Below are 57,671 nucleotides of genomic sequence, written 5' to 3' on the forward strand. Positions count from 1 at the left end.
CACGGAATATTGCAAAATGGTAATCGCTTGACGAAGTTCATTCGTCATGACCAGCTTCATTGTCTGCTGTTGGTATAAACCTAAGTCCATGTTCATCATGAGGTACCCCCCCCTCAATTAAGTATACAGGAGCGGACAAAATCGTGAAAACACTCTGTATTAAGAAAAGCGCAAGGCGCCCGCTTACCTTTCGAAAAAACACAGTCACTCCTATGATTTTTCCTTTTCATAAACGTCCATCGTTATTCACTCCTATTTTACCACAGTGTGTATGCGCTTACGGTAAGTAATTTTTGTCACAGACGGTTTGACATTTTAAATAGAAAAGGCGTTTGAACTCGTATATAATAGGCTATCATGAAAAGTGTCGATTTTTTTATTCACTACACATGAACGAATCATTTGACCTTCATTGACCTTTATGGTTATGATAAGGATACCTTCATAGTGAAGCAGAAGAATTTCATAACAATGGATATGATTAAAGGAGGACTTACGATGAATTTAATTCCTACAGTTATTGAACAAACAAACCGTGGCGAGCGTGCGTATGATATTTACTCCCGCTTGTTAAAAGACCGTATTATTATGCTTGGATCAGCAATTGATGACAACGTGGCGAACTCAATCGTTGCCCAGCTTCTTTTCTTAGCTGCTGAAGACCCAGAAAAAGATATCTCCCTTTATATTAATAGTCCAGGTGGCTCTATCACATCAGGGATGGCGATTTACGATACAATGCAGTTCATTGCACCAAAAGTTCAAACAATCTGTATCGGAATGGCCGCTAGTATGGGAGCCTTCCTTCTTGCCGCAGGTGAACCAGGTAAGCGATTTGCCCTTCCAAATAGTGAAGTAATGATACACCAACCTCTAGGCGGAACACAAGGTCAAGCTTCTGATATTGAAATTCACGCAAAACGCATTCTCGAGATGCGCGAGAAGTTGAACCAAATTCTTTCTGAACGTACAGGTCAGCCATTGGAAGTAATCCAACGAGATACAGATCGCGATAATTTCATGATAGCTGAAGCTGCAAAGAAATACGGCTTAATCGACGATGTAATGGAGAAAAAATCAGAAATCAGCTCATAACTTTAGCTGTAACTAGACGAATATTAAGCAGCATGCCTCTGAACGGATGTTCAGAGGCTTCTTTTTAGTTTAGTGTAGGAACTTGAACTTCTCGTCAATAGGGGCAGAATTAAGGGTGTCGTTCGACAAGCATTTTAGCTGGAGCTAGATGTTACACTATTTCTAAAAAGTTATCCACAACCTAAGCAAATATAAATTCCTAAACGAAAAAAACACCGTGCTAAGAACGAATCTTTTGCACAGCGCTTTAGATTTTTACGACGCCTCTCTATTATTCGTCTGTTTCTACAAATTCCTTGAGAGCATTCAGTGCTTCACTTTCGTCATTTCCTTCGATCGTTAGCGAGATTGTTTTGCCCGCCCCAATCGCCAAGCTCATAATTCCCATGATGCTTTTCGCATTTACTTTCTTTCCTTCTCGCTCAATGTAAATATTTGAGGCAAATCGGTTAGCTTCTTGTACGAACAAAGCTGCTGGTCGAGCCTGTAAACCCGTTTTTCTTTTGACAGTTAGCGTTTGTTCAATCATTGTTAATTCCTCCCTTAAAAGACCTGGCTAACCGCCGATGATTATTAGCGGAAGCGGTTTAAATTTTATACTTGTTTTAACGAATAACTTCCCTTAGAAGGTGTTGTTCAAAAGGCCACGTAGTAAGGGAGCTTCTGCTAGTACCGCCACGCCTGTGCGAACACAGAAGTCAACCCAACCTGAGGAAGCTCGTTGGCAAATGCTATGGAGAGAATCCTTCGAGACAACTCGTAGTGGTTTCACGATGGAATGCTCGTCGTTCCAGTGCTTGAAGGCTTTGCCGCCTCGACCCACTTGGTCCTTTTTATGCTCCTTTTGAACACGCATTAGAAGCGCTTTCAAAAATGATAAAGCAGAAAAGGGAGAAGTGAGATCGAAATCTACACATTTTCCCCTGCTTTAATTTTATTGGCGAATTCATCAATTTTACGTAGGCGATGATTGACACCTGATTTACTTACTTTTCCGCTTTCCACCATTTCCCCAAGCTCTTTTAATGTTACATCCTGATGTTTAACACGAAGTTCAGCAATCTCTCTAAGCTTGTCCGGTAACGACTCTAAACCTACTTCTTCTTGTATAAAACGGATATTCTCGACCTGTCTCATCGCAGCTCCTACCGTTTTATTTAAGTTGGCCGTTTCACAATTTACGAGGCGGTTCACTGAATTTCGCATATCTTTCATGATTCTCACATCTTCAAAACGCAGAAGCGCTTGATGAGCACCAATTATGTTTAAAAAGTCACTGATCCGTTCTCCTTCTTTCAAATAGAGAATAAATCCTTTTTTCCGCTCTAACATTTTGGCATTAAGATGAAAATGATTCATGAGTTTACGTAATGAATCATTATGTTCCTCATATAAAGAAAAAATCTCCAAATGATAGGAGGATGTCTCCGGGTGATTGACCGAACCTCCCGCTAAGAAAGCGCCTCTTAAATACGCACGTTTACAGCAATCTGTTTCGATTAATTCCGGTGAAATATCTCTCGTAAATGAAAATACACCGTCAATAATTTTTAGGTCTTCTAAAAGCCTCTTCGCTTGATTAGAAATGCGCACAACATAAACATTGTTTTTTTTCAGACGCATTTTCTTTCGAACTAAAAGCTCAACATGAATCGAAAATAAGTCCTTAATTAGCGAATATATTCTTCTAGCAATGGCCGCGTTCTCGGTTTGGATATCGAGAATAAACTGCTTGTTTCCAAATGACAAAGAGCCATTCATTCGAATTAATGCTGCAAGCTCTGCTTTTTTACAGCATTGATCAACTTCTAGTTGTGTCAGCTCTTTTTTTGTCACAGAAGCAAAGGACATCTACCCCACCTCCTGACGTAATATAAATCCGTGTTCAAAAAAAAGGAGAAAAAGAGCCAACGTAGAAATTAGACTGCGATTTTTCCTGGACTTTTTGAACATCTTTTATAAATGATCCGGTCTTCTTTTTTCTTACGATTACTTACAACATCGAGACGAGTCGTTGAGAAACCTTCAACGCATCATGCCTAAGTAGGTAATTATCAAAGTATAACAGGTCATCCCCGATCACTTCTACTCCCAGGCTTTCTAACCGATCAACATCTACCTTTACTTCGGCTGCGCCTTCTCCTGCATAACGTTGAGCGTAAGAGTGAGGAATGTTTTGCACATTAACAAGTACTTTATCTAACAGATCATCTCCAACATGATCAACAAGAGCTTGAACGTGATCCCCTGCACTGAAATGATCGGTTTCCCCAGGCTGCGTCATGACATTACATACGTAGACTTTATCTGCTTTTGCTTTTTTCACGGATTCAGCAATTCCAGGCACAAGAAGGTTCGGTAAAATACTCGTGTAGAGGCTCCCTGGACCGATAACGATAAGGTCCGCTTCTTCAATCGCTTTAATGGACTCTGCTAATGGCGTAGCGTCAGCAGGTTCTAAAAACACACGCTTGATTCGCTTTCCCGCTTGTGGAATTTTCGACTCGCCTTCAATAAGAGTACCGTCTTCCATTTCAGCGTGAAGGACAATGCTGTTATTTGCTGCAGGAAGTACTTTTCCCCTTACATTTAAAATTCGACTTAATACTTGAACACCGCGAGCAAAATCACCGCCTGTGATCGAGGTCATTCCCGCTAGTAATAAATTTCCTAACGAGTGGCCAGATAATCCGTTTCCGTTTTCAAATCGATGCTGAAACAGCTCTTCGACAAGGGGTTCCACTTCAGATAACGCTATAAGCACGTTCCTCACGTCTCCTGGTGGTGGTATGTCGAGCTCTTTTCTTAACCGCCCAGAACTTCCGCCATCATCAGCTACAGTCACTATCGCTGTGATGTCCACCGGGAACGTCTTCAAACCCCTTAGTAATACTGATAAACCGGTTCCTCCCCCGAGAATCACGATATTTGCCTTCTTCAACCTTCTCGCTTTCCTTTCTCAACATCTCGATGGGTAACGTAAGTCATATACCCTTGATCGGTCAGCTTTTTCATGAAAAACTCAGCTAATGTTACAGACCGGTGTTTTCCGCCGGTACAACCGATGGCCACCACTAGCTGACTTTTCCCTTCCCGCTTATAATGTGGAAGGATGTAGGTGAGAAGATCATGCAGTTTATCATTAAATTGTTGCGTCTCCGCCCACTTTAACACGTAGTCGGATACTTCCTTATCCAATCCAGTTTTCGGCCGCATATGATCAATATAATGGGGGTTCGGCAGGAATCGAACATCAAATACGAGATCAGCATCAATCGGAATTCCATGTTTATATCCAAAAGACATCACTTGCACAGAAAAGACTTGTTTATCTGGTGAGGCAAAACGTTCAATTATTTTTTCCCTAAGTGCTAGTGGTTTTAGTTCTGTTGTATCTACGATCAACTGCGCTTGGCCTTTTAATTCATCAAGCATTTGGCGTTCGAGTTTAATTCCTTCTAATGGTGGACCATCACCAGACAGCGGGTGGGAACGCCTTGTTTCTTTATACCGACGTACTAACGCGCTATCTTTCGCATCTAAAAAGACAATCTGCGGTGTAACCTTAGCTTCCCCACTCAAATAGTCAATGGTTTCGAACAATTCATCGAAAAAGTCCCTGCCACGCAAATCGATCACGAATGCTACTTTTTTCATTTTATCGCCTGAATTCTTTATCAGGTCTACAAATTTCGGTATGAGTGCTGGAGGCAGATTATCCACACAAAAATAACCCAAGTCTTCTAAGCTGTGTACAGCTACGGTTTTTCCTGCACCTGACATCCCAGTTATAATGACAATTTCCATGTCCGTGGCTCTAACAGGCTGATTTTCCTTTTCGACCATCACCACCACCCTTTCTATTTTCGTATATTCATTTTATCTTATTCCGGATCTAAGTTGCATGACAAAAGTTGATAATCAGGAGAATAAACAAATGTACCATAAATTAACCCGCTGCGATTAAATATATGGTCGAAAAAATGATGATCTCCTTCTGCCATCGGTAAGTGTTTTACATGATCAACCATTTGCCACGCTAAGTGACCTTCTGGTGACTCACTTAGTAGACTGCCACTGAACTTTTCAGCATAAAAGGTGAAGAGCATCCATTCATCAATGGCTTTCCCTTCTTCTTCTATAACAACGGTAAAAACGCCTTTAAGTGTGGGTTCATAAAGATCCAGGCCCGTCTCTTCTTTGAATTCCCGAACGGCACTCTCTTTTACCGACTCTCTCGGCTCCATCTTTCCACCTGGCGCCACCCACCAACCTCGGCTAGGTTTTTGCAATAAAAGAACATGATCTTGATCACGTAATATACAGTTAGTGACCCTTCGCATTCCGCTCACCTCTACTCATTCATGATGAACTGGTAAAATCTTTATCTAGAAACGATAATCTTATAAAAGATTATTTGTTTGAAAATCCTACTTAAAAGTAGTCACCCCAAAATTTAAGAGGTAACTCTTTTCCTATTAGTCGAAAAAGCGCAACTGTCGCCTTAGCGTCGTGCGAGATAGGAAGCTCGACTTCCCCATCTTCTTCTGACTGTATATGATATCCTCTAGCGGAGCTAATTCCTCAACCAGAAGCAAATGCGTTTCTTAAAAACACAAAGAAAGCATACCTTTGTTTTGAAATTGTCAAACCTAGTCTCGATAAGCGACAACAATTTTCCCGCATAGTTCGATCATTATTTCACAATGTTAGATATCCATTTAATAAACGTTTTATTAGCAGTCTATGTGTGTTCCAAAAGAAGAACAACAAAGCCTGCCATGATCGCTAGCAGCTATTTCCTCATACTTTTTTGAACACCTCTATATTATACAATACTTTTTCTCTGCTCACCAATAACATAACAGCAAACGGAGGTTGAGAAATACTAGAAATGGGGTAACTATGAGTCGAATGGGATCGAAAAAAGAGGAGGAGATAAGAAAAGCGTAAAGCGCCTGGAGCTCGACATCGAAACGTGGATTTTTTTGGCTCTTTACTCTTAAAAAAAAGGGGCACAGGGGGGTAACCTGTGCCAAAAAATATATAAAAAAGGGGGTCAATTACTTACTTTTCATAATACCCGTATTTTGTTTCAACTCTGTTACAGCTTAATTAAGACGCAGTTACGAATTGTAAAAGTTTCACTTCAGTAAAGAAACATCTATAATAGTCCCATGATACTCTAAGGCTTTCGATGGTGAAACAGACCCCACGAAACTAATAATACAGAAATTGTTCGGGGACAGGCCCCGCACAAAATTGTGCGGGGCCTGTCCCCTGAATTTTGACGAAATGAGTTGACAAAAAGAGGGTGTCTCAAAAAGTGGTTTAACTTTTTGAGACACCCTCGATTATGTTTTTCAATAGATTAGCTTTTTGTCTTTGAGTTTTCCAGCTCTTCAGCTAAGCTCTCAACGTAATGTTGTGCGGCTTGAGCTGCGATACTTCCGTCTCCGGTTGCGGTTACGATTTGACGCAATGTCTTTTCACGAATATCTCCTGCAGCAAAGATACCAGGAATTTTCGTTTCCATCTCTTCGTCCGTTTCTACGTAGCCGTCTTCGTTTGTAATTCCAAGGTTAATAAATGGCTCATTGATTGGCAGCATGCCGATGTAAATGAACACACCGTCGGTTTTGAATTCTCGTTCAGAACCATCACTCTTATCAACCAGTGTAACACTGCCGACTTTGCCATCCTTCGCGTTAATCTCTTTTACAACGTGGCTCCAAATAAAGTCAATTTTGTCACTAGCAAAAGCACGGTCTTGCAAAATCTTTTGCGCTCGTAACTCGTCTCGTCGGTGAACCACGGTTACTTTACTCGCAAATCTCGTCAAGTATACAGCCTCTTCGACAGCAGAGTCTCCTCCACCTACGACAACAAGATCTTTTTCTTTAAAGAAGGCACCGTCACACACGGCACAATAAGATACGCCTCGGCCACCAAGTTCTTTTTCACCGTCGACGCCAAGCTCTTTGTACTTTGCACCCGTTGTAATAATGATTGAGCGTGCTTTCATCTCGCCATTTCCTAAAATGATGCGTTTGTACTCTTTACCATCGATGATTTCTTTTACATCACCATATTTATATTCTGCGCCGAACTTTTTTGCATGCTCAAACATTTTATTGGATAAATCCGGCCCAAGGATACTATCATAGCCAGGATAGTTTTCCACGTCTTCTGTATTGGCCATTTGCCCGCCTGGCATACCTCGCTCAACCATTACAGTTGATAAGTTTGCACGCGATGTGTAAACAGCTGCTGTCATACCTGCAGGACCTGCACCAATAATTACAACATCATAAATTTTTTCTTCAGTCACTTCGTCCACTCCCCTAATGCGGTAGGTTGGTTTTCGTATTCACATCTATATCCTAAGGAATTTTTATTCATAAGTCCAAAATACTGCTCACACATTATGGCAAAGACCTATCCTTATTGTTTGCCTCTAAGTGGGCTTTATTCTGATGAATTAGGACTTAGATTCAAGAACCGGCAACCGATAATAAAACCAAGACTGTTCCGGGGTTCCACCTGTGCTTAATGTGTCTAAACAACTTTCGGCCAGACTTTTTTGCTGATGATCAAATTGAATGACCCTTTTCCAAAGTTGTCTTGCCTTCTCATGGTCTCCGACAAACCATGCCGTTAACGCCATTTGGTGATAAAAACGCGGACGCTTTGAAAACGTATGTCGTTGATACAACCGTTTAAACCTATCATAAGCTTCATCATAATCGCCAAGGAGGAACCACGTCTTAGCAAGGTGATAGCCATACCAATCATCCATAGGTCTCATGACACGTAATCTTTGAGCAAACATCTCCCATCGGCTGTCGTTCATTTCCTTTAAGAAGACAACTAAATTACACTGAGCGAGAAAGTTGCTTTCTTCCTTCATCAGTAAATCATCAATAATGCCCATGGCTTGCTCTTTTTCTCCTTGATGAAACATCGCTTCTGATAAATAGGCATAAAGATCCCATTGGGTCGGCACTTCAGAAAGAGAAGTTGTAACCTCTCGCTCGGCCTCACCAAATTGGGCACGATCAATAAGGTCCGCCGCTCTTTCAAGACGACTGTGAGCAAGCTGCTCTTCTGTTTCTTCTTCGTCCTCAAGATCTTCACCATCATCTTCAAGCATCTCTAATAAAGTCGTAGCATCTTCAGCAAATTCGCCTTTCGGATCCATATTTAAATACGTTCTCAGATGCTGAACCGCAATATCAAACTCCCCTGCATGTGCAAGGTTATTCGCTAAAAAGAAATAGCACTCTGCCATGTTCTCATCTATTTCATGGATTACTTTCTCAAGCCATTCGTTAGATTCTTCAAACTGCCCCTGCTCTGCAAGAACAATCGCTAACTGGCATAAAAAAACCGGCTCTTCCGGCTCAAGACGGATCGCACGTCGAATATATTGAAGCGCTTGATTCGTATTTCGATTCTGATAAGCTTCGATCCCTTTTTTATAAAAATATGCACCGTCTTGCAAAAAAGGAATAACCTGCCCCATCTTTTCGTTAGAATTTATATTTCGCACAAATTGTGCCCCCATTTCAATCAATAAACCTAAATATCTTCTCTATGAGTACTTGTTCAAAAAAGAAGGACAAAAAAAGCCGAGAAGATCAAAACCACGACTATTTCCCCAAGCTTTTTAAACAACATTTATTGGCACTGCAAAAAAACACATACAAGCAGTATAACACGCACCACACCCACGATCTAGACCAGAATTTTAGTGATTTCGTGCCAGTGATTTGGTGCCTGACCCCCACTGCGTTAATACTGTACAGTGGCGGGGGTCAGGCACCACAAAAAGGCACAACAAAAGCGGTCCATTTTGGGTGGACCGCTTTTCGTTACTGCTATTCTTTTAAATGTTTTTTTCCGAACCGATTTTCTAATCGCTCGAGAATGTTGTCTAGCGGAAGTTTTTGTTCCTCTAATAATACGAGAAGATGATACAAGAGGTCCGCAGTTTCCCATGTCAACTCCTCTTTAGAACGGTTTTTAGAAGCGATAATGACTTCTGATGCTTCTTCTCCGACTTTTTTAAGAATTTTATCTACACCTTCATCGAACAAATAAGACGTGTAGGATCCTTCTGGCCGTTCTTTCTCACGCTGCGCAATCGTTCGTTCAAGTTCTTCAATGATCGCAAAGCGCTCTCGGCGTACTGACGCAGCTACTTCTTCGCCCCCCTCTACTTCCACCCCTGATAGTAACGATGTCGTAAAGCAACTCTCTGTGCCGCGATGACAGGCCGGTCCATCAGTTTCAACAAGGACGACGAGGGCATCTTTGTCACAGTCAAAAATGATGTCGTAAATCGATTGCGTATTACCGGAAGTTGCTCCTTTATGCCAGAGCTCCTGCCGAGAGCGGCTATAAAACCACGTCTGCTTCGTCTCAATACTTTTTTCAAGTGATTCCTCACTCATATAAGCAAGCGTCAGAACCTCTTTCGTCACAGCATCTTGAACAATTGCCGGTATCAGTCCCTGATCATCAAACGTTAACTCTGCACTATTCACCGGATGTTCAGCCCCCTTTCCTTCAACCAACCTTTCACTTCAGCAACACTCGTTTCTTTATAATGAAAAATCGAAGCCGCTAATGCCGCGTCAGCTCTTCCTTTTGTAAAAGCATCAAAAAAATGTTCTTTTTTCCCAGCACCACCTGAAGCAATTACAGGTACTGTGACAGCTTCACTTATTGCACTCGTTAACGTAAGATGGAAGCCTGATTTAGCTCCGTCCATGTCCATACTCGTAAGTAAAATTTCCCCTGCTCCTAACTCTACTGCTTTTTTTGCCCAGTCAACGGCATTTAGCTTCGTTGCATTTCGCCCACCGTGAGTGTAGACACGCCAAGAGCCCATTTCTTCGTCCCACTGAGCATCGATTGCAACGACAATACACTGAGATCCAAAGTAATCAGCACCTTCTTGGATAAGCTCTGGTCGATTAATAGCTGCTGTATTTAACGACACTTTGTCTGCACCTGCACGCAAGATCCGTTTCATATCAGCCAACGTATTAATCCCACCGCCAACAGTAAACGGAATCGCTAGCTCACCGGCAACCTCTTCAATGACATCAACCATCGTTTCCCGACCTTCATGAGAGGCACTAATGTCTAAAAATACGAGTTCATCCGCCCCTTCCTCGTCATAAAAAGCCGCCAGTTCAACCGGATCACCGGCATCTCGAAGATCAACGAATTGAACTCCCTTAACAACCCTACCTTCTTTCACATCTAAACAAGGGATAATTCGTTTAGTAAGCATTAGTCACCTCCGCGAGCGCTTGTTTCAGGGTAAATCGCCCTTCATACAAGGCCTTTCCAACGATCGCTCCTTCTACACCAAGGTGAGCTTTCTGCTTTAAACGTTTGAGGTCCGGTAATTCGCTCACACCACCAGAAGCAATCACTTTTCTCCCGGTCTGCTCAGCTAAATTTGCAATCGCATCCACGTTGGGACCACTGAGCATACCATCTCGAGAAATGTCCGTCATCACAAACCTTTTCGCCCCGTGAGTAATTAGTTCTTGAGCCAAATCTTCAGCTTTTACTGTAGATGTCGTTAGCCAGCCGTGCGTCGCCACATAGCCATCGCGAGCATCGATCCCAATAACAATTCGGTCACCACCGTAGGTACGAAGTAGATTTTGCACAAAGGTAGGATCAGATATCGCCGAACTTCCAAGAATGATGCGGTCGATTCCATAATCTAAATATGCAGCGGCAGATTTCTCTGTCCGGATCCCTCCACCAACTTGAATACGTACATTCAACTCTTCGGCTGCACGAATAACGTGAGCATGGTTTACAGGCTCGCCTTCTTTTGCACCGTCTAAATCAACCATGTGGACCCAACTTGCCCCATCCTGTGCAAAAGTAGCAGCCATATCAAAAGGAGAATCGCCGTAAACGGTTTCCTGATCATAATCTCCCTGGATAAGACGAACACACTTCCCATCACGCATATCAATAGCCGGATAAATTGTAAACATTACACTCTCGCCCCTTCCACGTAATCAGCAAAATTTTGAAGCATGCCAATCCCTACTGTGCTACTCTTTTCTGGGTGAAATTGCGTACCCCATACGTTGTTTTTAGCAACAACAGCAGGGACGACTCCAAAATAATCAGCAGTTGCCACAAGGTCTTCATGATTTGTCACTTTCACAGCATACGAATGAACAAAATAAACATGACCTTTAGACACTTTGTGGAGAATCGGATGATTACGCTGTTCAAAACTTAGCGCGTTCCAACCCATATGCGGGACTTTGTAGCGCTCGCCAGTGTGAGAAACCCCAGTCATTTTTTCCACGCGACCTTCAAGAAGAGAGAGACCTGAAGTTATCCCGTTCTCTTCGCTTTCTTCAAATAAAAGCTGCATCCCGAGACAAATCCCAAGTAACGGGCGGTTTTGAGCAGTCCATGAGCGGATAAAATCAATAAGACCTGCATCCTCTAATTCCTTCATGCCATCACGAAATGAACCAACACCGGGTAAAATAAGCCCCTGAGCTTTAACAAGTTCTTCTCGGTTTCCAGAAATAAAATAAGGGTACTCAAGTCGTTCCAACGCTTTTGAAACACTATGCAAATTTCCCATTCCATAATCAATAATGGCGATCATGACTATAATCGTCCTTTCGTTGACGGAATCCCTTTTACACGTGGATCTAGCTGGGTCGCTTCATCTAGTGCACGCCCTAACGCTTTAAAAATCGCTTCAATAATGTGATGTGTGTTATGCCCGTAGTGAACAATCACGTGTAAATTTATTCGCGCTTCAAGAGCAAGCTTCCAAAGAAATTCATGAACAAGTTCTGTATCAAAGGTGCCGACTTTCTCACTTGGAAATTCAGCCCGAAACTCGAGGTGCGGGCGGTTACTTAGGTCAACGACTACTTGGGCGAGCGCTTCGTCCATTGGGACAAAAGCGTTTCCGTATCGGCGAATCCCTTTTTTATCGCCCAATGCTTCCTTGAGCGCTTCTCCTAACACGATTCCAATATCCTCAGTCGTATGATGATCGTCAATTTCCGTATCGCCTTGAGCCTGAATACTAAGATCAAACAACCCATGACGACTAAAAAGGTCCAGCATATGTGTTAAAAAAGGCACACCAGTTTCTAATGTAGACTTCCCATCACCGTCGACTGCGATAGAAAGATCGATCTGTGTTTCGTTTGTGTTTCTTTTTTTGATAGCGTTGCGATTAGTCGTTGTCATTTTTATGATCCTCCAGACGTTGTTCTACTGAACGGGCATGTGCTTCTAACCCTTCTAAACGAGCAAAAGCAGCAATTTTCGCACCGTTTGCTCGTGCGGCCGTTTGACTATAAGAAAGGATACTCGATTTCTTTGTAAAATCATCTACATTAAGCGGGCTTGAAAACCGGGCCGTCCCATTTGTTGGTAATACGTGGTTCGGGCCAGCAAAATAATCACCCACTGGTTCTGAACTATTTTCCCCTAAAAATATCGCACCTGCATGGCGAATTTTCCCGAGGAGTTCAAATGGAGCCCCCGTTATGACTTCAAGGTGTTCTGGAGCCAGTTCGTTGACAGCGTCTACTGCTTCAGCCAATGATCTAGTTAAATAAATTGCACCAAAATCGCGAATAGAGGCTACGGCAATTTCTCTTTTCGGTAAAGTAGCTACTTGTTTGTCAACTTCGTCACTCACTTGTTCTGCTAGATCTCGACTAGTCGTTACTAGCACTGCAGATGCCATCGGGTCGTGTTCAGCTTGTGACAACAAATCCGCCGCTACGTAATGAGGCTTGGCTGTTTCATCAGCTAAGATGACAATTTCACTTGGTCCAGCAAACATATCAATATCTACAGTTCCGTACACAAGCTGTTTAGCAAGAGCTACATATATGTTCCCTGGACCGACAATTTTATCGACTGGACGGATTGTATTTGTTCCATAAGCGAGAGCCCCAACAGCTTGTGCACCACCGACTTTATAAATTTCCTTTACACCTAATTCATTTGCTGTAACAAGCACCACATCATTTAGACGCCCGTCTGCTTGTGGCGGCGATACCATGGCAATACGCTCCACCCCAGCTACGAGAGCGGGAACCACATTCATAAGGATCGTTGATGGGTAGGCAGCTCGACCACCAGGGACATACACACCGACCGCATCAAGCGGGGTTATTTTTTGCCCAAGGATCGTGCCATCTGGTTCAGTCGTCATCCACGATTGACGCCGTTGACGTTCGTGAAAGCGGATGATGTTATGTTTGGCTTCACGAATAATAGCCAACGTTTTTTTGTCGACGTTTTCGTATGCATCGGAGATTTCCTCCTCTGTTACTTTCAAGCTTTTTAACACTGCTCCGTCAAATTTTTTAGTTAGCCAGAATAAAGAATCGTCTCCGTCTTTTTTTACATCCGCTAAAATATTTTCAACCACTCGGCGCTGTTCCCCTGTACCTTGATCAATCGTACGCTTTAAGCTTATGTCCTCGGAATATTCAGTGATCTTCATGACTATCTCCCCCCTTCTATGACTTCCGCCAACCTCTCAACCATCAAGTCAATTTGCGTTGCTTTCATTCTATAGCTGACAGGGTTAACGATAAAACGAGAAGTGATTGTCATCATTGTCTCAGTTTCTATAAGTCCGTTTTCTTTCAACGTCCGCCCTGTAGAAACAATATCGACAATGCGATCGGCTAATCCTACGAGTGGCGCCAGCTCTATAGATCCGTTCAATTTAATAATTTCAACTTGCTCCCCTTGTTCACGGAAATACCCTGCAGCTAAATGAGGGTACTTCGTCGCGATTTTCGGTGCGATATCAGCTTTTGAATCGTATGATGGTAATGCGGCAACTGCCATGTAGCAAGCGCTGATTTTTAAATCAAGGACTTCGTAAACATCGCGTTTTTCTTCGATCAGCACATCTTTCCCTGCCACACCAACATCAGCTACCCCATGTTCCACATACGTTGGTACATCTGTCGGCTTAGATAAAATAAACCGCATCCCTGCTTCTGGTACATCAATAATGAGCTTTCTCGAATCTTCAAATTCCGGCGGTAAATTGTACCCTGCTTCGCGAAGAAGAGACACCGCTTCTTCAAAAATACGTCCTTTCGGCATGGCTACTGTAAGTATGCCGTTTTGAGCTTGACTGGCACGGTTTAGGTTAGTCAATTTGCGCACCTCCAGCCTTCTTACCGTTTTTTCCAATTAAGTAATTCACTTCGTCAAATTGAGAGGTATATTCGTCAAGATCAGCAATGCCATTTACATCCTGCATAATGACAGATTTGCCCATACTTCTTACCTTTGCTGCTTCAGTCATTGCTTCTTTACGGCGTTCATTACTGTATATGATACAGTGACTCACAGTCACTTCTTCCTTTGTTTTCCCAAGCGCTTCCGTGAGAAGGTCAAGCCGGATCGCAAAACCGGTCGCCGGTTCCGGTCGGTAAAATTTAGAGAGAAGTTCATCATACCGCCCTCCACCACCGAGCGGAAAACCGAGTTCATCACTGTAAGCTTCAAAAACAGTTCCCGTATAATAGCTCATATGCATGACTAAATTTAGATCAATAATCACGTGATCTTCCAAGTCGTAAGCTTTGAGTACATCGACAAGCTTATACATGTCAGCAAGAGAACGTCGGCCTCTCTCTGATTCGATAAGGTGTTCGGCATGACTTAAAACTTCGAAGCCGCCTCGTAAATTTAGAAGATCCGTTAACCTACGTCGGTCGATTGACGATAACGGAAGTTTTTCCAGCTCCATTTTAAAACCGACGTAATTCTTTTCATATAAGTACCTCCGAAACGTCCCAGCCCGTTCCTCGTTACCAAGAATTTCAATTAGAAGTGTATTAACATATCCAATGTGACCAATGGCTACTTTAAAATCAGTGAGGCCTGTGTTTTTAAGTGCTGCAATCATGAGGGCAATCACTTCCCCATCTGCGCTCGACGTCCCATCTCCAATGAGTTCAACCCCAACCTGTTCGAATTCAGCAGGCTTGCCACCTTCACGCTGCTGAGCGCGAAACACGTTAGCATCATACATAAGACGCAATGGACGCTGGATTTCTTGAAGTGTCGACGCCGCAATCCGCGCAATCGGTGCCGTCATATCAGGCCTAAGAACGAGTGTATCCCCCTGTTGATCCAAAAGCTTAAACAGCTGCGTATCCGATGTTGCCGACGCCGAACCAATCGTATCGTAAAACTCAAGCGTTGGTGTATCAATCGGCGCATACCCCCACCGCCTCACCTCTCCAGCAATCGTCCCCCTCACCTGCTGCTTCAAAGTGTAAAGCTCCGGCAAGGTATCTCTCATCCCCATCGGCTTCTCAAACATAAATGGCTTCGTCATCTCATCTCACACCTTTACCAGTTCTAAAAGTTACGGGGACTGTCCCCCGAACTTTTGTTCACAAAATTGTGCGGGGACTGTCCCCTGAATTTTTTCAAAAAAAAGAAGGTTTTTGTGTTCGTTTGTCGAGTCATGTTTCATTTGTGAGCTTCTACTTTAGTTCACTAATGTAATGTCGTAATAAAGTTATAAATAGTAGTCTACAAGGGATTAAGGTGAGCGTCAACTGATTTGTGTGTTTTTTCTTAACGTTCTGTATTCCGTAAAGATCAGATCTACTTTTAGAAGACTAGATCCATCTCGGAAGACCAGAAACATCACCATTTTGACTAGATTTAATTCTCGTTAGACCAAATCCAGCATCTGAATGACCAGATCTCACTCCATTTTGAATAGATCCCATTCCCAAATGACCTGTTCCAACTCGGTAAACCAGAAACTACCCAGTTTGACCAGATTCCATCACCAAAAGACCAAATGCGATTCAAAAGCAAGAATTCGCTGCCATCACTCCGGGGCTGTCTCGGTGGACTTTTTACTTTGCTTAGTATGTAAAGGAAAAGACATGTAGAGAACACACTTCCCATGGATCGGAGACCTTGTACATTTCCCTTTGCAGCTATTCTCCCGTAGTTTTTGAACAATCTCTTTTAGTCTTCACGTTTGTTTTCTCCAATATCAGACACAATAAAAACAAATCCAATCAGGAGGCGTTTTTCAAATGTTATTTAACTGGATTCCAAGAATATTAGTTGGTGGGGGGATCCCCCTTGTTGGATTAGGGGACTGGCTTGGTTGGAATGTGAATTTGCTTTTTGCATTATGTGCTTTGACCATTGTCGGACTGGCTGTTTATATGGGACGTGCAACAGATAGTGTCTCCATACACGTTGGCTCACGTATTGGCGGCATTTTAAATGCTACGTTCGGGAACGCGGTAGAGCTTATTATCTCTATTTTTTCCTTAAAAGCCGGTTTCGTGACAATCGTATTAGCATCCATGACCGGGGCGATTATCGGGAACCTTCTATTAGTAGCTGGGCTATCTTTTTTTATAGGTGGAGTCATGCACCAACGTCAAAAGTTTAATATATACGATGCTCGCTTTCACGTCGGACTACTCATGTTCGGAATTATTGTGGCGTTTGTGTTCCCACGGATATTTAATATGGATGGGGTTGGTCAAGATGGTATGATCTTAAGCATCGCCATTGCGATCATCTTAATTTTGCTTTACATTGCGGGGATTTATTTCCGCTTGTTTTCACAACGAGGTGCGTACCCTGTTGATGAAGAATCCGAGGATAAAGAAGAGGCAGAATGGAGCAAGAAGAAATCAATCGGAGTATTGGCAGGTTCAACTGTTGGAGTTGCCTACGTGAGCGAAAACCTCGTAGGGACGTTCGAAACCGTGACGGCCACTTTTGGCTTAAGTGAGCTCTTCATCGGGGTCATCTTAATCGCCATTATCGGAAACGCTGCCGAAAACGCGTCTGCAGTATATATGGCCTATCTGAATAAAATAAACGTCTCTATTGAAATTGCGATCGGATCAAGTATACAAATCGCCATGTTTGTCCTGCCCGTACTTGTACTCCTTTCATTTGTATTAGGGAACCCCATGGCCCTCGTTTTTTCAGCTCAAGAGCTCATATCCATGGTCCTTGCTGCTCTATTAGCCATTGTCATTATCAACGATGGCGACACCAACTGGTTTGAAGGCGCAACATTACTAGCTGCTTATCTAATCATGGGAATAGGCTTTTATCTCTTATAAATTGTACGGGGACAGTCCCCCGACAATTTGTTCGGGGGCTGTCCCCGTACAATTTCTGGACACAAAAAAAGCCGGTTTCGCGGAAGGTTCGATTCATTCTTCTTTGCGAAACCGACTTGAGATTATTTTATGATTTATTGTTATTCGTTGGATCGCTTGAGGCTTTTTGTTGATCTTCGTCAATATTTGCGGCAGGTTCCTCAGCTTCTCGTTGTTCCTTTGTTTTGATAAGCTTCATTGGATTTCCACCTACGAAAGCACCCGCGGGAACGTCTTTATGAACCAGAGTTGCAGCCCCAATGACAGCACCGTCTCCAATTTTCACCCCAGGAAGAATTGTAGAGTTAGCACCAATTAAAACGTTGTCGCCAATATCCACTTCCCCTAAGCGATACTCTTTAATCAAATATTCATGAGCGAGAATTGTCGTATTATAACCAATGACCGTATTCCTGCCAATCTTTATTTTTTCCGGGAACATGACATCGAGCATGACCATGAGAGCGACACTCGTTTCCTTCCCTACATCCATCCCCAAAAATGTACGGTATAGCGAGTTTTTCATCCCGAGAAATGGTGTATACCGTGCCAGTTGAATCACAATAAAATTCTTTACAACTTTAAAAAAAGGAACAGTTTTATATACGTGCCAAAGGGAATTAGCTGTTTTAACTGGGTAACGAGTCGTTTTCCTCATGGGTTTCGCTCCTCATGTTTTCATTCTTTCCTATAATTAATGGAATTTTCACTATGCGCCTTTTATTGCTGTTTTGTTTGCACACCTAAAACCGCTAATAAATCTTTCATTGAGTCGAGCATGACATCAGGTTCAAAGCTTTCCAAGTACTCTCTACCCTTAATTGACCAAGCAACACCGGCAGTTTTAGTACCCGCGTTTTTCCCACCTAAAATATCATGCTGACTGTCTCCGATCATCATGGCCTTTTCTGGCAAACTCCCTAATTGATTGAGTGCTTTTTCCAAAGGCTCCGGGTGAGGCTTGTACTGCTCAACATGATCCAGCGCAACTACCACTTCAAAAAACTGATCTAACCCCATCAGCTTCAAGCCTTTAATCGCCGTATCACTACGCTTCGTAGTCACAATTGCAAGCTTATATCCCTGCTTGCTCAACGTCTCAACTGTTTCATACACACCTTCATATTCACTAACCAGCTCCTCATGCTTTTCATGATTAAATGCCCGGTACGTTTTAGTCATTTCATCGATCCGTTGTGAATCAAGCTTTTCAAATGTTTCCGATAATGGAGGACCAATAAAGTGAACAACGTCTTTCTCCTCGTATTCTCCAGGATAATACTTTTCCATCGTATGCATAAAAGATGCCACAATCAAGTCAATCGTGTTGATCAACGTACCGTCTAAATCAAATAATATCGTATCAACACTTTCCATTGTTTCATACTTGTTTTTACTCATCTCTGTTAATCATCCTCTCACATTCAAAATTGTGCGGGGACTGTCCCCGCACAAAAAGTTTGGGGGACAGTCCCCTGAACATTAGTCCTCTGAAACATTTTTAAACGTTTTCCGAGTATGCTTCGTTGCTAGCTTCTTTCTTCTCAATCCGGTTCCAAATAAAGGCGACTGTTACCGTGAGAAGAATCGCGGTCACAAGTCTGATAAGAAGGAGTGGCCATAGTGGGATTCCGAGTGGTGCGAAGATGAGCGTATCTTCAACGACAGCGTGACAGGCAACTAGAAAGATAAAGACGAGGTAGAGGTCTTTCTTTTTTACACCGTCTTCTTTCACTGCCTGAATCATCACCCCAGCTCCATAAGCTAAACCGAATGCCAGCCCTGACGCTAAGGTAGTCGATGTATTCTCATTGACTCCTAATACTTTAGTAAAAGGACGCATCCATTTTGAAAACACATCGAGCCACTTTAGATCTTTCATTACTTGAACAAAAATCATAATTGGTATGACAATGGCAGCCAATTGAACAATCCCGAGCACAGCACTTTCCATACCTTGCAATAAGATTGGTCCCATACCCGTAATCTCTTCTTGAGATGGACCCGAAACTAAACCATATGTGGCTGTTTCTCCTCCACCTTGCCAAACAAGATGAATAACCCAAGCTGAAGCAAGTGCAAGCCCAATCCTCACAAGAAGGACGACCCATACCTTTAACCCAACTTGTTTCGCTACAGCCGATTCTACAAAAAGATTATGAGAAAATGAAAGCATGACAGCTAAAATAAATACTTCTTTTACTGTCAATTCCATCGTGAGAATAGCTCCAATGGCTGCATACAAGTTAAGGACGTTCCCTAAGACTAGAGGGATCGCCGCTTCCCCCGATAACCCAATCACACTCATTAGAGGTGCCAGTAATCGAACAAGCCAATCCATCACCGGCGTATGACTGAGAATCGTCACAATTAATGTGATCGGAAAAATGATTTTTCCCAACGTCCAAGTCGTCATCAAGCCCACTTTCAAGCCTTTTTTCAAAGTTGTAAGCATATGTTTCCCCCATCCCACTCTCACCGTTCAACTTATATTCTAAATGAACCATTTAATTTGTGATCAAAAAGGAGGCCAAAAAGATCAGAGAAATTTACCGCAATTTTCCCCAAGCTTAATGGACTCTCTTGTTAATATACATGATCTTTCGTCTCACTTAACATTATCACAATAAACGTTATTCTTAAAGAATACAATGGGCTGCTTAAAACAAGTAGCATTTCATTATCTGGCACTCTCTAAAAATAAAATAAGGCGCCAGAGGTGAATCTCCTGACGCTTTGCTTTTACCATACTATTTTTTCTTCTTCTTTTTATTACGGTTGCCGCTAGGTCCTGCTTTCTTTTTACTAGGAGACCGTGTGTCTTCCTCATCCAAGTAGCGCTTTTCAGCTAGCCCTTGTTTTCGGCGGTAAATTAAAACCACCACAGCTCCAACAATAAGAACAAGTGACATCACTTGCGCTGTCCTTAAGAGGTCAAAAATCATTAAACTGTCTGTACGAAGTCCCTCGATGAAAAAGCGGGCGAAAGAATACCAGATCACATAGAAAAGGAACATTTCCCCTCGACGTAAATTGACGCGACGCAAGTATAGTAACAAGGCTATCCCTAGAAAGCTCCACAGGGACTCATACAAAAACGTCGGGTGGTAATAAGCACCGTTAATATACATTTGATTAATAATAAACTCAGGCAGCATTAAATTTTCTAAGAACTGTCTGGAAACCTCGCCGCCATGGGCTTCCTGGTTCATAAAATTTCCCCAACGCCCCATTGCTTGGCCTAATAAAATACCCGGCGCCGCAATGTCCATTATTTTCCAAAATGATAACCCACGTTTTTTTGCAAATACAAGGACGACAATCGCTGCCCCAATAAGGCCACCATGAATGGCCAATCCTCCTTCCCAAATCGCAATGATTTGACCAGGGTTTTGAGCGTAATAATCCCACCGGAAAATGACGTAATAAAGCCTTGCCGATATGATTGCAACGGGAAGAGCAATTAATAAAAGATCAGCGAACATATCTTTCGGCAAGCCTCGTTTCTTCGCCTCACTGTTCACTAAAAGATACCCAAGAAAAGCTCCGAAAGCGATCAATAGCCCATACCAATAGATCGTAATCGGCCCCAACTCAAGAGCAACCGGATTTAATGGTTGAATTGTTCCTACCATGTTTCCCACCTCGTTTTTTTATCTATTAGAGGTTGTTCAAAAAAGTCAAGAACCATAGCCTACGAATATTTTCGAAATGTCGTCGTTTAATCCATAAGCTTAGATTTCCTCCAATTTGAACATGCACTATTCTTCCCTTTAGTACTCCTCTTTATCTCCATCTTCAATGACATCATTCAATCGTTCGGTAAACTGCTGAGCTGCGTTAATGCCCATACGTTTCAAGCGAAAATTCATTGCCGCCACTTCAATAATAACAGCTAGGTTCCGTCCTGGACGTACCGGAACCGTTATTTTCGGTATTTCTGTATCAAATATTTTCATCTTTTCTTCATCAAGTCCGAGTCGGTCATATTGTTTCTTTTGATCCCATAACTCTAAATGGATCACTAAGCCGATTCTCTTGTAGTTTCGCACTGCTCCCGCACCAAACAACGTCATCACATTAATAATGCCGAGTCCACGAATTTCAAGAAGGTGTTTTATTAGATCAGGAGCAGATCCGACTAATACACCGTCATGCTCTTGTTTAATTTCCACCGAATCGTCTGCAACAAGCCGATGCCCTCGTCTTACCAAGTCTAAAGCTGTTTCACTTTTACCCACACCACTTGATCCGGTAATCATCACACCAATGCCATAAATATCAATCAACACACCATGGATCGCTGTCATTGGTGCTAGTTGCGTTTCTAAATAGGTTGTAAGCTGTGAACTCAATCTAGTAGTTGTTATTTTTGAAATAAGAATAGGTACTCCTACTTCATTTGCCGCATTAATTAATTCTGGCGGTGCTTCCATATCTCGAGAAAGGATGATACCCGGTGTATCATATGTAGAAAGCCTGTCCATCCGGTCTTTCTTATCCTCATCCGATAATTGACTAAAAAACGTCATCTCCGTTTTCCCTAATAACTGTATACGTTTGGCAGGATAATACGTAAAATAGCCTGCCATCTCCATACCTGGCCTTGAAATATCGCTAGTCGTAATTGCTCGGAAAACAATGTCATCATTCTCATTTACAAGCTCGAGATCAAATTCTTCAATCAATTCTTTTGCTGTTACTTTCGCCATGAGTACAAAAACCTCCTATGCTCTACCTACCACCATTATTCACAAATGCATAAATCTTACCCAATAAAATGAAGGTCTCCCCACTCCATTATGCGCAACCATTTCGAAACTAAATTTATTAACCCTCTCATTTTATCACAACTAAAAACCAATCAGAAGTTCAGGGGACTGTCCCCCGACAAAAAGTTCGGGGGACAGTCCCCGCACAATTTTGTGAACAAAAAAATCGTTGGCGAGAACACTCACCAACGGTTCTTGTGATAAGCTATTTCCTACCTTTTTGTAATCGGATCTACAATAAAGGTATGGATGATGGCACTTAAAATGGCAAAAATGATCGCTGCAACAATGGCCAAGCCAAATCCATCAATGTTAAATGAGTTCCCCATCAAAGCTTGCGTCAGCATTAACGTGATCGCATTGATCACAAATAAAAATAACCCAAGTGATAGGATCGTAATTGGCAGTGTTAACACGACAAGGATAGGCTTTACAACAAAATTGACGATAGCCAAGATAAAGCTGGCTAGAAGTGCCGCTGTAAAACCCTCCACTTCAAATCCGGAAAAGAAACCGGAGATGATAAGAAGTACGGCTGCATTGACAAGAATTTGCAGCAGCCACCCCATTAACGGTTCACTTCCGTTTCATTCGGAATCACAAATACTCCGATAATATAAGCCAAGGCAGTCGCAACATTCCCAAAAATCAATGCGATAATCGCAATAATCCGTACAACCGTTGGATCGATGTTAAAATACGCTCCTATTCCGCCGCAAACACCGGCAAGCTTTCGATCATGTACAGTTCGGTATAAGCGTTTCATTTTCCACACGCTCCCTTCATGATGTACTAGTAAATTTTCATAACCTTTAAAATGCATTATAGTGTCATTTAAAGAGAGGTTCACCCTCATCCTGCTTCTCATATTTTAGCGAACTGAACTTTCTCCATTTCTTGTCCATTTTAATGTAGCCTATCGCGAATTTTTTACCCGGATTTGTCATAACTCAAACGAGCTGCTGGTTTAATAAGAATGCAAAAGACTCCACTTGACCTTATACAGTAAGATTATAACCTTTACTAAAGGAACGTCGTCTTAATTTTTTATCGTAATTGAGCCAGTTGTTGCCTCTGCTTCCACGTAAAAAGAAGTTGTCGCTTCCTTATTTGCTAAAAACGACATCTGCTTGTTCGCCCAGTCTTTCTTTTCATCAATAACGGTAAGCTTCGGAAGGTCGCAATTTATACCGCCAACCGTCGTTTTTAAATCCCCTTCAACTTTCACATCATTAGGAACATTTACAACCACACTGCCAGTAGTTGTTTTAAAATAAGCCCTTGACGCCTTCGGTTCAAGCAACGTATAGTTGATTGTTCCGTTGAGTGTTTCAACATCGACTACACCTTCAGAAGTGCTTATAGCAATCGTCCCATTGACTGTTTTTGCATCACAATGTTCCACAGAAAGCTTACTAACAGAGATTGTACCGTTCACTGTTTCCAGGCGAACATCTTTACCTTCAATTTTTTCAAAGCCAACCCGTCCATTTACTGTTTGGACTTCAAATGTCGACGCTTCAACAGATTCGCCACTCACTTTACCGTTAAAAGCATATAGCTTCACTCTGTTTAAATCAGCCTTTGGTATATAAATAATCGTATTTACTTTCATTGATTTTGACGGTGACTTCAATTTTAGTTTGTTTTCCTTTAGATCAAAAATAACTTCATCAAGGAAAAAACGTCTTGCTTCATCAGCATCTTTGACTTTATACACTTTCACATTGCACTCTACGCGAATATCCTTTTCTTCCCAGGGACGAAAAGTGACACTGCCATTTTCAACTGACACGTCGACATCCTGCACAGAAGCATTTGTATGCTGAAAAATATGTTCAATCTCAACTGACGACCCAAAATTAAAGTCTAGGTCAAACTCTTTAATTTTTTGAACAGCGTCTTCTACAAAGTCTGTAAAACGACTCGCAAAAGAATTCTGCCTCTCTTTCCCACGGTAGCCTTGAGCATTTCTCCAATCTACATCTTTAGATACTGCTCGTGTAGGAGAATCAGATACGGAAGGTTCCTCCTCCGTATCTGGAGTTGTCGTTTTATCATTTTCCTTCAATGCATTCAAAAGCTGTAAACCTTCATCAGTAGAAATCTTCCCATCTTCAATCATCTTTAAAATCATCTTACGTTCTTCTTGCATGAATAAACCTCCTCCAAAAAATATTATCTACTATGATCTTAATATGAATGTACGAAACTAAAAAGAAAAAGTTTCAGAAAAGAAAAACGCAAGCGCCTTGGCGTCGTGCGTCATAGGAAACTTGACTTATCACCAAAAAAGGCGAAAGTGACCTCGTAGCTGTCTCTTCCTCTGCTAGGCATGCTCCGATGTGTATCCGCCGAGAGAACCCGCAGCTTATTCACGAAGTAATGCTAGGCGCTGGAGCTAGACATTGAAGCGTGGAACTTCATACTTTCCTAACTATTAAAAAATCCTAAAACTTCCAGGCAACAGTCCCCCGAATAAATTGTCGGGGGACTGTCCCCGCACAATTTCAACCTTCTTCCAGAAAAAGAAAAGACCGGTGACTGCATAAGCTAGTCACCGGTCAAATTTCACATTTATTTTTGTGATCAAACTTTACATTAATTCAAAGTTGAACCGAATTTACCCACTCGTCACCGATTCTTTTGATTTCATCCGCTCCTCCATCCGCTTACGGTCTCTTTCGAGGATCGGCTTTAAATAATTTCCGGTATACGAACCTTCTACACCAGCTACTTTTTCCGGAGTTCCACTCGCGACAAGCTTTCCGCCTTTATCTCCGCCTTCAGGCCCGAGGTCGATAATGTGGTCAACGGTTTTAATCACGTCTAAATTATGCTCGATCACTAAGACCGTATCACCATTTTCCACCAACCTCTGCAATACTTTTAACAATCGGTCAATATCATGGACGTGGAGTCCTGTTGTAGGCTCGTCGAGAATGTACAGTGTCCTACCGTTTGAACGACGGTGTAATTGTGATGCAAGCTTCACGCGCTGTGCTTCTCCACCGGATAATGTTGTAGCCGGCTGCCCAAGCGTCATGTACCCGAGCCCCACATCATATAGTGTCTGAACTTTTCGTTTAATTTTCGGGATATTCTCAAAGAATGCCACCGCATCTTCCACAGTCATTGCTAAGACATCCGCAATTGTTTTTCCTTTATACTTCACATCTAACGTTTCCCTGTTGTAGCGTTTTCCGTCACACTCTTCACAAGGAACGTACACATCAGGGAGAAAGTGCATCTCAATTTTAATAATGCCATCCCCACGACATGCTTCACAACGACCTCCCTTTACGTTGAAACTGAATCGACCTTTTTTATAGCCGCGGACCTTCGCTTCATTTGTCATCGCAAACACATCACGAATGTCATCAAAAACACCTGTATATGTAGCTGCATTCGACCTCGGGGTTCGACCTATTGGAGACTGGTCAATGTCTACTACTTTCTCCAGATGTTCAATGCCTTTCATTTGTTTATGAGCACCAGGTTTATTTTTTGCTGTTGTTAATTTTTGAGCAAGAGACTTATACAAAATATCATTGATCATTGTACTTTTACCTGATCCCGACACACCGGTGACTGCTACAAATATTCCTAGAGGAATATCAATTGACGTATTCTTCAGGTTGTTTTCTGTTGCTCCTTTTATCGAGATCAGTCGGCCATCGGACTTTCTTCTATTGACCGGAAGAGGAATGAACTTTTTCCCGGATAAATATTGGCCCGTCAACGATTCACCATCGTCCATAATTTCTGCCGGTGAACCTTCAGACGTAATTTGACCGCCGTGTGCCCCAGCACCAGGACCAATATCAATAATATGATCTGCCGCGAGCATCGTATCTTCATCATGTTCTACTACAATCAGTGTGTTCCCTAAATCCCGCATTCTTTCTAAGGTGCGAATCAGACGATCATTGTCACGTTGGTGCAGTCCTATCGAAGGTTCATCGAGAATATATAATACACCCATCAAAGCTGACCCAATTTGGGTAGCTAAGCGAATCCGCTGTGCTTCACCACCTGACAAAGTACCCGCCGGACGAGACAACGTTAAGTATTCTAATCCAACATTAATTAAAAATCCGAGTCGCTCCTCAATTTCACGTAAAATCATTTTAGCAATCGTCATGTCTTTTTCGGAAAGCTCAAGGTTCTCAAAAAACACTTTCGCATCTTTTACGGAGTAGTCCGTTACTTCTCCGACATGTTTTCCGCCAATTAGCACGCTGAGACTTTCTTTACGTAAACGATTCCCTTTACATGCCGGACAAGGTTTTTGTGTCATATACCCTACCATTTGTTCGCGAATATAATCAGAGCCTGTCTCATGATATCTGCGAGAAATGTTATGAATGACGCCTTCAAAATAAATTTCTTTCTCACGCACATTGCCAAATTCATTTTCATAACGGAAGTATATTTTTTCTTTCCCACTTCCATAGAGCACTTTATCCATTTGCTGCTTTGGCAGCTGCTCAACAGGAGCATCCATGTCGATGCCGAAATGTTCACACACGCTGCGCAAAAGCTCAGGGTAGTATTGTGAACTGGTTGGTTCCCAAGGGGCAATTGCATGTTCCTTCAGTGAACGGCTCCAATCTGGAACGACAAGATCGAGGTCAACTTCAAGCTTGCTTCCCAATCCGTCACAAGATGAACAAGCACCGAATGGGCTGTTAAATGAAAACATACGAGGCTCTAGTTCACCAATAGAAAATCCACAATGTGGACATGCATGTTTCTGGCTAAAAAGAAGCTCCTCTTCTCCAATTACATCGACCACTACACGCCCATCCGCTATATGAAGTGCTGCTTCCAAAGAATCAGCCAGCCGTGAGTCAATCCCCTCTTTTATAACAATCCGGTCAATCACAACTTCAATGTTATGTTTTTTATTTTTTTCAAGTTCAATTTCTTCCGCCGCTTCCCGCATCTCACCGTTAATACGGACGCGAACATAGCCTTGTTTTTTAATGTCTTCAATTACTTTGGCATGAGTACCTTTTCTTCCTGAGACTACCGGTGCTAAAATCTGCATTTTTGTACGATCGGGATAAGCCAGCATTCGATCAGCCATTTGCTGTACCGTTTGAGAACTGATTTCAATGCCATGATTAGGACAAACAGGCTTTCCAACCCGGGCAAATAAGAGTCGTAAATAATCATAGATTTCAGTCACTGTACCTACTGTCGAGCGCGGATTCCGACTCGTTGTTTTTTGGTCAATCGAGATTGCGGGGGAAAGACCTTCAATCGCATCGACATCTGGTTTATCCATTTGTCCAAGAAACTGACGTGCATAAGCAGAAAGAGATTCTACATAACGACGTTGACCTTCTGCATAAATGGTGTCAAAGGCCAGTGAGGATTTCCCGGAGCCGGATAACCCGGTAAAAACAACGAGTTTATCACGAGGAATCGTCACGTCGACTCCCTTTAAATTATGGGAGCGTGCCCCCTTAATAACGATGTTTTCTAATGCCATGTACGTTCTCACCCTTCCGCTTTCAATTCAATAATCACATCACGCAGTTCGGCGGCTCGCTCGAAATCGAGCGCTTTTGCCGCGTCCTTCATTTCTGTATCCATTCGTTCGATCACTTTTTCTCGCTCTTTTTTGCTCATCTTTTGTTGTGGAGGTATGGCTGCACCTTTATCTCCATAGCTCTCGCCTTCCTCGGCTGCATAAGTCGCTTGAATGAGTTCAGGGATATCCTTTTGGATCGTTTGTGGCGTGATCCCGTGTTTCTCATTAAACTCTTTTTGAACTGTTCGGCGACGTTTTGTTTCTTCAATGGCAATTTCCATTGATTTCGTCATTTTATCCGCGTACATAATCACATGCCCATTCGCATTTCGAGCGGCGCGTCCCATCGTCTGAATCAATGAACGTTCTGCACGAAGAAACCCTTCTTTGTCTGCGTCCAATATAGCCACAAGCGATACTTCGGGGATGTCGAGCCCTTCACGAAGTAAGTTAATACCGACAAGTACATCGAATTCCCCTCGCCTTAAATCACGGATAATCTGAATTCGTTCAAGCGTTTTAATATCAGAATGGAGGTACTTTACACGAACTCCAAGTTCTTTAAAGTAGTTCGTTAAATCCTCGGACATTTTCTTCGTTAATGTTGTGACAAGCACACGTTCGTTGCGCTCACGTCTTAAGCGGATTTCTTCAATCAAATCGTCAATTTGACCTTCAATCGGTCGAATGTCCACTGAAGGATCCAAAAGCCCCGTTGGACGGATAATTTGCTCTACCATTATAGGACAGTGCTCGAGTTCGTACGGCCCTGGTGTAGCAGACACAAATACCGCCTGATCTATGTGCTTTTCAAATTCTCCAAATTTTAACGGACGGTTATCTTTTGCTGAAGGAAGTCTAAAGCCGTGATCAACTAACACCCCTTTACGCGCCTGATCGCCATTGTACATCCCACGTACTTGAGGCAGCGTGACGTGAGATTCATCTACGATAAGTAAAGAATCATCAGGGAAAAAGTCCATCAACGTATAGGGAGTCGCTCCTGCTTCCCGGAAGGTCAAGTGTCGCGAATAGTTTTCAATGCCTGAACAAAAGCCCATTTCCTGCATCATTTCGATATCATAACGTGTTCTTTGCTCCAAACGCTGGGCTTCGAGAAGCTTTCCTTTTTCATGGAGTACTTTCAGCGTTTCTTCAAGCTCCTTCTCTATATTCACTATCGCTTTTTTTAACTTTTCTTCCCGAGTAACGAAGTGAGAAGCCGGAAAAATCGCTACATGATTTCGCTCGCCAAGAACTTCACCCGTCAAAGCATCAACCTCTGTAATTCGGTCAATCTCATCGCCGAAAAACTCAACTCTCATACAATGTTCATCTCTAGAGGCAGGAAAAATTTCTACAACATCTCCACGAACTCTAAACGTACCACGTGTAAAGTTAATATCATTCCGCTCATATTGAACGTCAACCAAATTGCGAAGTAGGTTGTTTCGCTCTATTTCCATACCAACCCGGAGCGACACAACTAGCTCCCTATATTCCGTTGGCGAACCTAAACCATAAATACACGAAACACTGGCAACGATAATCACATCATTTCGTTCAATTAAAGCACTCGTTGCAGAGTGGCGTAATTTATCGATTTCATCATTAATACTTGCATCTTTTTCAATAAAAGTATCAGATTGGGGAATGTAGGCCTCTGGTTGATAATAATCGTAGTAACTAACGAAGTATTCGACAGCATTGTTCGGGAAAAATTCTTTAAACTCGCTGTATAATTGCCCAGCTAATGTTTTATTATGAGCGATGACGAGTGTTGGTTTGTTCACCTGTTGGATCACATTCGACACAGTGAACGTTTTCCCCGTACCCGTCGCCCCTAAAAGGGTTTGGAACTTCTTTCCTTTATGAATTCCTTCAGTCAACTGTTCAATTGCTTTCGGCTGATCTCCTTGGGGTTCATATTTAGAAACTAATTGAAATGTATTTTGTTCCTCACTCACCACAATGACCTCCTTCACTTTTCCATTTCTGCAAAGACTCTATATCAAGTTAAAAACATCAAATTAAAGAAAATTCTAATTTAAAATAACGCCCATCATACATTCAAATATTTGGATAATATTACTCCCTTACCCATTCTTAACCTATCTTCATCATTATACCACAAATATCATTCAAAAAACCAAAATATACGAACATATGTTTTTAAATTGTACGGGGACAGTCCCCTGAACTTTAGGTGCGACTGCCCGTCGCACAAAAAAAGAAGACCTATTAAAGGTCCTCTATCTTATATTTAATTTGTGTTATCTTTCTTTACCTGTTCTGTGTGTGAAAGCTCTGAGCTTTTTTCACCATTTTTCATAGCTGATTTCAAACCATCCGCCTGCGTAATTTCTGTCCCACTCTCTGATAAATTTGTACTTTCTTCACCTGTTTCGTATTCACCGGAGACTTTAACACCTTCATAGTTTTCCTCTACAGCAGCTACTTCTTCCTCTGTATTTAAAGAATCGGTCGAATCAGGAGAGTCACCTAAGACGGTTTCACGGTCTTTTTGGACGATAAGGGAGTAGCGAAGTCCTTTACCGGAGAGGTTTCCTACTTCATCATCCGGTACAAATAACAGCCCTAATTGATAGTGGTCTCCTTGATAGACTGATGATTGCGCAAACCGTTTTTCACCTTGATGATCCACAACCTCTAGTTTACAAAAAGCAGCCTTATTTTGAAGTGCTTCGTACAATTCTATTTGTGAATTCACAAACTTCCCGTTCGCTTTCATAATCATTTCTCCGACACGTATGCCCATTTTATCCCCGATTGAATGAGGGATAACGCCCAATACAATTAATCCTTGCTTCTGATTGATGTACATGCTATTTTTCTTTTTCTCACCTCTACTATGGAACCAAAAGATTCCTTCTCGGCCCAGGATCACCGTTGCTGCAGCCAGGATTGTAAGAAAATCAAATAGATAGGCAGCACCTGCGATTGCAGCGACTAAAATACTTAGTGCCATAACTCGGCCACCTAATCGTCTAAACCCTTCTTTAGGATCATCTGTTTGTACTATCGCGTGGAAACCTAAAATCACAGGAAACAGCATAAATCCGACGGTTTCAGTTGGAATGCCTACTACTGTATTTGCAAACGGCCATGCTCCAATTCCAGTAGCTGCAATTCCTCCTGCAGGCAAAAGTAATAAAGTCGGAGCAAGCCAGACACGATTCACCTCATGACGACCGACAATTTTACCTCGTCTGCTTTCCACAAGTGCTGATGTGGAACGATTCTTGCCATTAATTAATATAAGAAATGCCTCAGCAAATACCACAAGCGCTAAGAACCAAACAAAACTAACCGAGTTCATTTGTGATATTTCCATGAGCCTCGAATCAATCCAGACAACGCCTGTCCCACTTGAAGGTAAAAAATAAGCAATAATGAGTGCGGCACTACCGACAAATGAAAAGCTCAACCAGCGACTGCTACGAAATGGAATCATCGCAAACCAAATCACAGTCATAAGTAAAAACATTCCGAGCGGCACAGCTACACCTAGAGCAACCATCGCTACCGATAACACTAATCCGAAGATAAGTCCAATTCCAAGCGGGTATGTAAGTTCCTCTAATACATCATATATCCGAGTATGAAAATCCCGTCTTTCTCTTTTTACTCTACGAACACCAAACCAAATGCCAACCAAAATAAAAAGATAGACAAGTGGATATAGAAAAAAACGGCCAATGCCTTGAAGTAATTCCCATAACACAACTTCCATAGTTGCCCTCCCGATTCCAAAGTCAAAAATATACTTTACTTTTCAATGTATTCCGTACAAAGTATTCTCCTTTTATTTTAATGGAAAAGCGGTAAAAGGACACCCTTTTTTCTTTAATGAAATGAAAATGTCTTAAATTTCAGGCCACTGTACCCTTTTAATCAACTTACATCTGAATCACAAGAGCGGACCTTTTAAGAAAAAAGGACCCGCTCTCGAAATCAAGAGCAGATCCTACCGTACTTTATTCTTCTATTAATAATTCAATAGCATGTTTAAGTTGACGATCATTTTCACGGTCTTGAACCTGTTCAACGACACGATCTTGAAGAGCCCAAGCTATATCCTCATCGATTATCCCTGTTACATCATGCCCCTCATCTTCTTGGAAGTTCTTAACTGCCTCTTCTGTTTCACGACTGAAGTACCCATCCGTTCGTTGAGGATCATAACCCAACCCTTCTAGCATAAGCTGAGCATTTTGTATCTGCTCACTATTCATATCGAACTCAAGTGGCTCTTCTGCTTGAACAGGCGAGACATAGAAATAGTCTGGCTGACGAATTTCTTCTGTTGGCTCTACACCAACCTCATTTATGTCATTTCCAGCAGAGGTAAGCCATTTAAATAACGTTAATTTCAACTCGCTACCATCACCTAATTGTAAAGTTTGCTGAACGGTTCCCTTACCAAACGTAGTTTCTCCAACTACATGGTGACCGCCTGCTTCTTTTAACGCAGCCGCAAGAATTTCAGAAGCCGAAGCACTTCCTTCGTTAATTAACGCCGCAATTGGATACTCTTTTTCATCCTTCAAATTAGAAATGTGGCGAATTCGCTCGCCATCCCTATTTTCAATTTGCACGATCGGTTCCCCATTTGGAATTAGCAAATTCCCGATGTCTTCTACACTTTGTAAGAATCCTCCTGGGTTTCCTCTCACATCAATTACCAGACCATCGATTCCTTGTTCCTCTAAGTTTTCCAACTCTTCTTCAAACCGAATAGAAGTATTCTCAGAGAAGGAATTAATTTCGAGAAGTCCCACCGTTTTGTCGTCTTCTTCAATCACGTCACTCGTCACCGTTTCAATCGGTATTTCGTCACGAACCACATCAACAGTCAGCGGATCCGTTACACCAGGGCGTTCTACCGTTAACGTAACCGTTGACCCTTTCTCTCCCCTAATTTTAAGGACTGCGTCATACAAGGAAAGCCCATCAATATCTTCACCATCGATTTCAATAATCTGGTCATTTGGACGCAATCCCGCCTGTTCAGCAGGCGAATCTCTAAAAGGAGCGACAATGGTAACTTTGCCATTGGTCATACTTACCTCGGCACCGATCCCTTCGAATGATGAATCTAAGGATTCCATAAATTCTTTAGCTGTTTCCTCATCCATGTAAACAGAATATGGATCTTCAAGACTCTCTAACATTCCATTGATCGCACCTTCAAGGAGAACATCTCCATCCTGCTCTTCAACGTAACGATCCATAATCATGTTGAAAGTTTTTTGAATTTTTTCAAGTTCCTCCTCAGAATTAGCACTTGAAGAAGTCTCCACTGCTTCTTCCAACGCTTCATCGTCAGAATGAGATGGATCTGTTGCCGTTTGTGGTTCCTCATTTTCTTCCAGTACCGGCTGAGCTTGAATTCCGTCGGCAATTTGAAGACCAACAAACATTCCACCCGCACCGATCAGTAGTGAAAACACAATAACAATCGGAAGCCACTTTTTATTGATGTTCATATCCTCACCTCACTATGGATTACATGTCCCACTTTCGAATCATGCTCCCCCGTTTATTCTAGTAATGTTTTCTATATATGACCCAATCATTCATAAAAAAATAAGTTTGTTCTATCATATCAAAACTTACGCTTCATTTAAATTACTATGTTGTAAATTGAAGAAAGCTCACTATACAATCCTACCGCCGTGTGCTTTAAAGTCTCAAGGATGCTTTCCCCTTGAGGCGAACGGGTGTAGTCTTATACTTTCTGAACTTTGTACAAAAACTCGACTTATTATATGCAAAGTACAGGTATTTATGTTGAGGTTCCATTCCCACCTCATTCATTCAGTATTTTCGTTTTTTATCAATCTTTTCTTTAAGTAAACAATGTTACTCCCTTTAACAGTTACATACCTTTTCAATGCATTCCGAAAGATCGGCGCTACGATACAATATACAATTATTATTACAGGGAACGGTAGGAGAAAGCCATTTATCAGAACTGGTTTCCAACCATTATCTAAGACACCATTTAAGAGGAAACCGTTAATCGTTATTGAAGTCACAGCAAACAACAAAGCTGTAAACATCACATTGGGGAAATGAAGAATGTGCAACGATTCGTCTCGATGAAACACTCGTTCAATGAGTATATGAATATACAACACAGTAAATAACGTAATTACTCCGACGACAATAGGCAGGCCAGTAGTAATAAACAATACTAATTCCCCTCTCCTTATTAAGGTTCGTCAAAAATCTAAAAATCGTAATCCAAATAACATATAAGATCCGGACTCTCCTCCGGATAACACAGAAGCAGCTTATTATACAGCACACGGACTATTTCGCCCTGAGTTTTCGAATTATCGAACTTCCCCCTTGTATACATAGGATATAGTAAAAACCACACCTTCTCTAGAAAGCTTCTAAAGGAGGTGTGGTTTATCCTGTCTATTTGTTTTACATTTTAAAAATTAACGTAGTTTCGTGGGTCAACAGAGTTTGATTTCGCTGCGTTCCAGCCGCCTTCGTGAACTTCAAAGTGTAAGTGAGGACCTGTTGAGACTCCGGTATTTCCCATAATCCCTACTTGTTCACCACGGCTTACACTTTGGCCCTGAGAGACGCCAATAGAATCTAAATGTGCATATAAAGTTGTTATTGTTTGACCATTGACGTTATGTGTCACCATTACAGTATTTCCATATCCACTCATGACACCTGCATAAGATACTTGTCCACTTTCAGCTGATACAACCGGTACATTTGAACGGCCACCTTGACCAATATCAATGCCGTGGTGTTGTCTTCCAAAGGTTGGACGATATCCATATTCAGATGTGACACGTCCGGTAGCTGGAACCATTAGTGTTCCACCCGTATCACTCGGCGCTGCAGCAGAAGAACCGCTGGAGTTACTAGAAGATGAAGATGAAGATGAAGAGTCACCCCTGCTTGTACTATTGTTTGAACTCTCTTCCTGCTTTTTACGCTCTTCTTCTTTTTTCTTACGCTCTTCTTCTTCCTTTTTCTTACGTTGTTCTTCTTCCCAATTTTCAAGTTCTTGCTTAGCAGCTGCTTCTTGGTCAGCTAAAATTGATTGTTCTTCCTCGAGGGAAAGGACCTCATCATGAAGGTTAAACCCTTTTTCTTCTAGCTTGTTAACTAAACCCGATTTCTCCTCAGTTTGAACTTCAAGCTCAGCACGAAGATTTTCTAATTCAATCATTTGATTTTCCAAGTTCTCAAGCTGTTCTTCGATTTCTATTTTCGCATTTTCTAAAGCTTCTTTATCTTCAATGTGTTGTTCTAAGATATTACGATCTTGACGAGAAATTGTACTTAACGCATTTACTCGTTCAATAAGGTCTCCAAAGCTTTGTGCTCCGAGAACAACTTCTAAGTAATTAACCGCTCCACCATTTTTGTACATCGAGTTTACCCGGTCTTTTAAGAGCTCGTCCCGCTCAGCAATTCGCTCTTCCAAAACTTCAATCTCTTCACGTAATTCGTCAATTTTTTCATTGGTTTCATCAATCTCAGCTTGTTTATCACGAATTTCTTGATTCGTTTGCTGAGTACGCTCGTCCAACTCACGAATTTCTACTTGTACTTCTTCAATTTCTTCTTCAAGCTGATCCAATTCAGCTTCAGTTTGTTCCGCTTCTTCTCGCTTCTTTTCTTGCGCTTTTCGGTTTTCTTCAATTTCTTCTTTAAGTTTATCACCTGTGTTTGCTTCAACAACAAAACTACTATTCCCACTTATAAAAGTCGAGAAAGCAAGTATGAATGCTAGCGACAAAAATACCAATCTACGATTCACTGAAAATTTCCCCCTTAATTCGAACCTATATGATTTATTTCCACGGAAATAGACAAAACTTTTTCTTACAGAGGACACTCAAAAAAGTCCGGGAATCAAAGCTGTCGAAAGAACCACAAGGCTCTGTGGCAAACGTAGAGGTCACCCCACCCTAGGGAAACACATTGCGTCACCCCTCGACTTTTCGGCTCTGATTGCCCTCCTTTTTGAACTCACACTTATACTTTCAAGAATTTCCGAACGCTCATCATGCATCCCCAAATTCCGATAAACACGCCAATTCCAAGTAGTAGCCCCCCAACTTGTATGACTAACGGGTAGGTAGGAAGCATCTCAATAAACAGTAGTTCAGGAGTTGCCTCGACAGTTTCTAAGAGTTTTTTGTAACCATAAGCTAAGGCACTGATCGGGATAATCGATCCTAATACTCCAAGTAGCAACCCTTCCACAAAGAAAGGCCAGCGTATAAAGCCGTTTGTTGCACCTACTAGTTTCATAATTTGGATCTCGCGTTTACGGGCAATAATCGTGATTTTAATCGTATTAGCTATTAAGAACATCGCTGTGAACATTAAGCCTGCAACTAATGTGATTCCCGCTATTCGCACTATATTAGTAACAGAGAATAGCTGGTCAACAATATCTGCCCCATACTCTACATCGTCAACATAGTTTAGGGTTTCAATTTCTTCTGCTAATAACTCTGTTTGTTGCGGTTGTTCTGCTTGTACAACGAAGACATCGTTTAATGGGTTTTCTTCCCTTAATGACTCAAAAATCTGACCTTGTTCTCCTAAGCTTGTAATCAGACTCTCTAATCCTTCCTCCCTAGGTACAAACTCCACTGAATCTACATTTCCAATGTCATGCAGCTCGTTTTCCAGCTGTTCATGATTTTCATCATCTGCTGTAAGCTCGATAAACACACGTAATTCAACATCGTCCTCAAGGCTTTCAGCGAAATGGTTCATATTCATAATAAGAAGGAGGAAAGCACCTACAACTAATAGCATAATGGTTACAGCACTGATCGAAGCAAATGTCATCCAACCGTTTCTAGCTAGGTTCTTTCCACCTTCTTTTATGTGGCGAGTAAGGGTTCTACCTTTCATAACCGTATTGCCCCCTTGCCTCATCACGCGCGATTCGGCCGCCTTCAATGGCGATTACTCGCTTTCGCATGCTGTTTACAATATCTCGATTATGGGTAGCCATAACAATAGTGGTCCCTCGATCGTTTATTTCCTCAAGGATTTGCATAATCTCTCCTGATGTTTCCGGATCAAGGTTTCCTGTTGGCTCATCGGCGATCAATACAGAAGGGCTGTTTACAATGGCTCTAGCTATGGCTACACGCTGCTGTTCTCCCCCGGAAAGTTCATGTGGGAGAAACCGGGCTTTATTTTTCAATCGCACAATGTCTAGTACATGCATGACACGTTTGCGAATATTTGCTTTACTTTCCTCGATTACTTCTAGAGCAAAGGCAACGTTTTCATAGACTGAGAGAGTTGGTAGTAACTTAAAATCTTGGAAAACCACCCCGATATCTCTTCTTAAATAAGGAATGTGTCTCTCCTTAATTTTTGCTAACTCTTTTCCGTTAATGGTTATCGTCCCTCGGGTCGGTTTTTCTTCTCGGTACATTAGTTTAATGAACGTTGATTTCCCTGCACCACTCGGACCTACCACATAAACAAATTCACTTTTTTCTATATGAATATCGATCCCATTTATGGCCATCACGCCATTGGGATACGTCTTCCAAACTTCCTTCATGTTAATCAAAATATCACATCCTGCTTTCATAATTCTCTTAGTTGACTCCCTACACTACAGCTGACAAATATTGTTAAAAAGCACGAAAATACAGCCGTCGCTACTCTTCGTTACGACGCACAGGACGATGCTTCTGCTTCACTACGATGATTCGCCACTAGTGCGTTACCATAAATGGACTTTTAGCCTACGTTAGTGGTTGCGCGAGTCTTCGCAGGCTACATTATCCCTGCCATTTTAATATAAACCAATCGCAGGTTTTGTAGAAATTCTTTGCTGTGATTATCGAATATATAGAGTAAATGTTGTCGAATATTTTTTTGAATTTGGGATATAAGGTGTATTGTAGAAAAACAAAATACAAGGAGTAGTTTATTTCTTCTAAAAAATCACAAGGGTAATATGTACACTTAAAAAATAAATAACTAAACCTCCACAATTCAACATTATATCATCAATAAAAAATAATTCGAGATTATTTTCTTTACAATTTCATTTCAAATCATGACATAATCCGCCAATATAACAAAAAAACAAAAAAATTCTTATATTTACCATATGTTTTAAATTACGATTACTCTTGTAACTTTGTTGCTTTTTTAACGTTTCATCTTTTAAGTTCATTCGCTAAAAAAGCCCAAGAACAACGAAAAAGCGACTTCTGACAAAATTGTCAAAAAGTCGCTTCGTTTCATATGATTCCATTATGTTAGTGTTCTGTAACCCACGCCGCTACATTCTCAGCATCTTCGCCTGAAACTAAGTCGGCAGGCATTCCGCCAGGTCCTTCATCAATTGCCGCTATTACTTCATCCTGAGAATTCCCTCGAATATCAGGACCTGAAGCACCGGACATGTCACCTCCGTGACAAGAAAGACAGTTCTTCTCGTACAGTTCCTCGCCAGCAGCAAGGTCCACTTCACCTGATGTTTCTGTTGTTTCCTCATCCGCTTCTTCTACTGCTTCTTCGCCATCCTCTTCAATTGGGGTAGTATCGTCGTCTCCAGCACCACAAGCACCCAATACTAGAACTGTCCCCAACATCGCAACTACAAACTTTTTCATGTTGTTTTACCTCCTTAACAGCCACGTGAAAATTGGTAGGTTTTTCAAAGTTACCTTCCTATCTATTATAACCTACTTAATCGTTTTTGAAACCTTCTCCAAGTACCTCTGAAGCATGGCTAACGACCACAAACGCCTGCGGATCAATGGTTTGAACAATTTGTTTCAATTTTGTGACCTCATTTCTACCTACTACACACATAAGAACTGGTTTTTCATGATTTGTGTATCCGCCATATCCTTTCAGCTTCGTTACACCTCTGTCAACTTGAGTAAGCAAACCTTGACGGACTTCCTCCTCGTAATCAGAAATAATGATCGCCATTTTAGAGTAACCAATACCCGTCTGAACAATATCAATGGTTTTTCCGGTCGCAAAAAGACCGATGAGTGCGTACAAGGCAAATTCAAATCCAAAGGCGATTGCGGCCGTGATAACAACAAGACCATCCATTAAAAAGACACAAACACCTAACGACATACCCGTATACTTATTCACAATTTGTGCTGCTAAGTCTGTCCCTCCTGTAGATGAATGCGACCGAAAGACAATTCCTAAACCAAGTCCGACCCCAATTCCACCGAAAATAGCAGCTAGAAGCGGGTCTGCTGTAGCAGGTTCAAGGTTTCGTGTCATAAACACCACTGCCGGTAAGAAAATCGTTCCTGTTAACGTTTTTAGTCCATACATCAGACTGCCAACCAAACTACCTCCAAGGAAGATGAGTCCAGCTAGAAATAAAGGTATATTAAATGCCCATTGTGTATAGGCTGGTTCAAAACCAAACGTTGCCTCTACAATGGTTGAAATTCCCGAAACTCCGCCAGAAGCGATTCGGTTTGGAAGTAAGAAAATATTAAAACTGATTGCGACAATCGCTGAACCCACGAGGACATGGGCAAATTCATAAACAATTCTACTGAAAGGATTCAAGGGCTGTTGATCCCTTCTTCGTTTCATTGCTTTCATCATGATGTTTTCACCTGATTTCTCTTAAAATAAAAAGGATTAATTCTCAATGTTGCATTAAGAAATTGAACGAGCGCTTTGCCTATTTCTCCATTATCAAAGCTCATGTCATTTTAGGTTGTACTTTCAATATTGCGAGTATCCCTATAACAGCTACGCAAAGCTATTTCTTAAAGCCCGGTGCAAATCCTCAAGTAGTATATCACCGGCCTCACAACCTGTAAACGCGAATCAAGTAACGCTTTAACGGACTGAAAAAGGGGGGTCTTGAAAAGGGGGTCTGACCCCTTTTCCCTTAGGAAACATTTTTCACCTTCAACAAAGGGGACAAACCCCTGAACAGATGTGCTGAAGGGCGGGGCGCCGCTATATCGAAGAAAAACCTCATTACTTATAAAGGAAAGCGCAAGCGCCTTGGCGTCGTACGACATAGGAAACTTGACTTATCGCCAAAAAAGGCGAAAGTGACCTCGCAGTTGTCTCTTCCTCTGCTAATCATGCTCCGATGTGTATCCGCCCGAGACAATCCACAGCTTATTCACGAAATAATACTAGTCGCTGGAGCTAGACATTGAAGCGTAGATTTTTGTACTTTCTTAACTCTTAAGAAAAACAGCGGTTGGAGGCCGCTGTTTTTGAGTAACGTTAATTAATTTTAGAACGTAGGTAAGCGTCGATGAACGGAGCTAATTCTCCGTCCATGACAGCTTGGCTGTTTCCTGTTTCTTGATTGGTACGATGGTCTTTCACCATATTGTAGGGGTGGAATACATACGAGCGGATTTGACTTCCCCAACCGATATCTGATTGTTCCCCGCGAATTTCATCTACTTGCTTCTGTTGCTCTTCAAGCTTTAATTGAAGAAGTTTTGCCTTGAGCATCTTCATCGCTTGTTCACGGTTCTTGATTTGAGAACGTTCAGACTGACAAGTTACAACCGTTTTAGTAGGCACGTGTGTAATTCGAACAGCGGAGTCGGTTGTGTTGACATGCTGGCCACCGGCACCACTAGAGCGGTACGTGTCAATTTTAAGTTCATCTGGTGACACTTCAATATCTTTAACATTGTCGTCTAATTCGGGCATTACTTCACATGAAGCAAAGGACGTATGACGGCGGCCAGAAGAATCAAAGGGTGAAATCCTCACGAGACGATGAACACCTTTCTCTGCTTTTAAATAGCCATAAGCGTTATGACCTTTAATTAGCAGCGTCACACTTTTCACACCTGCCTCGTCACCAGGGAGGTAATCCAGCGTCTCCACTTTAAATCCTTGACCTTCTGCCCAGCGAGTGTACATCCTTAATAACATGGAAGCCCAATCCTGAGACTCTGTTCCTCCTGCACCTGGGTGAAGTTCTAAAATTGCGTTGTTTTTATCATAAGGTTCGCTAAGAAGGAGATGTAATTCAAATTTATTAAGTCGCTCGCCAAGATCCCGCACACCTTCAACCAAGTCACCAAACAAATCCTCGTCTCCTTCTTCTTTTACTAGTTCGTAGGAAACTTCGAGATCCTCATAGACTCCTTCAAGTTTGCGATACGTCTCAACGCTTTCTTTTAACTGATTGCTTTCATCAATAACTTTTTGAGCTTCATTTTGATTATCCCAAAAGCCAGGCTCCGCCATTAATTCATCAAGTTCAGCAACACGTGTCTCCTTATTTTCTAGGTCAAAGAGACCCCCTAAAGTCCGCTAATCGCTTAGCCATCATCGTAAGTTCCTGTTTAATTTCCGACATTTCCATCGCTTAGCACCTCATCAGAGAGGCAGTACACCTGCCTCCACACATTTTCTTATTACCCGTGGCAGTTTTTATACTTTTTCCCGGATCCACATGGACAAGGATCGTTCCGGCCAGTTGTTTCTGCTTTAATATACGGAGTACGTTTCTTCTTCTCCTCTGTCTGCTGATTTCCGGCACTTTTGTGAACGGCTTTTCCTTCAGCTACAGGTTTTCTTTCAAGGTTTGTTTCGATTTGAGCTTTCATAATATACTTGGCTACATTTTCTTCAATAGAGGCAACCATTTGTTCAAACATCTCGAAGCCTTCGAATTTATATTCACGCAACGGATCATTTTGACCATAAGCGCGTAAGTGGATTCCTTGACGAAGTTGATCCATTTGGTCAATGTGAGAAGTCCATTTTGAATCAACCGTACGAAGTAAAATGACTTTTTCAAACTCGCGCATACGTTCAGGAGTGAATTTTTCTTCACGTCGCTTATACTCGTCACTAACTTTGTCCACAATTAATTCAACGATTTCTTCAGGCTCAAGACCTTTAATGTCCTTTTCAGCAATTTCTACCTCGTCTAAAACTGTCGCATTAATATAATCGACAATTCCTTGAAGATTCCAGTCTTCTGGCACATCATCTGCTGGTGTGTATAGTTGAACGTTACGTTCGATTGTCGACTCGGTCATTTTTTCAACAATTGGTTTTAGGTTCTCTGCCTCAAGCACTTCGTTTCGTTGTTCATAAATAATGTCACGTTGTTCGCGCATAACGTCATCATATTGCAGCAATTGTTTACGGGCATCAAAGTTATTTCCTTCTACTCGTTTTTGTGCTTGTTCAACGGCACGGGAAACGAGTTTACTTTCGATCGGCTGGTCTTCTTCAAGACCGAGTTTCTCCATCATATTCCGCATGTTTTCACTACCGAAGCGGCGCATTAACACGTCTTCTAATGAAAGGTAAAATTGTGACATCCCCGGGTCACCTTGACGACCGGAACGCCCTCGTAGCTGGTTATCAATACGACGGGATTCGTGACGTTCTGTACCAAGAACGTAAAGTCCGCCCAATTCTGTTACACCGTCGCCGAGTTTAATATCTGTACCACGGCCGGCCATATTCGTTGCAATTGTAACCCCACGCTGGCGCCCGGCATTTTCAATAATTTCCGCTTCTCTTTCATGGTTTTTCGCGTTTAACACGTTATGACGTACTCCGCGCTTTTTAAGCATCGCAGATAAAAGCTCAGATGTATCGACACTGACCGTACCGACCAGAACCGGCTGACCTTTTTCATTAAGTTCTTTAATTTTTTCTACAATCGCTTTGAATTTTGCGTCCATCGTTTTGTAAATTAAGTCGGGACGGTCTTCACGTGCGATGGGTTCGTTCGTTGGAATTGCGATAACATTCATACCGTAGATATTACGAAACTCTTCTTCCTCCGTTTTCGCAGTACCTGTCATCCCAGCAAGCTTTTCATACATACGGAAGTAGTTCTGGAATGTAATGGATGCCATCGTCATGCTTTCACGTTTAATTTCGAGCCCTTCTTTTGCTTCGATTGCTTGATGAAGTCCGTCACTATAGCGGCGGCCTTTCATTATACGGCCTGTAAATTGGTCAATGATGGCAACTTCACCGTCATCTACAACATAGTCATCGTCTCTTTTCATAACAACGTGAGCTTTTAACGCCTGATTAATATGATGATTCAATTGTACATGCGCTTGATCGAAAAGGTTGTCAATATTAAAAGCGCGTTCTGCTTTACTTACCCCTTCGTCAGTCATTTGGACATTTTTTGTTTTTTCATCGTATGTGTAGTCTTCCTCTTCTTTTAGCATACGAACGAAGGAGTTCGCGGCTGTATAGAGCTGGGTTGACTTTTCTGCGGAGCCGGAAATGATAAGCGGTGTACGTGCTTCGTCAATGAGAATGGAGTCGACTTCATCGACGATGGCAAAATGAAGTGGGCGCTGTACCATTTGTTCTTTGTATAGAACCATGTTGTCACGTAAATAGTCGAAACCGAATTCATTGTTAGTTCCATAAAGAACATCACAGTTGTATGCCTCTCGTTTTTCGTCTTTACTCATGCCGCTTATGTTTAGGCCGACTGTTAACCCTAAAAATTCATAGAGCTTGCCCATTTCTGTGGAGTCTCTCCGTACGAGGTATTCGTTCACTGTGATTACGTGAACTCCTTTTCCGGTAAGGGCGTTTAAATATACCGCTAGAGTGGCGACGAGCGTTTTACCTTCCCCGGTTTTCATTTCGCTAATATCGCCTTTATGGAGACAAACGCCCCCAAGCAATTGCACGTTAAAGTGGCGCATTTTCAGGGCACGGGTAGAGCCTTCTCGTACAACAGCAAATGCTTCCGGAAGTAAATCGTCTAATGATTCGCCTCCCTGATAACGTGTTTTGAATTCATCTGTTTTCTTTCGTAAATCGTCGTCGGAGAGTTTTTTCATATCCTCTCCAAGCTCTTCAATTTGATCAACTGTTTTTTGCCATTTTTTTAATTGGCGTTGATCGGTATCACCAATGACCTTTTTCAATAAACCTAGCATTGGACATTGCTCCCTTTTCGTATATTGCAATGGGTTACCCCATAATGTAAAATCGTCAGTTTATGTAACGAAAGTCCTTCTCTGCCTGACAGTTAACATTTATTTTATCAGTTTCCCGCACCCCTTACAAGAACAGCCAAAATCAGCTGCCTCATTCCCACCCCTCCATTCGGGGGACTTTTCAGGGGACTGTCCCCGCACAATTTTGTGTGAAATTGTGGGACAAGCAGGAATATACTTGTTAGCATGGTATGTCGCCTGTGCAAATGATAAAACCGCATCGCGCGGCGGCTTTTTGCCATTTGAAACAGTGTTAGTTTAAACCGCCTGTTTTGTAAATCTCGGGGGCTGTTCCCTTGAAACGAGCGGCGTGAAGGTAGCTGTCCTCTTATAAAATATCTTTTTAAAAAGCTGTTTTCTAAAAGATTGTTGCTTTTTGATCAAATTATCGCTCAAATTCGCTACAGGCGGACTCTTTCACCCCAGGGCACATGTGCGACATCCATTCTTCCATCACTTCGTTCGGATTCACGGTGTGTTCAGCTGCTCCTGCGGTTCCTCATCGCAAGAAGACCATTGTTGCTTTTCCCGCTGGAGCTCCTTCGAGTTATCAATATAAAACAACAATCTATGCGAAAAGAGTTTTAAAAAAGGGGATCCCAAAAAGTTGTAAAACAACTTTTTGGGATCCCCTCAAAGTAATGAACGTTTAAAATCCCGCTATGAGTGGCTTTTTCATAGCGGGCAAGTAGCGTGCGATGGTGATTACTTTTAAATCAAAAGCTTAACTTTATTCTCTTGAATTGACTTTTTGAATTTATTTTACTCTAATATGTCGTCTTATTCTGATTCGATTAAACCGTATTTTCCGTCTTTGCGTTTGTAAACAACGTTGGTACCACCGCTTACGGAGTTTGAGAAGACGAAGAAGGTATGACCGAGCATGTCCATTTGCAAGACAGCTTCTTCAGCATCCATCGGCTTTAGGTCAAAACGTTTCGTACGAACGATGTCGATTTCATCCTCCTCATATTCCGGCTCTTCTGGAACTTCTTCCAATGTTGGTTCCAGCTCGTTTTTAAACATATACTTCAAACTATCGTCAGAACGAAATTTACGATTCACTTTCGTTTTATGCTTACGGATTTGGCGTTCTAATTTCTCAATTACAAGGTCAATTGCAGCGTACATGTCTGTGTGCGTTTCCTCTGCGCGAAGGAGTAGTCTTGGCATTGGAATGGTAACTTCCACTCGTTGGTCATTGTTTAACACTTGTAATTTCACATGCACATCTGATGATGGAGTCTGATCGAAATATCTTTCAAGTTTGCCTACCTTTTTTTCTACGTATTCCCTTAATGCGGGAGTCACCTCTACGTTTTCACCTCGAATGTTGTAATTCATAAGCAAACTCCTCCTTTCGGTTATGTGTTAAATATTCTTCATACTGGCTCCGATATCCTTCTCTAACTATCAGAAAAGTCTTGAAACTTTTTGTCGGATTAAGTCGGAAGATAAACTCCCTTTTGAAGCAAGTAGTGAATACATGATGCGGCGGGTTCTCGGTGCCTTAAAAAAAATGTTTGAATCCCCTCCGATAAAAAAGAGTTTTTCAATTCTTTCATTAAAGTATCTTGTTCAAAAAGGAAGCAATAAGTCAGAGAAGCTTCGGAGACCGGAAGTCACGAAGCTCGGACTTTTTGAAAAACTTCTAAATTAGACACTAATGAAAGATTACAATGACTTTACCTCGCGAGAAGTAATGATAAACCTCTATTTTCAATAGGCTTCCGCAAAGGTTATCAACTGACCTACAGTTAATCATAAGGGGGAACTCCTTCAATTATTCCATATTCACAAAATTGTGCGGGGACAGTCCCCGCACAATTTGACGTTTGTGAAACATGAAGAGCCCTCCTACAAACGGATCACCGTTCATAGGAGGGCTTGTGTTCGCTTACATTTTGTCCCTTACAAAAAGCTATAGCAAAATCGTTCGATGGGATCTTACAACTTTGAATACCTTCTATTTAGGGAAGTGTGCGAATATTTAGAGCTTGATTACATTCGCTGCTTGAGGTCCGCGAGCTCCTTCTACGATTTCGAACTCAACGTCTTGACCTTCCTCAAGAGATTTGAATCCTTCTTGTTCGATCGCAGAAAAGTGAACAAATACGTCGTCGCCACCATCGCGCTCGATAAAACCAAAACCTTTTTCAGCGTTAAACCATTTTACTTTTCCTTGCATGTTCCTAACACATTCCCTTCGTATTGAAAATCGTGTGGCTTGACCACACCTATAATATAGCAATGCCCAAAACCCGAGTCAATTTCTTTCTAACGCCCTAATTCGACAAGGGACAGACCCCGCACAATTTCATGGTAAATAGACCTATTACTTTTAACCTATTTTGGTTTAAAGGATTTTATAAAATATGTGGAATCATTTATAACGTTTAAATCTGCCTGTAGTCATTATGTACTTTTTAATAATAATTTCTTTATTTTGAAACAAACGGCTGTTTTCTTGCGTTAAACAAGTGGATTCCAATTGATATCGCTGCAAGGAGCCAAGTGAGGAGCGTAAAAATTCAAGTTTTTGGGCAACCTAGAAAATAAAAGATATTCATTTATTCAATTTTTATAAAACGCTTATGAGTTAGCCATTCACTGCTTAATCAATTTCGACTAACTCTTTTCGTCGATATTATATACGTGAAGGAGTGATCCACCTATGTGTGGATTTGTAGCAATGTTTTCAAATAACCAGGAACAATTGAACGAGTTCCCTTTAGAAAAAATGACGAATTCGATTACACACCGCGGCCCGGATGACTGTGGCTATTTCCAACATCCATACGTTCGTTTTGGGTTTCGCCGTTTAAGTATCATTGATTTGGAAAACGGTCATCAACCAATGCAGTATGATAATGATCGTTATACGATCGTATTTAATGGAGAAATTTACAATGCTCCCGAGCTTCGTAAATCTCTAATAGAAGAAGGCTTAGAATTCGATACCTATTCTGATACTGAAGTCATTCTTGCAATCTTCCGCCAAAAAGGGAAAAAAGGGTTTTCTCTCCTGAGAGGCATGTTTGCTTTTTTAATTTGGGACCGCGAAAACGAAACATTAACCGGAGCCCGAGATCCATTTGGGATTAAACCTTTTTTCTATAAAAAAGACAGAGATTCTTTTCTTTTTGCTTCAGAGAAAAAGAGTTTGCTAAATACAAGAGGCCAGCGACCAGAGAGCCATAACGAGATTGTCGATGCATACTTGACATTTCAATTTGCTCCTGAGCCTTATACAACGACTACGTCCATTTGGAAAGTTCCACCCGGTCACATGATTGAAGTAAAATCGGACGGTGATTTGCAGGTAGATTCTTATTGGAAGCCTAACTTTAAACCGGATCCGATGCTAAGTGCCAAAAAGGCGCCCGAAGGTTCAAAAGCAAAAGTTCAAGCTAAAATACGTTCAGCGATTGAAGAATCAGTTGCTCTGCACTTACGCAGTGACGTACCTGTATCTACCTTTTTGTCAGGTGGGATTGATTCAACTGCCATTACAGCGTTAACGAAACAACACAAACCAGACCTTAAATCGTTCACCGCTGAGTTTGTTGATTACGGATATAGCGAGGCCGATGTGGCTCGGAAAACTGCTGACAAGTTAGGCATTGACCACAACGTCGTCACCATATCAGTCGATCAAGTGATGGAAGCTTTACCTAAAATCATCTGGCATATGGACGAACCCATTGCAGACCCAGCAGCGATTCCTCTTTACTTTGTGGCTGAAGAAACCAGTAAACACTCTAAAGTTGTGCTATCAGGAGAAGGTGCTGATGAGCTCTTTGGCGGCTATAACATTTATCGTGAGCCACATTCTTTACGGATGTTCGATTACCTTCCTGTCTGTGTTAAACGTCAGCTGAAGTTGTTCGCTTCTCGTCTACCACAAGGAATTAAAGGTCGAAGCTTTTTGCTAAGAGGCTGTACACCACTTGAAGAGCGTTTTGTAGGAAATGCTCGAATTTTTGACCCTGAAGAAACTTCGCAATTTTTACGAGAAAGAGGTGGAGAAACAGCGTTAGCTTACACGAAACCTTTGTACGACTTTGCAAAACGTCAAGGGTGGGATCCTGTCACAACAATGCAATATGTTGATATGCACACATGGCTTCGCGGCGACATTCTCACCAAAGCAGATAAAATGACAATGGCTCATTCCCTAGAACTCCGAGTGCCATTTTTGGATACAGGAGTTTTTGATCCCGCTTCAACTCTGCCAATGTCAGCAAAAGTAAATCGTAAACAGACCAAAGTCTGGATGCGAGAAGCACTTTCCGATTTAGTCCCCGATCATGTTGTCGAAAGGAAAAAGCTCGGTTTTCCAGTGCCTATTCGCCACTGGCTCAAAGACGAAATGTACGACTGGGCAAAAAATATTCTTTCTCAAATCGATGAAACAAAAGTTGTGTTTGATCAAAAAGCATCATTACAGCTACTAGAAGATCATCGTAATGGAAAAGCCGACTATTCAAGAAAGATCTGGACTATACTCACCTATATCCTGTGGCATAAACAGTTTATCGAAAGTACACACCGTCTGCGAACAATCGAAAACGATCGATTAAAAGATATCATTTAACACAGGATGTCAATAGATTTCCTAAAATTGTGCGGGGACAATTGTGCGGGGACAGTCCCCGCACAATTTTGTGCCAAAAACTTTTTTCTGAAAATTTTAATTTTATCCTTGCAATTTTATCCATTTACTTTTACAATATGACTTAAGAACGATACAAAACAACAATATTCGTCTTAATTATCGTTCAAAGGTCCCTTTCAATCCTCTATTTTCACCAAGTGTTCACTATTGTTAACCCACCAAGAATTACTCGCACATACTGAAAGTTCCCTGCATTTCTCACCTTTGTTTCCACGTAAAAACCAATAAACTCCATTGATCAGTTTTATTAATCAAGAGCTTCCTCGTTCTTGATTGAAACTGAGTAACTTATTGCTACCTCAATCTCCTACAAGAGGTTCATAGCTTTACATAAATACCCACTCACTTGCAATAAGTTCATGAATGTTTATGTGTGAATTCGGATCAAGGCTGCTTTTCAACTACTCAATACTGCGTTTTGACAAAACAGACTTTTTTTTGGCCTTTTTTCCCGAATTCACACGCTTCCTCTCTTTTTACTCACTTTTCCCCCTTTTTATCACAAAACTTTAAGTATGCTCTAGACAAACTTTAAGTACGCCCTAGGCAAACTTCAAGTTTCACCTGACCATACTTCTCATACTTCACTTCACTACTTAAAGTACTAAGCACTTGTCCATCATATATCGTTCACAAAAGGAAACATCCATGTCCACTAAAATCTAATCAAATGGAAATCCAAAGGAGTGTATTGAAATGACAAGAAAACGACGTCAATGGTTCCCGGGAGCGATGTACCATATTGTTTGCAGAGGAAATCGGAAGACGGATTTATTTCTGGAAAGGCGTGACTATATGAAATACCTTTCCCTTTTAGATAACGCCTTTCATTATTCAAATTTCTATCTACATGCTTTTTGTTTAATGACTAACCACCTTCACCTATTAATTGGAACAAAAGAGGACCCCCCAGGTAAAGTTATGCATTCCGTAAACACGATGTATGCCAGCTACTTCAATAAAAAATATGAACTTAGTGGTCACGTTTTCCAAGATCGTTATTTTGCTAGTCCAATCTCTTCGTCCTTTGCATTAATGAAAGTGAGTGCGTACATTCATAACAATCCTCGCGAAGCCTTTCTTACAGAACATCCCGAAGATTACCCTTGGAGCAGCTATTATGCTTACATTCTATCGAACGATCTACCGACCACGATCGTCAAGGAAAAACAGACAAGAAAACTGAACTATGAAAACAGAGAATACATCGCTACACGAGCACCACCTAACTACCAGGAAGACCCTACTTTGCCCGAAGCTTATTACAAGATCGGAAACCTTCCCCTCGCTTTTTCAAAAGAAAAGCTTACTTCACTTTTTCCAGTCCCTAGTCATATACATTACAAAAAATATGTCGAAAGAGAATGGAATTTATCCTGCCTAGTAAAAGAAGATAAAAAATAAGAGGAGTGTAAAGCCATTGTTAAATCAAGTGAACTTAGTCGGCAGACTTGTAAAAGATCCGGAACTTTTGTATACAAAGGATGGTGTAGCCTTATCAAAATTCTCTGTGGCAGTCCAACGAAATTACAAAAACCAAAAAGGCGAGTACGACACAGACTTTATCCCTTGCACACTTTGGAAGAGGAGTGCCGAAAGACTGGCTACTTATTGCGGAAAGGGCTCAATGATTAGTGTCAATGGCCGCTTGCAAACGAGAATCTACGAAAACCAAGAACAAAAGCGTATATTCACTATGGATATGATAGCCGAGGGTGTCTCCTTTTTACAGGTAAAACCCCCTAACGCTTCTGCGCTCCAAGAGACTGGTCAAAAATGATCACGCCACAACCTACAATAAAGGAGAGATCGTCAGTGACTGAAAAAGATCTTTTAAAAGTAATTGTCCACAAGTTAGCACAAATCGAAAACCAAATGGTATGTAAAAAAGATATGAACCTTTTAAACAATGCCATGTCTGAAGCTATTGAACAAATGACATTTTTACAGGAAGATATTGTAGAATTAAAATCAAGCGTTGAAGTCAAACATATTGAAAACATTAATTCAGATGAAGTTATCCTCCATTCCTTTATGGAGTGGGCACACCACACTCCATCTCGCTAACTTCCATTCCTCAAAATTAACACCTAATATCCACCCCTTCACCTATACCAGCAATGATACTCGAGTGACTCACCCCACTCTAGACATTGCTGGTTTTTATTTTTTATGAGTATGTCATTAGCTCAGAAATCATTCATATGAGAAGCATATTATACTTCCGTAGAAGTGTCGTGGTGTCTTCGTCTTTATAAGTAAGGCTGTTTTCTAAAAGATTGTTGTTCTTGACACAAAATATATAAACTGCGACATAGAAGTAGATTGATTTCCGCTCCGGACAGTCGCTTTCCGCGTAAAGCGTAGTGTATTTCCGAAGCGGTAGGTGATGTCGCAGTTTATTTCAGCTGCGAAGATTAAAAGCAACAATACATACGAAAAGAGCCATAATTAAAAGTGAAATATTAAACTTGGCTGATGCCTTCATAATTCTGAGCAAAGGGGATATTCATTTTATTTTTTAAAAAAGGCCGATCGTGAAATGTATCTAGTCAAGATGTCGAAACAATAGTCGTTTACACCTACTTAAATACTTTTAACAGAAAACCTTTTACCCAATTTTCTGAATATTGTTGAAGTTAAGACACTTACTTGATAGGCTAGTTTTTAATTCAAGGGGGGAGAAATGATATGAATTTAAAAAGACTATTAATGGTGGCGTTAGGAGTACTTTTAGTTTTTAGTTTGTTATTAGGAGATCCAAGAGGTTACGCACAAGGAAAGCTTGAGTTCCAGGAATACTTGATCGGCTTTAACGGAAACACAAACGATCGCTTAGTTGAAAATGCAGGTGGTGAAGTGAAGCACGAGTTCAAATATATGAACGTCCTACATGTTAGCCTTCCAGAGCAAGCAGCTGTTGCACTCCAAAAAAACCCTAATGTTGACTTTATTGAGGAAAATGGTGAGGTTCAAGCATATGGACAAACGGTTCCCTATGGCATCGACCATATTAATGCCACATCCGTTCAAGAGCGTGATGAAAATACTGGACAAGGTGTGGAAGTAGCTATCCTTGATTCAGGCATTGCTCCACATGAAGATTTAAATATTGCAGATGGAGCTAGTTTTATTGATAGTGAACCAAGCTACTACGACTACAATGGACACGGAACTCACGTAGCTGGAACTGTTGCCGCACTTGATAACAATGTAGGAGTGCTAGGTGCAGCCCCGGATGTAGACCTATATGCTGTAAAAGTTCTTGGTGCTGATGGGAGCGGTTCTTTCGCTTCCATTATTCAAGGCATCGAGTGGGCAGTCGACAACAACATGGACGTAGTAAACATGAGTTTAGGTGCAAGTAGAGGTTCGAATGCACTTGAACAGGCAGTCGATCAAGCTTATGAACATGGGGTTTTACTCGTTGCAGCAGCAGGAAACTCCGGAACACAGGGTCGTCGTGACACAATGGGGTACCCTGCGAAGTACGATTCTGTCATGGCAGTCGGTGCTGTTGACGAAGATAACCAGCGCGCTTCATTTTCCAGTGTAGGAAACGCCCTTGAAGTAATGGCACCAGGTGTAAGTGTGTATAGCACCTATTTAGACAATAGCTATGCATCATTAAACGGTACATCTATGGCTTCCCCACACGTTGCAGGAGCTGCAGCTCTAATCATCGCTCATGATCCAAGTTACTCTCATAGTGATGTTCGAGCGTTGTTAAACGATACCGCAACCCCTCTCGGCAGTGACAGCTTCTTTTACGGAAATGGAGTCATCGACGTATTAGCCGCCATTGATTCCCAATAATAACCGAAACTGGAACCAATGTTTTTAAAATGAGCAAATCCCCCTTCCTATGAGGAGGGGGATTTAATTTGTTCACAAAATCGTGCGGGGACAGTCCCCGTAACTTTTATTTGGTTGTGTGCGATACAGTCATTGTCATTTTTCCACGAATCGTGAAGCTATCCACGGTACTCGGTACAATGAAGTGTTGACCTTTTTCCAATTTGTGAATGACACCTTCTACAATGATTTCTCCTTGGCCATCAACCACACTCATCAGTAGGTATTGATCAACCTTGTAAGAAGCTTCGCCTGCGATATCCCAGCGATAAACGGTAAAGTAGTTTTCTTCAATTAATTTTTTAATCATCAAATCGCCGTTGGTCCATTCATTCTGCTCAGGGAGTGCATCTTTGTGGGGCACCATCGAGCAAGCAATGGAATCATCAATATGAAGCTCACGGGGATTGCCACGATCATCGGTTCGACCATAATCGTAAAAACGATACGTAATATCAGAACTCTGCTGAATTTCTAAAATCATAATGCCTTTTCCAATGGCATGGACTGTGCCACTTGGAACATAGTAAAAATCACCTTTTTGTACTGGCACGTCACGGAATAGCTCGCCCCAACGCTCAGCATCCACCATTTTAGTTAGTTCATCCCGAGAATTGGCATGGTGTCCTAACACAAGCTTTGCACCTGGTTCGTGATCTAGAATGTACCAACACTCTGTCTTTCCCAATGCATACCCTTCATGCTTTTTCGCATATTCATCATCCGGATGAACTTGTACAGATAGATCATCTTGAGCATCAATAATTTTCACAAGAAGCGGGAACTCTTCTCCTGGTTCATGATTAAAAAGCTCACGGTTCTCATTCCATAGTTGACGAAGTGTTTTCCCTTTGAATACACCGTTGGCAACTATATTTGTCCCATTTTCATGGCCGGAGATCCCCCAACATTCGCCCGTGCTGTTAGAAGGAATCTCATAGTCGAATTGGGACCTGAGCCCACTCCCTCCCCAAATCTTTTCTTTAAATACAGGTTCTAAAAATAAAATACCTTTCAATTGTCAAACCTCCCAAGTTATGTAGTAACGCTTCACATCACAAATGGACACGCTTACATGCCCATGCTATACTAATTTAAAAATTAATGAATGAACATCAGCAAAAATGCAAACGTTTGCACCAACTCTCTATTTCCGGCTACTAACCCTAATAGAAAAACGCATGATCGACGAATACAAGTAATATAAGGCCCATGAAAAAATACAAAGACCCACCGTTAAAAAAGAAAAAGAACACTTTTATTGTATAACTTCACACTCTGTCAATCAACGATCGGGGACTGTCCCCGCACAATTTTGTGTAAAATTATGAGGAGGTTACTTCATGTTATTAGAAGCTATTTTTCATCAGCCGAAATCGCACTATGCTTATGCTTATAATGAGGAAACGGTACATATCCGTGTGCGTACAAAGAGAAATGATATGGATCATGTATTTTTGATTCATGGAGATAAATATCATTTTATCCAAAGTCATATCGAAACGACGAAAATGGAAAAGTTTGCGAGCGATTCGCTGTTCGATTATTACCACGCTTCTGTAAAACCTCATTACCGACGTTTGGCTTATGCATTTCGGTTCGAGAGTGGCGAGGAGACAATCTATTATAATGAAGTTGGGTTCCAATCCGAAGGGGCTCAATCCACTTCTGGTATTGGGATGCTCGAATCTCCTTCTGGAATGTTTGAGTTTCCGTTTCTAAATCCCGTCGACGTCAACACACCACCTGAATGGGTTAAAAATGCAGTATTTTATCAGATTTTCCCTGAGCGGTTTGCCAATGGCGATGTCGCGTTAAATCCGGAATACGTGGAGCCGTGGACCCCAGGTGCTGAGCCCACTCGTGATAATTTTTTCGGTGGAGACTTACAAGGTGTCATTAACAACCTTGATTATTTAGCCGAGCTCGGGATCAACTGCATTTATTTCACCCCATTTTTTGCAGCAAAATCAAACCATAAATATGACACAATCGACTATTTAAAGGTCGATCCGCAATTTGGTGATAATGAACTTGCTAAAAAGCTCGTAGACGAAGCTCACAAACGCGGCATTAAAATCATGCTCGACGCTGTTTTCAACCATAGCGGGTACTACTTCCCGCCTTTTCAAGATGTGCTGAAACATGGAGCCGGTTCCCGGTTTTCCAATTGGTTTCACTTGAAAGAAGATTTAGTTAAAACAGAGCCGCAAGCAAATTACGATACATTTGGTTTCGTTCCATCGATGCCAAAGTTAAACACGGAGAATCCTGAAGTAAAAGCTTACCTTCTTGAAGTGGCACGCTATTGGGTTGAAGACGTGGGGATCGACGGGTGGCGATTGGATGTGGCAAATGAAGTTGATCACTCATTTTGGCGAGAATTTCGGGCTGTTGTGAAGAAAGCCAACCCCAATGTCTACATTTTAGGTGAAATTTGGCATAACTCCCTCGCTTGGCTTCAAGGGGACCAGTTCGATGCCGTAATGAACTACCCAGTAACCAATAGCACTCTTGAATTTTTTGCAAAAAAAACAATTGATGCTCAAGAGTTTATGGGCCGTTTGGATGCGATTCAAGTCGCCTACCCTAAGCAAGTGAATGAAGTAGCGTTTAATCTCCTCGATTCTCATGACACGCCGCGCTTATTAACGATTGCAGGCGGGGATAAAGATCGTATGAAGTTAGCTGCCACATTCCAACTCACCTATACCGGAGCTCCTTGTATCTATTACGGAGATGAAGTTGGTATGGATGGCGGTGATGATCCAGATTGTCGTAAACCAATGGTGTGGGATGAAAATCACCAAGACAAAAATCTTTTTAAATTTTATCAAGAATTAATTCAATTGAGAAAAGATCATCGCGCTTTTCGTGATGGATCGTTTCGTTTCTTGTCCGCAGAAAAAAGCGAGCACTATGTCGCTTATGAGCGTACAGATGAATATAACCGATTTATCGTTGTCCTTAATGGAGCTGAAGATGAAAAAACAATAACACTTTCTGGGTTAAAAAAAGGGACATTCCGCCCTGTGTTTGGAGTCCAACAGTACCCTGTGGAAAATGGCGAACTTACCGTTACATTAAAAGCCCGTTCATCCCTAATTTTAAAAGAACAATAAAAAATTCAACGTTTCAACATATTAATCAAGGACCTCTTTTTCTCTTTAATAGAACGTCAGCCATTTGACCTACAGACCTCACTAAAGCATTAGCACTATGAAGTTTTAATAGCCTAACATACCAAACACTTTCAACCACTGGTATGTTGGGCTTTTTTTAATGTTCACAAAATTGTGCGGGGACTGTCCCCCGAACTTTTTGTACGGGGACAGTCCCCGCACAATTCCCCAAACTTTTCCACTATGGATTCGACTTTGTTTTTAAAATTTCATTAACTAGTATGAGTTTTACATACTTTGTACTATATATCATCCATCCTAATGTCTTATAAAACTTTTGAAACTACACTACTTTCTTCATATATGTGATAGGTGTAACACGACATTATTCTCTATGACTTTTGCCGGTAATCTATGGATTTGAAAGGATATAGTGGAAAAATCCTACATTATCTTAATTATTATCATAATCTTCCAAACTTCTTTACTATTTTTACAAATTTTCTGAATTCTTTAGTCTTATTTTTACCAAATACTAGTGATTTTTTGCAAATTGTTCTATAAAATGCACATTAACAACAAGAAACCTTCATATCGAACACGAATTTAGTCTTGAAAGGGGGATCGAGAGAGGAGAGGTTGTCAATTTTTTATATAAGAAGAAACAACAGCACGAACTTTATCGGAAGATCTGCTGGAATTAGTTATTGGGAGGATTGGAGAACTAGTCTACTAGATTATATTAAATTGATTGTTCCTCCAGTTTTTCTCACAGTTCTTATTTGAGCCGCTTCCTTCAGGGGCTTAAAGGAGGACATAAACAGTTATCTCTCTTCCGTACATGGTCTTTAAGTCTTCACAGAAGAAAACCAACTACTTACCAAACTTCATTTCTTTCCACATCAAGATTATACACTTTATCTAGGTTCAACATTTTCAGTCTCACCGATGATTTTCACAAACGGCGAGCCGTACATACGTGAACAGACGCGTGCGGAACGGCCAACAATCAAAAAAGTTCGGGGGACAGGCCCCTGAACAAAATGTCAGGGGCCTGTCCCCCGACAATTTTATATTAAAAAAGGAGTGATTTTTTTGCCTACGAAACGTAGCATGCGCTTGTGGGTTGTCTGGACGATGATCTTCGCGCTTATGGTGCCTTTGTTGCTTCCACAACATGCGGGAGCTCAGGCAAGTGATGTATCAACGTCTTACCTTAATGACACGGATAAATCCGCTGCGGTTGAGGTTAGCAGTGATATCATGAACGAATTTGAAAAAGAAGAGTATGTTTCTTTCTTAATTAAAATGAAAGACCAAGTAGATACAGAGAAAGTAGCGGCTGACGTAGCTAGCAATAATATCCAGGTGGCTAACACGTCTGATGTAACGCTTGCTCAACGTACAGCGATAGTTTCTGAACTTCGCTCAACGTCAATGGAGTCTCAAGTAGAACTAAAGGACTTCCTCGCTAAAGAAGAAGATTCCGGTAATGTAAAAAGCATCCGTTCTTTTTACATTGTCAATGGTCTTGAAGTAGTCGCAACAAAAGAAGTTCTTGAGTCTTTGAAAGGATTTTCAGAGATTGCGGAAATCACGCCTAACGAAGAGACATTCCTCCTCGACTCTGGAGGACCTGACCTACAAGCTGAAAATGCTCCAACTGACACACCAAAGACAGCTGATGCAGACACTGAGTGGAACATCGAGCAAATCGGTGCTCCTGATGTTTGGGACATGGGCGTTGATGGCCAGGGAATCGTCGTAGGTAACATCGACACTGGTGTACAATGGGATCACCCATCATTCCAGCACACGTACCGAGGATACGATGCGGCAACAGATTCTGTTGATCACACGTTCAGCTTCTTTGATGCAACGTCAAACGGTAACGAAGAAGCGTATGACGACCATGGTCATGGTACCCACGTTAACGGTACTATCGTCGGTGGTGAGGAAGATGGTTCAAACAAAGTTGGTGTAGCTCCAGGTGCCCAGTGGATAGCAGCCAAAGCGCTCTCAGCTACTGGTGGTGGAACTCAAGGGGACCTTCTTGCAGCTGGTGAGTGGATGCTCGCTCCAACAGATGCAGATGGAAACCCACACCCTGAGCAGGCGCCTGATGTAGTGAACAACTCTTGGGGAGGTGCAGGTGGACTTAACGAATGGTACCGACCAATGGTTCAAAACTGGCGTGCTGCTGGTATCTTACCGGTTTTTGCAGCAGGAAACACAGCTGGTCCAGGAACAGTAGGTGTCCCGGCGAACTACCCTGAATCTTACGCTGTAGGGGCAACTGATTCCAACGAGAATCTTGCTAGTTTCTCTTCACAAGGTCCATCTCCATACGATGAAATGAAACCAGAAGTAA

48 protein-coding genes (2 of these 48 running past the window's edge) are annotated in these 57,671 nt (G+C 41.7%); 9 read left to right on the forward strand and 39 right to left on the reverse strand.

The window, feature by feature from the left end; all coding sequences use genetic code 11:
• Positions 1–99, reverse strand: the 5' portion of a protein-coding gene (rpoN, locus tag CDZ94_RS10840; RefSeq protein ID WP_096436931.1) for an RNA polymerase factor sigma-54. It extends 1,257 nt beyond the left edge of the window; the window shows 99 of its 1,356 coding nt (coding positions 1–99); it begins with the start codon at positions 97–99; the stop codon falls past the left edge of the window.
• A 399-nt stretch (positions 100–498) separates the two neighbouring features.
• Here rpoN and clpP point away from each other — a divergent pair, with 399 nt between their 5' ends.
• Positions 499–1,095, forward strand: coding sequence for an ATP-dependent Clp endopeptidase proteolytic subunit ClpP (gene clpP, locus CDZ94_RS10845; RefSeq protein WP_096436933.1), 597 nt, complete (start codon positions 499–501; stop codon positions 1,093–1,095).
• A gap of 271 nt (positions 1,096–1,366) precedes the next feature.
• Here the strand turns inward: clpP and CDZ94_RS10850 are convergent, their stop codons facing one another.
• From CDZ94_RS10850 to CDZ94_RS10920, 15 genes are all read right to left on the reverse strand, one after another.
• Positions 1,367–1,624 (reverse strand): HPr family phosphocarrier protein, encoded by a 258-nt coding sequence (locus CDZ94_RS10850; RefSeq protein ID WP_096436935.1) that lies wholly within the window; start codon positions 1,622–1,624, stop codon positions 1,367–1,369.
• A 380-nt stretch (positions 1,625–2,004) separates the two neighbouring features.
• Positions 2,005–2,946: a DNA-binding protein WhiA gene (gene whiA, locus CDZ94_RS10855; RefSeq protein WP_096436937.1), complete on the reverse strand. Its 942-nt coding sequence runs from the start codon at positions 2,944–2,946 to the stop codon at positions 2,005–2,007.
• 142 nt (positions 2,947–3,088) lie between these two features.
• Positions 3,089–4,036 (reverse strand): gluconeogenesis factor YvcK family protein, encoded by a 948-nt coding sequence (locus tag CDZ94_RS10860; RefSeq protein WP_096436939.1) that lies wholly within the window; start codon positions 4,034–4,036, stop codon positions 3,089–3,091.
• Positions 4,033–4,941, reverse strand: coding sequence for an RNase adapter RapZ (gene rapZ, locus CDZ94_RS10865; RefSeq protein WP_096436941.1), 909 nt, complete (start codon positions 4,939–4,941; stop codon positions 4,033–4,035). Before rapZ ends, CDZ94_RS10860 begins: the two co-directional genes overlap by 4 nt.
• A 38-nt stretch (positions 4,942–4,979) precedes the next feature.
• A complete protein-coding gene (locus CDZ94_RS10870; protein WP_096436943.1) occupies positions 4,980–5,438 on the reverse strand; it encodes an 8-oxo-dGTP diphosphatase in 459 nt (152 codons plus the stop codon).
• A gap of 1,028 nt (positions 5,439–6,466) precedes the next feature.
• Positions 6,467–7,426, reverse strand: a complete 960-nt coding sequence (trxB, locus tag CDZ94_RS10875) for a thioredoxin-disulfide reductase (protein ID WP_157812113.1) — start codon at positions 7,424–7,426, stop codon at positions 6,467–6,469.
• Between the two features lie 150 nt (positions 7,427–7,576).
• Positions 7,577–8,647, reverse strand: a complete 1,071-nt coding sequence (locus CDZ94_RS10880) for a tetratricopeptide repeat protein (protein ID WP_157911744.1) — start codon at positions 8,645–8,647, stop codon at positions 7,577–7,579.
• 328 nt (positions 8,648–8,975) lie between these two features.
• Positions 8,976–9,644 carry a bifunctional phosphoribosyl-AMP cyclohydrolase/phosphoribosyl-ATP diphosphatase HisIE gene (gene hisIE / locus CDZ94_RS10885; protein ID WP_096436949.1) on the reverse strand — a complete coding sequence of 223 codons (669 nt, stop codon included), beginning with the start codon at positions 9,642–9,644 and terminating at the stop codon, positions 8,976–8,978.
• Positions 9,641–10,399 (reverse strand): imidazole glycerol phosphate synthase subunit HisF, encoded by a 759-nt coding sequence (gene hisF, locus CDZ94_RS10890; RefSeq protein ID WP_096436951.1) that lies wholly within the window; start codon positions 10,397–10,399, stop codon positions 9,641–9,643. Before hisF ends, hisIE begins: the two co-directional genes overlap by 4 nt.
• Positions 10,389–11,126, reverse strand: a complete 738-nt coding sequence (hisA, locus tag CDZ94_RS10895) for a 1-(5-phosphoribosyl)-5-[(5-phosphoribosylamino)methylideneamino]imidazole-4-carboxamide isomerase (RefSeq protein WP_096436953.1) — start codon at positions 11,124–11,126, stop codon at positions 10,389–10,391. The genes hisF and hisA overlap by 11 nt, the downstream gene beginning before the upstream one ends.
• Positions 11,126–11,767: an imidazole glycerol phosphate synthase subunit HisH gene (gene hisH / locus CDZ94_RS10900; protein WP_198520908.1), complete on the reverse strand. Its 642-nt coding sequence runs from the start codon at positions 11,765–11,767 to the stop codon at positions 11,126–11,128. Before hisH ends, hisA begins: the two co-directional genes overlap by 1 nt.
• Positions 11,764–12,360 carry an imidazoleglycerol-phosphate dehydratase HisB gene (gene hisB / locus CDZ94_RS10905; protein ID WP_096436957.1) on the reverse strand — a complete coding sequence of 199 codons (597 nt, stop codon included), beginning with the start codon at positions 12,358–12,360 and terminating at the stop codon, positions 11,764–11,766. Before hisB ends, hisH begins: the two co-directional genes overlap by 4 nt.
• Entirely contained in the window at positions 12,347–13,633 is a 1,287-nt protein-coding gene (gene hisD / locus CDZ94_RS10910; RefSeq protein ID WP_096436959.1) for a histidinol dehydrogenase, read from the reverse strand. Before hisD ends, hisB begins: the two co-directional genes overlap by 14 nt.
• 2 nt (positions 13,634–13,635) lie before the next feature.
• Positions 13,636–14,250, reverse strand: coding sequence for an ATP phosphoribosyltransferase (gene hisG / locus CDZ94_RS10915; RefSeq protein WP_096440758.1), 615 nt, complete (start codon positions 14,248–14,250; stop codon positions 13,636–13,638).
• Between the two features lie 46 nt (positions 14,251–14,296).
• Positions 14,297–15,496, reverse strand: a complete 1,200-nt coding sequence (locus CDZ94_RS10920; RefSeq protein WP_096436961.1) for an ATP phosphoribosyltransferase regulatory subunit — start codon at positions 15,494–15,496, stop codon at positions 14,297–14,299.
• 721 nt (positions 15,497–16,217) lie between these two features.
• On the opposite strand from CDZ94_RS10920, the gene cax reads away from it, so the two are divergent.
• A complete protein-coding gene (gene cax / locus CDZ94_RS10925; RefSeq protein WP_096436963.1) occupies positions 16,218–17,273 on the forward strand; it encodes a calcium/proton exchanger in 1,056 nt (351 codons plus the stop codon).
• 127 nt (positions 17,274–17,400) lie between these two features.
• Here cax and CDZ94_RS10930 read toward each other — a convergent pair whose 3' ends face one another.
• The 22 genes from CDZ94_RS10930 to cspD all read right to left on the reverse strand — a co-directional run bounded on the left by CDZ94_RS10930 (position 17,401) and on the right by cspD (position 45,833).
• Positions 17,401–17,970 carry an acyltransferase gene (locus CDZ94_RS10930; RefSeq protein WP_096436965.1) on the reverse strand — a complete coding sequence of 190 codons (570 nt, stop codon included), beginning with the start codon at positions 17,968–17,970 and terminating at the stop codon, positions 17,401–17,403.
• Positions 17,971–18,032: 62 nt separating this feature from the next.
• Entirely contained in the window at positions 18,033–18,713 is a 681-nt protein-coding gene (gene ppaX, locus CDZ94_RS10935; protein ID WP_245415727.1) for a pyrophosphatase PpaX, read from the reverse strand.
• 100 nt (positions 18,714–18,813) lie between these two features.
• Positions 18,814–19,767 (reverse strand): nucleoside recognition domain-containing protein, encoded by a 954-nt coding sequence (locus CDZ94_RS10940; RefSeq protein ID WP_096436967.1) that lies wholly within the window; start codon positions 19,765–19,767, stop codon positions 18,814–18,816.
• A 295-nt stretch (positions 19,768–20,062) separates the two neighbouring features.
• Entirely contained in the window at positions 20,063–20,947 is an 885-nt protein-coding gene (gene lgt / locus CDZ94_RS10945) for a prolipoprotein diacylglyceryl transferase (RefSeq protein WP_096436969.1), read from the reverse strand.
• A 138-nt stretch (positions 20,948–21,085) separates the two neighbouring features.
• Positions 21,086–22,024, reverse strand: a complete 939-nt coding sequence (gene hprK, locus CDZ94_RS10950; protein WP_096436971.1) for an HPr(Ser) kinase/phosphatase — start codon at positions 22,022–22,024, stop codon at positions 21,086–21,088.
• A 272-nt stretch (positions 22,025–22,296) separates the two neighbouring features.
• A complete protein-coding gene (locus tag CDZ94_RS10955) occupies positions 22,297–22,653 on the reverse strand; it encodes a phage holin family protein (RefSeq protein ID WP_096436973.1) in 357 nt (118 codons plus the stop codon).
• The gene (locus tag CDZ94_RS10960; protein ID WP_096440762.1) at positions 22,653–22,850 is read right to left on the reverse strand and encodes a PspC domain-containing protein; all 198 of its coding nucleotides are present in this window, start codon (positions 22,848–22,850) and stop codon (positions 22,653–22,655) included. Before CDZ94_RS10960 ends, CDZ94_RS10955 begins: the two co-directional genes overlap by 1 nt.
• A 273-nt stretch (positions 22,851–23,123) precedes the next feature.
• Complete coding sequence (locus tag CDZ94_RS10965) at positions 23,124–24,239, reverse strand: DUF4097 family beta strand repeat-containing protein (protein ID WP_096436975.1); 1,116 nt, start codon at positions 24,237–24,239, stop codon at positions 23,124–23,126.
• A 468-nt stretch (positions 24,240–24,707) separates the two neighbouring features.
• On the reverse strand, positions 24,708–27,584 hold the full coding sequence (uvrA, locus tag CDZ94_RS10970) for an excinuclease ABC subunit UvrA (protein ID WP_096436977.1): 2,877 nt from the start codon (positions 27,582–27,584) through the stop codon (positions 24,708–24,710).
• 8 nt (positions 27,585–27,592) lie between these two features.
• Entirely contained in the window at positions 27,593–29,593 is a 2,001-nt protein-coding gene (gene uvrB / locus CDZ94_RS10975) for an excinuclease ABC subunit UvrB (protein ID WP_096436979.1), read from the reverse strand.
• A gap of 296 nt (positions 29,594–29,889) precedes the next feature.
• Positions 29,890–31,380, reverse strand: a complete 1,491-nt coding sequence (locus CDZ94_RS10980) for a hypothetical protein (protein ID WP_096436981.1) — start codon at positions 31,378–31,380, stop codon at positions 29,890–29,892.
• A gap of 244 nt (positions 31,381–31,624) precedes the next feature.
• Positions 31,625–33,136: a S41 family peptidase gene (locus tag CDZ94_RS10985; RefSeq protein ID WP_096436983.1), complete on the reverse strand. Its 1,512-nt coding sequence runs from the start codon at positions 33,134–33,136 to the stop codon at positions 31,625–31,627.
• Positions 33,137–33,463: 327 nt separating this feature from the next.
• Positions 33,464–33,844: a hypothetical protein gene (locus tag CDZ94_RS10990; protein ID WP_096436985.1), complete on the reverse strand. Its 381-nt coding sequence runs from the start codon at positions 33,842–33,844 to the stop codon at positions 33,464–33,466.
• A gap of 248 nt (positions 33,845–34,092) precedes the next feature.
• The gene (locus CDZ94_RS10995; RefSeq protein WP_096436987.1) at positions 34,093–35,448 is read right to left on the reverse strand and encodes a murein hydrolase activator EnvC family protein; all 1,356 of its coding nucleotides are present in this window, start codon (positions 35,446–35,448) and stop codon (positions 34,093–34,095) included.
• 218 nt (positions 35,449–35,666) lie between these two features.
• Complete coding sequence (gene ftsX, locus CDZ94_RS11000) at positions 35,667–36,560, reverse strand: permease-like cell division protein FtsX (RefSeq protein WP_096436989.1); 894 nt, start codon at positions 36,558–36,560, stop codon at positions 35,667–35,669.
• Entirely contained in the window at positions 36,550–37,236 is a 687-nt protein-coding gene (ftsE, locus tag CDZ94_RS11005) for a cell division ATP-binding protein FtsE (RefSeq protein ID WP_096440764.1), read from the reverse strand. The genes ftsX and ftsE overlap by 11 nt, the downstream gene beginning before the upstream one ends.
• A 700-nt stretch (positions 37,237–37,936) precedes the next feature.
• The gene (locus CDZ94_RS11010) at positions 37,937–38,293 is read right to left on the reverse strand and encodes a c-type cytochrome (RefSeq protein ID WP_096436991.1); all 357 of its coding nucleotides are present in this window, start codon (positions 38,291–38,293) and stop codon (positions 37,937–37,939) included.
• A gap of 76 nt (positions 38,294–38,369) precedes the next feature.
• Positions 38,370–39,254, reverse strand: coding sequence for a YitT family protein (locus CDZ94_RS11015; RefSeq protein WP_232735862.1), 885 nt, complete (start codon positions 39,252–39,254; stop codon positions 38,370–38,372).
• Between the two features lie 654 nt (positions 39,255–39,908).
• Positions 39,909–41,013, reverse strand: a protein-coding gene (gene prfB / locus CDZ94_RS11020; protein ID WP_096436995.1) for a peptide chain release factor 2 whose coding sequence is annotated in 2 segments (ribosomal slippage) — positions 39,909–40,940 and positions 40,942–41,013 — 1,104 coding nt in all. Because the reading frame shifts where the segments join, the coding sequence is not laid out codon by codon here.
• A 52-nt stretch (positions 41,014–41,065) separates the two neighbouring features.
• Positions 41,066–43,585: a preprotein translocase subunit SecA gene (secA, locus tag CDZ94_RS11025; RefSeq protein ID WP_096436997.1), complete on the reverse strand. Its 2,520-nt coding sequence runs from the start codon at positions 43,583–43,585 to the stop codon at positions 41,066–41,068.
• Between the two features lie 840 nt (positions 43,586–44,425).
• On the reverse strand, positions 44,426–44,989 hold the full coding sequence (hpf, locus tag CDZ94_RS11030; protein WP_096436999.1) for a ribosome hibernation-promoting factor, HPF/YfiA family: 564 nt from the start codon (positions 44,987–44,989) through the stop codon (positions 44,426–44,428).
• 646 nt (positions 44,990–45,635) lie between these two features.
• Complete coding sequence (gene cspD / locus CDZ94_RS11035; RefSeq protein WP_096437001.1) at positions 45,636–45,833, reverse strand: cold-shock protein CspD; 198 nt, start codon at positions 45,831–45,833, stop codon at positions 45,636–45,638.
• Positions 45,834–46,319: 486 nt separating this feature from the next.
• Here cspD and asnB point away from each other — a divergent pair, with 486 nt between their 5' ends.
• The 5 genes from asnB to CDZ94_RS11060 all read left to right on the forward strand — a co-directional run bounded on the left by asnB (position 46,320) and on the right by CDZ94_RS11060 (position 52,139).
• The gene (gene asnB / locus CDZ94_RS11040; protein ID WP_096437003.1) at positions 46,320–48,242 is read left to right on the forward strand and encodes an asparagine synthase (glutamine-hydrolyzing); all 1,923 of its coding nucleotides are present in this window, start codon (positions 46,320–46,322) and stop codon (positions 48,240–48,242) included.
• A gap of 777 nt (positions 48,243–49,019) precedes the next feature.
• On the forward strand, positions 49,020–49,727 hold the full coding sequence (locus CDZ94_RS11045; RefSeq protein ID WP_096437005.1) for a transposase: 708 nt from the start codon (positions 49,020–49,022) through the stop codon (positions 49,725–49,727).
• 16 nt (positions 49,728–49,743) lie between these two features.
• Entirely contained in the window at positions 49,744–50,103 is a 360-nt protein-coding gene (locus tag CDZ94_RS11050) for a single-stranded DNA-binding protein (RefSeq protein ID WP_096437007.1), read from the forward strand.
• Between the two features lie 35 nt (positions 50,104–50,138).
• Positions 50,139–50,390: a hypothetical protein gene (locus CDZ94_RS11055; protein WP_096437009.1), complete on the forward strand. Its 252-nt coding sequence runs from the start codon at positions 50,139–50,141 to the stop codon at positions 50,388–50,390.
• Positions 50,391–51,014: 624 nt separating this feature from the next.
• Positions 51,015–52,139 (forward strand): S8 family peptidase, encoded by a 1,125-nt coding sequence (locus tag CDZ94_RS11060; protein ID WP_096437011.1) that lies wholly within the window; start codon positions 51,015–51,017, stop codon positions 52,137–52,139.
• A gap of 106 nt (positions 52,140–52,245) precedes the next feature.
• Here CDZ94_RS11060 and manA read toward each other — a convergent pair whose 3' ends face one another.
• Positions 52,246–53,196, reverse strand: a complete 951-nt coding sequence (gene manA / locus CDZ94_RS11065; protein WP_096437013.1) for a mannose-6-phosphate isomerase, class I — start codon at positions 53,194–53,196, stop codon at positions 52,246–52,248.
• Positions 53,197–53,521: 325 nt separating this feature from the next.
• On the opposite strand from manA, the gene CDZ94_RS11070 reads away from it, so the two are divergent.
• Both CDZ94_RS11070 and CDZ94_RS11075 read left to right on the forward strand, forming a co-directional pair.
• Positions 53,522–55,300: an alpha-glycosidase gene (locus CDZ94_RS11070; RefSeq protein ID WP_096437015.1), complete on the forward strand. Its 1,779-nt coding sequence runs from the start codon at positions 53,522–53,524 to the stop codon at positions 55,298–55,300.
• A gap of 1,086 nt (positions 55,301–56,386) precedes the next feature.
• Positions 56,387–57,671 carry the start of a S8 family serine peptidase gene (locus CDZ94_RS11075; protein WP_425352535.1) on the forward strand. It continues 3,146 nt past the right edge of the window, so the window shows 1,285 of its 4,431 coding nt (coding positions 1–1,285); it begins with the start codon at positions 56,387–56,389; its stop codon lies off the right edge, out of view.

Origin of the sequence: Alteribacter populi (assembly GCF_002352765.1) — a bacterium.
Classification (GTDB): domain Bacteria; phylum Bacillota; class Bacilli; order Bacillales; family Salisediminibacteriaceae; genus Alteribacter; species Alteribacter populi.

Coding starts and splice junctions, on each gene's coding strand:
- clpP (WP_096436933.1), top strand. CDS start 499: ATGAATTTAATTCCTACAGTTATTGAACAAACAAACCGTGGCGAGCGT.
- CDZ94_RS10850 (WP_096436935.1), bottom strand. CDS start 1,624: ATGATTGAACAAACGCTAACTGTCAAAAGAAAAACGGGTTTACAGGCT.
- whiA (WP_096436937.1), bottom strand. CDS start 2,946: ATGTCCTTTGCTTCTGTGACAAAAAAAGAGCTGACACAACTAGAAGTT.
- rapZ (WP_096436941.1), bottom strand. CDS start 4,941: ATGGTCGAAAAGGAAAATCAGCCTGTTAGAGCCACGGACATGGAAATT.
- CDZ94_RS10870 (WP_096436943.1), bottom strand. CDS start 5,438: ATGCGAAGGGTCACTAACTGTATATTACGTGATCAAGATCATGTTCTT.
- hisF (WP_096436951.1), bottom strand. CDS start 10,399: ATGCTTACTAAACGAATTATCCCTTGTTTAGATGTGAAAGAAGGTAGG.
- hisA (WP_096436953.1), bottom strand. CDS start 11,126: ATGTTTACAATTTATCCGGCTATTGATATGCGTGATGGGAAGTGTGTT.
- hisB (WP_096436957.1), bottom strand. CDS start 12,360: ATGACAACGACTAATCGCAACGCTATCAAAAAAAGAAACACAAACGAA.
- hisD (WP_096436959.1), bottom strand. CDS start 13,633: ATGAAGATCACTGAATATTCCGAGGACATAAGCTTAAAGCGTACGATT.
- hisG (WP_096440758.1), bottom strand. CDS start 14,250: ATGCCGAAAGGACGTATTTTTGAAGAAGCGGTGTCTCTTCTTCGCGAA.
- CDZ94_RS10920 (WP_096436961.1), bottom strand. CDS start 15,496: ATGACGAAGCCATTTATGTTTGAGAAGCCGATGGGGATGAGAGATACC.
- cax (WP_096436963.1), top strand. CDS start 16,218: ATGTTATTTAACTGGATTCCAAGAATATTAGTTGGTGGGGGGATCCCC.
- CDZ94_RS10930 (WP_096436965.1), bottom strand. CDS start 17,970: ATGAGGAAAACGACTCGTTACCCAGTTAAAACAGCTAATTCCCTTTGG.
- ppaX (WP_245415727.1), bottom strand. CDS start 18,713: ATGAGTAAAAACAAGTATGAAACAATGGAAAGTGTTGATACGATATTA.
- CDZ94_RS10940 (WP_096436967.1), bottom strand. CDS start 19,767: ATGCTTACAACTTTGAAAAAAGGCTTGAAAGTGGGCTTGATGACGACT.
- lgt (WP_096436969.1), bottom strand. CDS start 20,947: ATGGTAGGAACAATTCAACCATTAAATCCGGTTGCTCTTGAGTTGGGG.
- hprK (WP_096436971.1), bottom strand. CDS start 22,024: ATGGCGAAAGTAACAGCAAAAGAATTGATTGAAGAATTTGATCTCGAG.
- CDZ94_RS10955 (WP_096436973.1), bottom strand. CDS start 22,653: ATGGGGTGGCTGCTGCAAATTCTTGTCAATGCAGCCGTACTTCTTATC.
- CDZ94_RS10960 (WP_096440762.1), bottom strand. CDS start 22,850: ATGAAACGCTTATACCGAACTGTACATGATCGAAAGCTTGCCGGTGTT.
- CDZ94_RS10965 (WP_096436975.1), bottom strand. CDS start 24,239: ATGCAAGAAGAACGTAAGATGATTTTAAAGATGATTGAAGATGGGAAG.
- uvrA (WP_096436977.1), bottom strand. CDS start 27,584: ATGGCATTAGAAAACATCGTTATTAAGGGGGCACGCTCCCATAATTTA.
- CDZ94_RS10980 (WP_096436981.1), bottom strand. CDS start 31,380: ATGGAAGTTGTGTTATGGGAATTACTTCAAGGCATTGGCCGTTTTTTT.
- CDZ94_RS10985 (WP_096436983.1), bottom strand. CDS start 33,136: ATGAACATCAATAAAAAGTGGCTTCCGATTGTTATTGTGTTTTCACTA.
- ftsX (WP_096436989.1), bottom strand. CDS start 36,560: ATGAAAGGTAGAACCCTTACTCGCCACATAAAAGAAGGTGGAAAGAAC.
- CDZ94_RS11010 (WP_096436991.1), bottom strand. CDS start 38,293: ATGAAAAAGTTTGTAGTTGCGATGTTGGGGACAGTTCTAGTATTGGGT.
- CDZ94_RS11015 (WP_232735862.1), bottom strand. CDS start 39,254: ATGAAACGAAGAAGGGATCAACAGCCCTTGAATCCTTTCAGTAGAATT.
- secA (WP_096436997.1), bottom strand. CDS start 43,585: ATGCTAGGTTTATTGAAAAAGGTCATTGGTGATACCGATCAACGCCAA.
- hpf (WP_096436999.1), bottom strand. CDS start 44,989: ATGAATTACAACATTCGAGGTGAAAACGTAGAGGTGACTCCCGCATTA.
- cspD (WP_096437001.1), bottom strand. CDS start 45,833: ATGCAAGGAAAAGTAAAATGGTTTAACGCTGAAAAAGGTTTTGGTTTT.
- asnB (WP_096437003.1), top strand. CDS start 46,320: ATGTGTGGATTTGTAGCAATGTTTTCAAATAACCAGGAACAATTGAAC.
- CDZ94_RS11045 (WP_096437005.1), top strand. CDS start 49,020: ATGACAAGAAAACGACGTCAATGGTTCCCGGGAGCGATGTACCATATT.
- CDZ94_RS11060 (WP_096437011.1), top strand. CDS start 51,015: ATGAATTTAAAAAGACTATTAATGGTGGCGTTAGGAGTACTTTTAGTT.
- CDZ94_RS11070 (WP_096437015.1), top strand. CDS start 53,522: ATGTTATTAGAAGCTATTTTTCATCAGCCGAAATCGCACTATGCTTAT.